Annotated in this window: 59 protein-coding genes and 1 pseudogene; 47 read left to right on the top strand and 13 right to left on the bottom strand. The window is 65.3% G+C overall.

The window, feature by feature from the left end; all coding sequences use genetic code 11:
- Nucleotides 1-146 precede the first annotated feature (146 nt).
- From ASE10_RS14070 to ASE10_RS14035, 8 genes are all read left to right on the top strand, one after another.
- A complete protein-coding gene (locus ASE10_RS14070; RefSeq protein ID WP_056305446.1) occupies nucleotides 147-1,505 on the top strand; it encodes a replication-associated recombination protein A in 1,359 nt (452 codons plus the stop codon).
- Nucleotides 1,506-1,531: 26 nt separating this feature from the next.
- Nucleotides 1,532-1,912: a fluoride efflux transporter CrcB gene (gene crcB, locus ASE10_RS14065; RefSeq protein ID WP_056305444.1), complete on the top strand. Its 381-nt coding sequence runs from the start codon at nucleotides 1,532-1,534 to the stop codon at nucleotides 1,910-1,912.
- A gap of 425 nt (nucleotides 1,913-2,337) precedes the next feature.
- A complete protein-coding gene (locus tag ASE10_RS14060) occupies nucleotides 2,338-3,261 on the top strand; it encodes a hypothetical protein (protein ID WP_200949792.1) in 924 nt (307 codons plus the stop codon).
- A gap of 146 nt (nucleotides 3,262-3,407) precedes the next feature.
- Nucleotides 3,408-3,857, top strand: a complete 450-nt coding sequence (locus ASE10_RS21130) for a hypothetical protein (RefSeq protein ID WP_157480934.1) — start codon at nucleotides 3,408-3,410, stop codon at nucleotides 3,855-3,857.
- A gap of 10 nt (nucleotides 3,858-3,867) precedes the next feature.
- Nucleotides 3,868-4,578: a C39 family peptidase gene (locus tag ASE10_RS14050; RefSeq protein ID WP_055906982.1), complete on the top strand. Its 711-nt coding sequence runs from the start codon at nucleotides 3,868-3,870 to the stop codon at nucleotides 4,576-4,578.
- Nucleotides 4,579-4,581: 3 nt separating this feature from the next.
- The gene (locus ASE10_RS14045; RefSeq protein ID WP_055906979.1) at nucleotides 4,582-5,124 is read left to right on the top strand and encodes a hypothetical protein; all 543 of its coding nucleotides are present in this window, start codon (nucleotides 4,582-4,584) and stop codon (nucleotides 5,122-5,124) included.
- A gap of 39 nt (nucleotides 5,125-5,163) precedes the next feature.
- Nucleotides 5,164-6,582, top strand: a complete 1,419-nt coding sequence (locus tag ASE10_RS14040) for an autotransporter outer membrane beta-barrel domain-containing protein (protein ID WP_055906977.1) — start codon at nucleotides 5,164-5,166, stop codon at nucleotides 6,580-6,582.
- Nucleotides 6,583-6,929: 347 nt separating this feature from the next.
- A complete protein-coding gene (locus tag ASE10_RS14035; protein ID WP_055906974.1) occupies nucleotides 6,930-7,505 on the top strand; it encodes a hypothetical protein in 576 nt (191 codons plus the stop codon).
- A 75-nt stretch (nucleotides 7,506-7,580) separates the two neighbouring features.
- On the opposite strand, the gene ASE10_RS14030 is transcribed toward ASE10_RS14035, so the two are convergent.
- The gene (locus ASE10_RS14030) at nucleotides 7,581-7,859 is read right to left on the bottom strand and encodes a hypothetical protein (RefSeq protein WP_055906971.1); all 279 of its coding nucleotides are present in this window, start codon (nucleotides 7,857-7,859) and stop codon (nucleotides 7,581-7,583) included.
- A gap of 267 nt (nucleotides 7,860-8,126) precedes the next feature.
- On the opposite strand from ASE10_RS14030, the gene ASE10_RS14025 reads away from it, so the two are divergent.
- Nucleotides 8,127-8,723: an NAD(P)H-dependent oxidoreductase gene (locus tag ASE10_RS14025; RefSeq protein ID WP_055906968.1), complete on the top strand. Its 597-nt coding sequence runs from the start codon at nucleotides 8,127-8,129 to the stop codon at nucleotides 8,721-8,723.
- A gap of 189 nt (nucleotides 8,724-8,912) precedes the next feature.
- Here the strand turns inward: ASE10_RS14025 and ASE10_RS14020 are convergent, their stop codons facing one another.
- Nucleotides 8,913-10,328 carry a PLP-dependent aminotransferase family protein gene (locus ASE10_RS14020; RefSeq protein WP_055907193.1) on the bottom strand — a complete coding sequence of 472 codons (1,416 nt, stop codon included), beginning with the start codon at nucleotides 10,326-10,328 and terminating at the stop codon, nucleotides 8,913-8,915.
- 129 nt (nucleotides 10,329-10,457) lie between these two features.
- Between ASE10_RS14020 and ASE10_RS14015 the strand changes: the two genes are divergently transcribed.
- The 6 genes from ASE10_RS14015 (at nucleotide 10,458) to ASE10_RS13990 (ending at nucleotide 14,100) form a co-directional block, all read left to right on the top strand.
- Nucleotides 10,458-10,808, top strand: a complete 351-nt coding sequence (locus ASE10_RS14015; RefSeq protein ID WP_235565872.1) for a hypothetical protein — start codon at nucleotides 10,458-10,460, stop codon at nucleotides 10,806-10,808.
- A 52-nt stretch (nucleotides 10,809-10,860) separates the two neighbouring features.
- Nucleotides 10,861-11,079, top strand: coding sequence for a twin transmembrane helix small protein (locus ASE10_RS14010; protein ID WP_055906965.1), 219 nt, complete (start codon nucleotides 10,861-10,863; stop codon nucleotides 11,077-11,079).
- A gap of 110 nt (nucleotides 11,080-11,189) precedes the next feature.
- The gene (locus ASE10_RS14005) at nucleotides 11,190-11,657 is read left to right on the top strand and encodes a nuclear transport factor 2 family protein (RefSeq protein ID WP_055906962.1); all 468 of its coding nucleotides are present in this window, start codon (nucleotides 11,190-11,192) and stop codon (nucleotides 11,655-11,657) included.
- Between the two features lie 318 nt (nucleotides 11,658-11,975).
- Nucleotides 11,976-12,389, top strand: coding sequence for a DUF4124 domain-containing protein (locus tag ASE10_RS14000; RefSeq protein ID WP_055906959.1), 414 nt, complete (start codon nucleotides 11,976-11,978; stop codon nucleotides 12,387-12,389).
- A gap of 265 nt (nucleotides 12,390-12,654) precedes the next feature.
- Nucleotides 12,655-13,362, top strand: coding sequence for a M15 family metallopeptidase (locus ASE10_RS13995; protein ID WP_055907187.1), 708 nt, complete (start codon nucleotides 12,655-12,657; stop codon nucleotides 13,360-13,362).
- A gap of 339 nt (nucleotides 13,363-13,701) precedes the next feature.
- The gene (locus ASE10_RS13990) at nucleotides 13,702-14,100 is read left to right on the top strand and encodes a type II toxin-antitoxin system PemK/MazF family toxin (protein ID WP_055906955.1); all 399 of its coding nucleotides are present in this window, start codon (nucleotides 13,702-13,704) and stop codon (nucleotides 14,098-14,100) included.
- A 54-nt stretch (nucleotides 14,101-14,154) separates the two neighbouring features.
- On the opposite strand, the gene ASE10_RS13985 is transcribed toward ASE10_RS13990, so the two are convergent.
- On the bottom strand, nucleotides 14,155-15,078 hold the full coding sequence (locus tag ASE10_RS13985) for a DUF2268 domain-containing putative Zn-dependent protease (RefSeq protein ID WP_055906949.1): 924 nt from the start codon (nucleotides 15,076-15,078) through the stop codon (nucleotides 14,155-14,157).
- Nucleotides 15,079-15,357: 279 nt separating this feature from the next.
- Between ASE10_RS13985 and ASE10_RS13980 the strand changes: the two genes are divergently transcribed.
- Complete coding sequence (locus tag ASE10_RS13980; RefSeq protein ID WP_157488362.1) at nucleotides 15,358-15,978, top strand: hypothetical protein; 621 nt, start codon at nucleotides 15,358-15,360, stop codon at nucleotides 15,976-15,978.
- Nucleotides 15,979-16,113: 135 nt separating this feature from the next.
- Nucleotides 16,114-17,262, top strand: coding sequence for a S41 family peptidase (locus ASE10_RS19715; protein ID WP_082559833.1), 1,149 nt, complete (start codon nucleotides 16,114-16,116; stop codon nucleotides 17,260-17,262).
- A gap of 152 nt (nucleotides 17,263-17,414) precedes the next feature.
- On the opposite strand, the gene ASE10_RS13970 is transcribed toward ASE10_RS19715, so the two are convergent.
- Both ASE10_RS13970 and ASE10_RS13965 read right to left on the bottom strand, forming a co-directional pair.
- Nucleotides 17,415-17,672: a hypothetical protein gene (locus tag ASE10_RS13970; protein ID WP_055906941.1), complete on the bottom strand. Its 258-nt coding sequence runs from the start codon at nucleotides 17,670-17,672 to the stop codon at nucleotides 17,415-17,417.
- 300 nt (nucleotides 17,673-17,972) lie between these two features.
- Nucleotides 17,973-18,341 carry a hypothetical protein gene (locus ASE10_RS13965; RefSeq protein WP_055906938.1) on the bottom strand — a complete coding sequence of 123 codons (369 nt, stop codon included), beginning with the start codon at nucleotides 18,339-18,341 and terminating at the stop codon, nucleotides 17,973-17,975.
- Between the two features lie 171 nt (nucleotides 18,342-18,512).
- On the opposite strand from ASE10_RS13965, the gene ASE10_RS13960 reads away from it, so the two are divergent.
- From ASE10_RS13960 to ASE10_RS13915, 10 genes are all read left to right on the top strand, one after another.
- Entirely contained in the window at nucleotides 18,513-21,533 is a 3,021-nt protein-coding gene (locus ASE10_RS13960; RefSeq protein WP_056305439.1) for a sensor histidine kinase, read from the top strand.
- Entirely contained in the window at nucleotides 21,530-22,162 is a 633-nt protein-coding gene (locus ASE10_RS13955) for a response regulator transcription factor (RefSeq protein WP_055906930.1), read from the top strand. The genes ASE10_RS13960 and ASE10_RS13955 overlap by 4 nt, the downstream gene beginning before the upstream one ends.
- 213 nt (nucleotides 22,163-22,375) lie before the next feature.
- Entirely contained in the window at nucleotides 22,376-23,029 is a 654-nt protein-coding gene (locus tag ASE10_RS13950; protein ID WP_055906927.1) for a hydrolase, read from the top strand.
- A 196-nt stretch (nucleotides 23,030-23,225) separates the two neighbouring features.
- Complete coding sequence (locus tag ASE10_RS13945) at nucleotides 23,226-24,050, top strand: alpha/beta hydrolase (RefSeq protein ID WP_055906925.1); 825 nt, start codon at nucleotides 23,226-23,228, stop codon at nucleotides 24,048-24,050.
- A gap of 64 nt (nucleotides 24,051-24,114) precedes the next feature.
- Nucleotides 24,115-24,393: a XapX domain-containing protein gene (locus ASE10_RS13940; protein WP_055907183.1), complete on the top strand. Its 279-nt coding sequence runs from the start codon at nucleotides 24,115-24,117 to the stop codon at nucleotides 24,391-24,393.
- A 104-nt stretch (nucleotides 24,394-24,497) separates the two neighbouring features.
- Complete coding sequence (locus ASE10_RS13935; protein ID WP_200949791.1) at nucleotides 24,498-26,357, top strand: amidohydrolase; 1,860 nt, start codon at nucleotides 24,498-24,500, stop codon at nucleotides 26,355-26,357.
- Between the two features lie 20 nt (nucleotides 26,358-26,377).
- Nucleotides 26,378-26,809 carry a DoxX family protein gene (locus ASE10_RS13930; protein ID WP_156087770.1) on the top strand — a complete coding sequence of 144 codons (432 nt, stop codon included), beginning with the start codon at nucleotides 26,378-26,380 and terminating at the stop codon, nucleotides 26,807-26,809.
- Complete coding sequence (locus ASE10_RS13925; RefSeq protein WP_055906919.1) at nucleotides 26,809-28,440, top strand: MFS transporter; 1,632 nt, start codon at nucleotides 26,809-26,811, stop codon at nucleotides 28,438-28,440. The genes ASE10_RS13930 and ASE10_RS13925 overlap by 1 nt, the downstream gene beginning before the upstream one ends.
- A 16-nt stretch (nucleotides 28,441-28,456) precedes the next feature.
- Entirely contained in the window at nucleotides 28,457-29,806 is a 1,350-nt protein-coding gene (locus ASE10_RS13920) for an alginate export family protein (protein ID WP_235565870.1), read from the top strand.
- A 16-nt stretch (nucleotides 29,807-29,822) separates the two neighbouring features.
- A complete protein-coding gene (locus ASE10_RS13915; protein WP_055906913.1) occupies nucleotides 29,823-30,341 on the top strand; it encodes a DNA starvation/stationary phase protection protein in 519 nt (172 codons plus the stop codon).
- Nucleotides 30,342-30,443: 102 nt separating this feature from the next.
- On the opposite strand, the gene ASE10_RS13910 is transcribed toward ASE10_RS13915, so the two are convergent.
- Nucleotides 30,444-31,142 (bottom strand): pirin family protein, encoded by a 699-nt coding sequence (locus ASE10_RS13910; protein WP_055906909.1) that lies wholly within the window; start codon nucleotides 31,140-31,142, stop codon nucleotides 30,444-30,446.
- A gap of 168 nt (nucleotides 31,143-31,310) precedes the next feature.
- Here ASE10_RS13910 and ASE10_RS13905 point away from each other — a divergent pair, with 168 nt between their 5' ends.
- Together ASE10_RS13905 and ASE10_RS19710 are read left to right on the top strand one after the other, a co-directional pair.
- A complete protein-coding gene (locus ASE10_RS13905; protein ID WP_055906906.1) occupies nucleotides 31,311-32,228 on the top strand; it encodes a LysR family transcriptional regulator in 918 nt (305 codons plus the stop codon).
- Nucleotides 32,229-32,592: 364 nt separating this feature from the next.
- Nucleotides 32,593-32,745: pseudogene (locus ASE10_RS19710) on the top strand (alpha/beta hydrolase); the annotation flags it as partial.
- Nucleotides 32,746-32,923: 178 nt separating this feature from the next.
- On the opposite strand, the gene ASE10_RS13900 reads toward ASE10_RS19710, so the two are convergent.
- Complete coding sequence (locus tag ASE10_RS13900; protein ID WP_055906904.1) at nucleotides 32,924-33,844, bottom strand: AraC family transcriptional regulator; 921 nt, start codon at nucleotides 33,842-33,844, stop codon at nucleotides 32,924-32,926.
- Nucleotides 33,845-33,941: 97 nt separating this feature from the next.
- Here ASE10_RS13900 and ASE10_RS13895 point away from each other — a divergent pair, with 97 nt between their 5' ends.
- The 3 genes from ASE10_RS13895 to ASE10_RS13885 all read left to right on the top strand — a co-directional run bounded on the left by ASE10_RS13895 (nucleotide 33,942) and on the right by ASE10_RS13885 (nucleotide 39,184).
- Complete coding sequence (locus ASE10_RS13895) at nucleotides 33,942-34,685, top strand: SDR family oxidoreductase (protein WP_055906902.1); 744 nt, start codon at nucleotides 33,942-33,944, stop codon at nucleotides 34,683-34,685.
- A 194-nt stretch (nucleotides 34,686-34,879) separates the two neighbouring features.
- Nucleotides 34,880-37,888 (top strand): hypothetical protein, encoded by a 3,009-nt coding sequence (locus ASE10_RS13890; protein ID WP_056305437.1) that lies wholly within the window; start codon nucleotides 34,880-34,882, stop codon nucleotides 37,886-37,888.
- Between the two features lie 291 nt (nucleotides 37,889-38,179).
- Entirely contained in the window at nucleotides 38,180-39,184 is a 1,005-nt protein-coding gene (locus tag ASE10_RS13885; protein WP_055906868.1) for a YiiX/YebB-like N1pC/P60 family cysteine hydrolase, read from the top strand.
- A 4-nt stretch (nucleotides 39,185-39,188) separates the two neighbouring features.
- On the opposite strand, the gene ASE10_RS13880 is transcribed toward ASE10_RS13885, so the two are convergent.
- Nucleotides 39,189-39,863 carry a helix-turn-helix transcriptional regulator gene (locus ASE10_RS13880; RefSeq protein ID WP_055906865.1) on the bottom strand — a complete coding sequence of 225 codons (675 nt, stop codon included), beginning with the start codon at nucleotides 39,861-39,863 and terminating at the stop codon, nucleotides 39,189-39,191.
- Nucleotides 39,864-39,953: 90 nt separating this feature from the next.
- Nucleotides 39,954-41,039: a site-specific integrase gene (locus ASE10_RS13875; RefSeq protein ID WP_055906862.1), complete on the bottom strand. Its 1,086-nt coding sequence runs from the start codon at nucleotides 41,037-41,039 to the stop codon at nucleotides 39,954-39,956.
- 102 nt (nucleotides 41,040-41,141) lie between these two features.
- Between ASE10_RS13875 and ASE10_RS13870 the strand changes: the two genes are divergently transcribed.
- The gene (locus ASE10_RS13870; protein ID WP_055906859.1) at nucleotides 41,142-42,095 is read left to right on the top strand and encodes a DNA-binding protein; all 954 of its coding nucleotides are present in this window, start codon (nucleotides 41,142-41,144) and stop codon (nucleotides 42,093-42,095) included.
- 16 nt (nucleotides 42,096-42,111) lie between these two features.
- On the opposite strand, the gene ASE10_RS20270 is transcribed toward ASE10_RS13870, so the two are convergent.
- The 3 genes from ASE10_RS20270 to ASE10_RS13860 form a co-directional block, all read right to left on the bottom strand.
- A complete protein-coding gene (locus ASE10_RS20270) occupies nucleotides 42,112-42,360 on the bottom strand; it encodes a hypothetical protein (RefSeq protein ID WP_157480931.1) in 249 nt (82 codons plus the stop codon).
- Between the two features lie 413 nt (nucleotides 42,361-42,773).
- Complete coding sequence (locus tag ASE10_RS13865; protein WP_157480929.1) at nucleotides 42,774-43,607, bottom strand: DUF6216 family protein; 834 nt, start codon at nucleotides 43,605-43,607, stop codon at nucleotides 42,774-42,776.
- 265 nt (nucleotides 43,608-43,872) lie between these two features.
- Nucleotides 43,873-44,334: a DUF3693 domain-containing protein gene (locus ASE10_RS13860; RefSeq protein ID WP_056305433.1), complete on the bottom strand. Its 462-nt coding sequence runs from the start codon at nucleotides 44,332-44,334 to the stop codon at nucleotides 43,873-43,875.
- A gap of 158 nt (nucleotides 44,335-44,492) precedes the next feature.
- Here ASE10_RS13860 and ASE10_RS13855 point away from each other — a divergent pair, with 158 nt between their 5' ends.
- The 14 genes from ASE10_RS13855 to ASE10_RS20260 all read left to right on the top strand — a co-directional run bounded on the left by ASE10_RS13855 (nucleotide 44,493) and on the right by ASE10_RS20260 (nucleotide 52,743).
- Nucleotides 44,493-44,699, top strand: a complete 207-nt coding sequence (locus ASE10_RS13855) for a hypothetical protein (RefSeq protein ID WP_056305431.1) — start codon at nucleotides 44,493-44,495, stop codon at nucleotides 44,697-44,699.
- A complete protein-coding gene (locus ASE10_RS13850; protein ID WP_056305429.1) occupies nucleotides 44,693-44,917 on the top strand; it encodes a hypothetical protein in 225 nt (74 codons plus the stop codon). Before ASE10_RS13855 ends, ASE10_RS13850 begins: the two co-directional genes overlap by 7 nt.
- On the top strand, nucleotides 44,917-45,075 hold the full coding sequence (locus tag ASE10_RS20265; protein WP_157480928.1) for a hypothetical protein: 159 nt from the start codon (nucleotides 44,917-44,919) through the stop codon (nucleotides 45,073-45,075). Before ASE10_RS13850 ends, ASE10_RS20265 begins: the two co-directional genes overlap by 1 nt.
- A complete protein-coding gene (locus tag ASE10_RS13845; protein WP_056305427.1) occupies nucleotides 45,072-45,368 on the top strand; it encodes a hypothetical protein in 297 nt (98 codons plus the stop codon). The genes ASE10_RS20265 and ASE10_RS13845 overlap by 4 nt, the downstream gene beginning before the upstream one ends.
- On the top strand, nucleotides 45,365-45,586 hold the full coding sequence (locus ASE10_RS13840; RefSeq protein WP_056305425.1) for a hypothetical protein: 222 nt from the start codon (nucleotides 45,365-45,367) through the stop codon (nucleotides 45,584-45,586). The genes ASE10_RS13845 and ASE10_RS13840 overlap by 4 nt, the downstream gene beginning before the upstream one ends.
- A complete protein-coding gene (locus ASE10_RS13835; protein WP_157480927.1) occupies nucleotides 45,583-47,004 on the top strand; it encodes a replication initiation factor domain-containing protein in 1,422 nt (473 codons plus the stop codon). The genes ASE10_RS13840 and ASE10_RS13835 overlap by 4 nt, the downstream gene beginning before the upstream one ends.
- Nucleotides 46,992-47,294 (top strand): single-stranded DNA-binding protein, encoded by a 303-nt coding sequence (locus ASE10_RS13830; protein WP_056305422.1) that lies wholly within the window; start codon nucleotides 46,992-46,994, stop codon nucleotides 47,292-47,294. Before ASE10_RS13835 ends, ASE10_RS13830 begins: the two co-directional genes overlap by 13 nt.
- Nucleotides 47,295-47,299: 5 nt before the next feature.
- Entirely contained in the window at nucleotides 47,300-47,557 is a 258-nt protein-coding gene (locus tag ASE10_RS13825; protein WP_056305420.1) for a hypothetical protein, read from the top strand.
- A 40-nt stretch (nucleotides 47,558-47,597) separates the two neighbouring features.
- Complete coding sequence (locus ASE10_RS13820; protein ID WP_056305418.1) at nucleotides 47,598-47,732, top strand: hypothetical protein; 135 nt, start codon at nucleotides 47,598-47,600, stop codon at nucleotides 47,730-47,732.
- Between the two features lie 135 nt (nucleotides 47,733-47,867).
- On the top strand, nucleotides 47,868-49,121 hold the full coding sequence (locus ASE10_RS13815) for a hypothetical protein (protein ID WP_056305416.1): 1,254 nt from the start codon (nucleotides 47,868-47,870) through the stop codon (nucleotides 49,119-49,121).
- Between the two features lie 10 nt (nucleotides 49,122-49,131).
- The gene (locus ASE10_RS13810; protein WP_056305414.1) at nucleotides 49,132-49,446 is read left to right on the top strand and encodes a hypothetical protein; all 315 of its coding nucleotides are present in this window, start codon (nucleotides 49,132-49,134) and stop codon (nucleotides 49,444-49,446) included.
- Between the two features lie 4 nt (nucleotides 49,447-49,450).
- Complete coding sequence (locus ASE10_RS13805; RefSeq protein ID WP_056305412.1) at nucleotides 49,451-50,809, top strand: zonular occludens toxin domain-containing protein; 1,359 nt, start codon at nucleotides 49,451-49,453, stop codon at nucleotides 50,807-50,809.
- Nucleotides 50,810-51,390: 581 nt separating this feature from the next.
- Nucleotides 51,391-51,825, top strand: a complete 435-nt coding sequence (locus ASE10_RS13800; RefSeq protein WP_056305410.1) for a hypothetical protein — start codon at nucleotides 51,391-51,393, stop codon at nucleotides 51,823-51,825.
- Between the two features lie 111 nt (nucleotides 51,826-51,936).
- Nucleotides 51,937-52,743: a hypothetical protein gene (locus tag ASE10_RS20260; protein ID WP_157480926.1), complete on the top strand. Its 807-nt coding sequence runs from the start codon at nucleotides 51,937-51,939 to the stop codon at nucleotides 52,741-52,743.
- A 503-nt stretch (nucleotides 52,744-53,246) separates the two neighbouring features.
- Here ASE10_RS20260 and ASE10_RS13790 read toward each other — a convergent pair.
- On the bottom strand, nucleotides 53,247-54,698 hold the full coding sequence (locus tag ASE10_RS13790; protein ID WP_056305406.1) for an Hsp70 family protein: 1,452 nt from the start codon (nucleotides 54,696-54,698) through the stop codon (nucleotides 53,247-53,249).
- Between the last annotated feature and the right edge of the window lie 72 nt (nucleotides 54,699-54,770).

The raw sequence follows: 54,770 nt of genomic DNA, 5'->3' as shown, positions 1-54,770 counted from the left end.
TGTGAGCCGGCGTATTTATGAGCCGGCGCGCCCGCGGGACGCGGGCAAATCCTTGCGTATCAATGCCTTGAGACCCAGGCCGACACCGCGACGGCGCGAACTTGCTATCGTGTCGGCCATACGACCGTTTGCTTGCGCCCCCCGCCGTGGCCCGCCGAAACTCCCGCCGATCCGAGGACGAACCCGACCTGCTCAGCGTCGACCGCGAGGGCCTGCGTCCGCTCGCCGAGCGCATGCGGCCGCGCAGCCTGGACGACATGGTCGGCCAGCGCCGCCTGCTCGCGCCCGGCACTGCGCTGCGCCGCGCGGTCGAGTCCGGGCACGTGCATTCGATGATCCTGTGGGGCCCGCCGGGCTGCGGCAAGACCACGCTGGCGCTGCTGTTGGCGCGTTACTCCGATGCCGAGTTCCGCGCGATCTCGGCGGTGCTGTCGGGCCTGCCGGAGGTGCGCCAGGTGCTGGCCGAGGCCGCGCACCGTTTCGCCGACGGTCGCCGCACGGTGCTGTTCGTCGACGAGGTCCACCGCTTCAACAAGGCCCAGCAGGACGCGTTCCTGCCGCACATCGAGCGCGGCACCATCCTGTTCGTCGGCGCGACCACCGAGAACCCTTCGTTCGAACTCAATTCGGCGCTGCTCTCGCGCTGCCGCGTGCACGTGATGGAGGCGGTCTCGGCCGACGACATCGCGGTCGCCCTGCGCCACGCGCTCGCCGACGAGGAGCGCGGCCTGGGCGGGCAGGGCATCGAGGTCGAGGACGAACTGCTGCAGCAGATCGCCGGCGCCGCCGACGGCGACGTGCGCCGCGGCCTGACCCTGCTGGAGATCGCCGCCGAGCTGGCCGCCGACGAGGGCGGACGCATCACCGAGGCCACCCTGGCCCAGGTCCTGGCCGACCGCACCCGCCGTTTCGACAAGGGCGGCGAGCAGTTCTACGACCAGATCTCGGCCCTGCACAAATCCGTGCGCAGCTCCAATCCCGACGCCGCCCTGTACTGGCTGGCGCGCATGCTCGACGGCGGCTGCGATCCGGCCTACCTGGCCCGGCGCCTGACCCGAATGGCGGTCGAGGACATCGGCCTGGCCGATCCGCGCGCGCTGCAGATGGCGCTGGAAGCCTGGGACACCTACGACCGCCTCGGCAGCCCCGAAGGCGAACTCGCCTTCGCGCAGCTGGCGATCTATCTGGCCAGCACCGCCAAATCCAACGCCGCCTATGCCGCCTACAACGCGGCCCGCAGCGACGTGGCCGAGTACGGCACCCAGGCGGTGCCGATGCACCTGCGCAATGCGCCGACCAAGCTGATGAAACAGCTCGGCTACGCCCAGGGCTACCAGTACGACCACGATGCCGAAGGCGGCATCGCCCTTGACCAGACCGGGTTCCCGGACGAGATGGGCGAGCGCGTGTACTACCGGCCCGTCGAGCGCGGCCTGGAGATCAAGCTCAAGGACAAGCTCGAGCGCCTGCGCGCGGCGCGTGCCCAGGCGCGCGGCGACGACTGATTCGACACCGTCCGGAGAACGACGCGATGCCCTATGCCTTCCTCGCCATCGGCCTGGGCGCCGCGCTCGGTGCCTGGGCGCGCTGGGGTTTGTCCTTGTGGCTCAATCCGGCCGAGGCGAACCTGCCGCTGGGCACGCTCGCGGCCAACCTGATCGGCGGCTACGGCGTCGGCCTGGCGGTGGCCTGGTTCGACGGCCACGCCGCGATCGCGCCGGAGTGGAGGCTGTTCGCGATCACCGGCCTGCTCGGCGGGCTGACCACGTTCTCGACCTTCTCGGCCGAGGTGACCCAGCAACTGCTGCGCCAGCAATACGGCTGGGCCTTGGCGATGGCGTCCCTGCATTTGTTCGGCTCGCTGGCGATGACGGCGCTGGGTATGGCGAGCGTGCGCGCTGGGCTGGGTTGAGCGTCGGCGGTCGCGAACGTAACCGGGAAATCACTTTAAATTATTTATTCAAGTAATTGATTTATATAACTAAATAACGACTTTAACGCATCCGGAAGAATCCGATGTTTCGTCGTTGAAACATCAGACTGAATCACGGTGCCGGTCCCGCGATCCTAAGGCAATCAAGCGCCTGCGCCCGCTGCGGCCATCGCTTTCGGCGTCTCGCCGGCCCGGCATGTTTCATCGCCGCAACCTTTCGCGCGTCTGCGCGGCCCTTCGTCGGCCGCGCAATTTCCGCACCTGCGCTGCGCCTGTCCCCGAGCCCCGCCCAGTGGACGTTTGCGCCACCTGAACCAATCGTGGCACCGCTGTTGCGTGTAGTGGGATGCGTCGTGATCCGATGCCTCCCCCTGGCCTCGCTCGGCGTGATAAGGAGAACAACAATGCGCATTCGTAACAGCCTGATGGCAACAGCGGTGATTCTCGGTCTAGGTTTCGCGGGCCAGACCTGGGCCCAACAGACCAACAACGAAAGCGGCGACGGCGACGACAGCCTCAGCGCGACCGATAATTCCGACAACAGTGCCGGCGACAACCGCAACAACGACGGCCGTGCGCGCGCCAGTGGCTACGGCACCGCCGCGGCCAACAATGGCGGTACCGCCACCGCGACCTTCTCGAACTCGTTCAACAGCAACCGCGCCATCGCCACGACCCGGCTCGATGGTTACGTTACCGATATCCGCGTGCGCGACATCGGCAACGTCGCCCAGAACACGGGCAATGCCAATGGCGGCGGCGGCGGCCGCGGCGGCGATGCCTTGGGCGGCGAAGGCTCTGGCGGCGACGGCAGCGGCGGCGACGGCGGCTGGGCCGACGGCAATAACGGCCGTGGCGGCGACGCGGGCAGCGACACCGGCGGCGCCGGATCGCTGAGCGTGGCGGTCGGCGGCGACGGCGGCGGCGATGGCGGCAGCGCCAGCAACGGCGACGGCGACGGCAGCACGGCGACCGCGGGCAACGGCGACGGCACCGGCGGTGCCGGTAGCTCGGGCGCCGCGACTTCGACCAGCGGCTCCAGCTCGTCGACGGCGGGCAGTGCCGGTTCGGTCGCCTCCAACGGCGGCGCGGGCGGCAGCGGCAGCGGCAGCGGCGGTACCGGCGGTTCGGCGACCGGCGGTGCGGGCGGTGCCGGCGGCGCGGGCGGCGCACTGACCAACGATGCCGGTGCGTTCGACATGTCCAACAACATGACCAGCGTCGGACAGTCGGCGGCCGGGATCATGGTGGCGGCCCAGAACAGCGGCTTCGCGTCACTGATCCAGCAGGGCATCACCGTGCAAGCCAACCTGACCGTGGGCCCATAAGCGCTCCTCCACGATGCGCCGCACGCGTTCCCAGGAACGCCGTCCTCCCCCGTACACGGCGCATCACGCGTGTCCGGGACGCCGCCGCTGCCGCGACGACGTCCTGGGCACGCACTTGGCGGAACGCATGGCGAAGGAGACTGACCATGCGCCCGTACTGCCCCGCAATACGCATCACCACCGGTCTGGCCGCGCTCGCGTGGCTGGCGATATTCCCCGCAGCGGCGTCCGATCTCGGGATCGACGCCGACCTGCAACCGATCACGGCGCATAGCGCGCCGATGGAGCTGCCGATCGTCGCGGCCGTCGACCGCGACGCGATACCGCGCGGCGTCGACGGCATCGGCGCCACCGTCGATGCCGACCGGCTCTCGGGCCTGCGCGGCGGCGAGAAGAGCGTCGACAACCGCATCCTGGTCGACGGCCGGGTCAGCGACAACGTCGCCGAGAAGATCGTCAGCGGCGCCAACGCCGTCGGCGGCGGCGCCTTCGGCAACGCCAACGGCATCAACACGGTGATCCAGAACACCGGTTCCAACGTGCTGATCCAGAACGCGATGATCGTGAACGTGCAGTTCACCGATCCGAGCCCCTGAGGCGCGGACGATGAGCCCGGTCGCGGTCACGCTGCGCGCACGCGCAACGGCGTGCGCGTTGCTGTGCGCGCTCGCCTGCGCCCAGGGCGCGGCGGCCGCGACGGTCGACCTGCGCACGCCCTACGGCGGCAGCTACGGCATCCGCCTGACCAGCCTCAAGGAAGCGCGCTTCCGTACCACCGTGCCGCAGCAGTACGACTTCAGCTGCGGCTCGGCGGCGGCGGCGACCCTGCTGACCTTCCAGTACGGCCATCCGGTCGGCGAGGCCGAGGTGTTCCTGGCCATGTACCGCGACGGCGACCAGGCCAAGATCCGCCGCGAAGGTTTCTCGCTGCTCGACATCCGTCGCTATCTGCTGGCCCTGGGCTATCAGGCCGACGGTTTCGAGCTGCCGCTGGACAAGCTGTTCGAGGAAGGGCTGCCGGCGATCGTGCTGCTCAACGACCGTGGCTACCGCCATTTCGTCGTGGTCAAGGGATTGCGCAAGGGCCGCGTGCTGATCGGCGACCCGGCCCGCGGCACCCGCGCCATGTCGCGCGCGAACTTCGAGCGGCTGTGGGACAACCGGGTGCTGTTCGTGGTCCACAACCGGCGCGAGGTCGCGCTGTTCAACCAGCCGCGCGATTGGCGGACCGCGCCGCCGGCGCCCCTGGACATGGGGATTTCGCGCGAAGGATTGCAGAACACGGTCATGCCGCGGCGTGGCCCGGGAGACATCTGAGCCATGAACGCCGGCCATTCGTACGATCACGCGCTGCCCCACCTGCCGGCGCGCGTGCTGTTCGCCGCCGCGGTGCTGGCCCTGGTCGCCGCCGCCTGGCCGGCGCGCGTGCACGGGGGCGAGGGCGCCGCCGACCTGGGCTCGGAATGGATCGCCTTGCCGCCCGAACGCCTGGACGCGCTGCGTGGCGGCTACGAAGCGCCGTCGGGCCTGCTGCTGTCGTTCGGCATCGAGCGCACGGTCTACGTCAACGGCGACCTGGTCGCGACCACCCGCGTGAACATTCCCGACGTGGCGCGGATGAGCGCCGAGCAGGCTCAGGCGTTGAGCGAGATCGGCGACGCGATCGTGGTCCAGATCGGCCCGGGCAACCGCTTCGATCCGGCCGGCTTCAACGGCGTGGCGATCCAGAACACCCTCGACGGTCAGGACATCCGTTCGCTGACCACCCTCAACGTCGGCGTCAATACCCTGGGCGTGTTCCAGGACCTCAACGGTCAGGCCGCGCTGCACAACGCCTTGATCGGCGCGCCCGGCGCGCCGTGATGCCCACGTCCATGACGGACCGCTGATGAAGGACTGCCCATGACTACGCCGACCGCACCGAAACTGATCCGGCTCGCCCTGGTGCCGGCGCTGTCGCTGGCGCTGACCGGGCTGGCGTGCGCGCAGGACGCTGCGCCGCCCGACGGCGAACTCAGCCTGGAAGCGCTGCAGCAGCAGATCGCGGCGCAGAATCAGCGCATCGACGACATGCGCACCACGTTGCAGGAGCAGGAACGCGACTTGGCCCAGCTGCAACGGGCGCTCGACGAACAGCGCCTGGACGCCACGCGCGCCCGCGGCGCGACGCCGCCGGCGAACCTGCTGCTGCCGCCGATGGCCCAGGTCTCGCAGGTGCCGCTGTCGCAGTCGCCTTCGCGCGAGCCGACGCTGCAGGAGGAGCTGCAGTCGCAGGTGGCGATGGCGCAGCAGGACCCGGTCACCCGGAATCTGGCCCAGCAGGCGCCGCAGCAACCGGTGGGGCAGGCGCCGGTCTCCGACGCGCGGCCGCCGGAAATCGCCCAGATCTTCGACCAGCCCGGCGTGCTGACCCCGCACGGCCAGTTCATCCTCGAACCCTCGCTGCAGTTCGGCTACTCGTCCAACGACCGCGTCGCCCTGGTCGGTTTCACCATCATCCCGGCGCTGCTGATCGGCCTGATCGACGTACGCCAGGTCAAGACCACCACCGCGACCGCGACCCTGACCGGACGCTACGGCCTGAGCGACCGTTTCGAACTCGAGGCGAAGCTGCCGTACGTCTACGTCAACGGCGACACCGTCAGCCGCGAGATCTTCACCGGCTCGGCGGTCGACAACGTGTTCAACGCCCACGGCAGCGGCCTGGGCGATGTCGAAGTCACCGCGCGCTACCAGCTCAACCGCGGCGGCCCCGACCAGGCCTTCTACATCGGCTGGCTGCGCTACAAGAGCCGCACCGGCAAGGACCTGTTCGAAGTGGTGACCGACTGCGTGACCCGCTGCGTGGCCAACACCACCGGCACCGGCCTGCCGCTGGAACTGCCGACCGGCACCGGCTTCGAATCCATACAGCCCGGCCTGACCTGGCTGTATCCCTCCGACCCGATCGTGTTCTTCGGCAGCTTCAGCTACCTGCACAACTTCAAGCGCAAGAACGTCTCGCGCACCGTGCTGGGCGGCGTGACCGAACCGCTGGGCGAGATCGAGGCCGGCGACATCCTCGGCTTCAACGTCGGCCTGGGCCTGGCCTTGAACGAGAAGGCCGCGATCAGCCTGGGCTACGACCAGAGCATCGTCGACCGCACCAAGCAGAACGGCAAGGATGCGGCGGGCTCGGTGCGCGTGGTGCTGGGCACCTTGTTGCTGGGCGGGTCCTATCGCTTCAGCGACAAGGTTTCCTTGAACGTCGCGCTGGGCGTGGGCGTGACCCGCGATACGCCCGACGTGACCCTGACCGCGCGCGTGCCGATTTCGTTCTGAGTCGTGGATGGCCGTCGCGCACCGCCGCCTGCGCGGCGCTGCGCGGACTTTAGGGACGCATGCGTATCGGTAGTCGCGATCGGGCGTACGCAGGGACTTCCTGGCCCGGCGCAGTTCGCTATGTTGTTCGTCCAGTATGCGTTGCTCGGCGCGTTGTTTCGGCGGCAGAGAGAAGCAGACGTAAGCCATGACCCGAACCGGCCATGGTCGGCACGCGTCGGCCGCCGTTCGTCGGCGCGTGCCGGCGCGGATCGCCGACGCGGATTGCCGGCGCGCTCGCCCGGGCGCAAGCTCGCGTCTACGGGTTCGGGGGAACCCACTGACCTGTTTTGGGGAGGAGGACTGCCATGCGGATACTGGTAACCGGCATCATCGGCGCGATCGTGATGTTCATCTGGGGCGCCGTCGCGCACATGGCGCTGCCGATCGGCGAGGCCGGCTTCAAGCTGCCGGCGCAGCAGGACGCGGTACTGAGCGCGCTGAGTCAGTCGGCCTCGGGCGAGGGCGTCTACATGTATCCGAGCATGGCGCCGGACAAGTGGGGCGACGAGGCGGCGATGAAAACCTTCGTGGCCGAGAACCAGGGCAAGGCCTACGCCTTCGTGGTCTATCAGCCGGGCGGCAATCCGGCGCTCTCCAGCATGGGCCCGAATCTGGGCAAGCAGTTCGTCAGTGTCCTGATCGCGGCCTTGCTGGCGGCCTGGGTGATGGCGCTGGCCGCGCGCAGTTTCGGTCGCCGGGTGATGATCGCCGGGGCGATGGCGCTGTTCGCCTGGTTCGTGCTGAGCGTGCCGTACTGGAACTGGTACCTGTTCCCGGTCGACTTCAGCGTGGCCGCCCTGGCCGAACAGCTGATCGGCTGGCTGCTGGCCGGCGCCGCAATGGCGTGGTGGCTGGGGCGCGGCGAACGCAACCCGGGCTGACCCATCTCGCACCGACCGATCCCGCACGCCGGCGGCGCGAGGCCGTCGGCGTTGCCGGCTTCATGGCCGGCCGGCTCATTCCGTCGCCGGAGCACGGGCGTAGCCCTGCGTCGCCGCCGCGTTGCGGTTGGCGAGCACCTGTTGCAGCGCTTCGACTTCGGCCCAGAGCAAGTGCTGCAGACCCTGCAGCAAGGTGTTGCCGGCCTCGGACAGGCACAGCCGGCCCTCGCGGCTCAGGGCCAGACCTTCCTCGACCAGGCAATGCTTCAGATGGCTGGTCTCGGGCTGCACGCCACGTTGCAGACCGACGAGCACGCTCAGCAAGGCGTGCTCCCTCAACGACACTTTGAACACTGCGGCTCCCCCCTATGTGCGCCGATGCGGAATCTAGGGGCGGACGGGTTAACCGTGCGCAACGTCGCAATCGGCGTGTGCGCGGTTTTGACAAAGCGTTCAGCTTGTCGACGCGGTCTTCACGCGACGGCGGACGAAGCCAGCGCTCGAACCGCAAGCCGCAGCGTTCATCGCCTGATGGTCTACGACCATCGACGGATCGGAACGCGCGCGCGGTTTCGCTAGTCTGTACGCAGCGAGAATCGTGCAACGCAAGGAACGCTTTCGGTGAAATGCCTGGTCGTCATCGCGCACCCGCTGCAGGACAGCCTGTGCGCCTCGCTGTCGCGGCTGGTGGTGGACGCGCTGGTCGCCGACGGTCACGAGGTCGAGACCGAATCGCTGTACACCGACGATTTCCAGCCGGCGTTGAGCGCGGGCGAACGCAGCTCTTATTACGACGTCGGCGGCTACGACGACGAGGCGGTGCGCGCGCAGCTGGCGCGCCTGAGCGCCGCGCAGGCCCTGGTGCTGGTGTTCCCGACCTGGTGGTTCGGGTTCCCGGCGATGCTCAAGGGCTGGTTCGACCGGGTCTGGGCGCCGGGCCACGCCTACCACCATGCGTCCGACCTGGGCGCGATCCGGCCGGCCTTGCTGGGGCTGCGGCGCACCATCGCGATCACCACCCTGGGTTCGCCCTGGTGGGTGGACTGGCTGCTGCTGCGCAGGCCGGTGCGGCGGGTCCTGGCGAGCGCGCTGCTCGGCACCTGCGCTCCGCAATGCCGCCTGGACCTGTTGTCGCTGTATCGCGCCGAACGCGTCGAACGCAGCCGCCTGGAGCGCTTCGAACGCCGCATCCTGGCGCGCCTGCGCCGCTTGCACTGAAGCTGTTCGAGCGCTCCCGCCTTGGGGTAGGAGCGGCGTGAGCCGCGACAACGCCACCGCACAAACCTGCGCCACCAACGTCGAGCGAAATGTGCTGCGAACCCGCGCTGCCTCTGACGGCCAGAGTGCCGGCGGCGACGCGACTCGAAGCTCGCCGGTTGCGGCTCTCGCCGCTCCTGCCCCGAAGTCTTACGCCGAACCCGCCGCCAGGCGCCCCAGGCTCGCCAGGGCCGCGTCCACCCGCGCGTCCAGCGGATGCCCGCAATTCAGGCGCAGGCAGTGGCCGAAACCGCGCCGCACCGAGAACATCGGCCCCGGTGCGATGCTGATGTCCAGGGCCGAAGCCTGTTGGTAGACGCGCAGCGCGTCGCTGCCCTCGGGCAGTTCGATCCAGAGGAAATAGCCGCCGCCCGGCCGGGTCACGCGGGTGCCTTCCGGGAAATGGCGCGCGACCGCGGCCAGGTACTGCGCCTGCTGCGCCGCCAGCGCCGTGCGCAGGCGGCGCAGGTGACGGTCGTAGCCGCCTTTCTCCAGGTAATGGGCGATCGCCAGCTGCGCCGGCACGCAGGTGCTCAGGGTCGCGGTGAGCTTGCGCCGCGCGATCTCGCGCGCGTAGCGCCCGGGCGCGACCCAGCCGACCCGGTAGCCCGGCGCCAGGCTCTTGGAGAACGAGCCGCAATGCATCACCAGCCCGTCGCGGTCGTAGGCCTTGGCCGGGGTCGGCCGGCGCTCGCCGAAGTAGAGTTCGCCGTAGACGTCGTCCTCGATCAGCGGCACGCCGAGGCGGGTCAGCAGCTCGACCAGGGCGCGCTTCTTCTCGTCGGGCATCGCGCTGCCCAGCGGGTTCTGGAAATTGGTCATCAGCCAGCACGCACGCGGGCGGTGGCGTTCGATGGCGGCCGCGAGCGCGTCCAGGTCGATGCCGTCGCGCGGGTGCGTGGGCACCTCGATCGCATGCAGGCCGTGGCGTTCCAGCGATTGCAGCGCGGCGTAGAAGCAGGGCGATTCGACCAGCACCGCGTCGCCGGGCCTGGTCACCGCGGCCACGCACAGGTTCAGCGCCTCCAGCGCGCCGTTGGTGACCACGATTTCGTCGGCCCCGATCTGCAAGCCGTCGATCCGATAGCGCAGCGCGATCTGCCGGCGCAGCGCCGCGCTGCCCGGGGTCAGGTCGTCGACCGTGCTCCACGGGTCCAGGTGCACCGCAGCCGAGGCCATGGCCCGGCCCAGCTTCTGCAGCGGATACAGCAGCGGGCTGGGGAAGGCCGAACCCAGCGGCACCACGTCGCGCGCCATCGCCGATTCCAATACTTCGAACACCAGCTCGGAAACGTCGACCGCACGCGATTCGCCGTCCGGCTGCGAAGCCGCGTCCGGCTCCGGCGGCAGCGCCGCCGTGGGCCGGGTCACGTAGTAGCCCGAACGCGCCCGCGAACGCACCAGCCCGCGCGCTTCCAGCAGGTAATAGGCCTGGAACACCGTCGCCGGGCTCAGCCCGCGCGCCGCGCTGGCCTGGCGCACCGAAGGCAGGCGCTGGCCCGGGCGCAGCAGGCCGTCGCGGATCGAGGCGGCGATGTCGTCGGCGAGGGCTTCATAACGTTTCACGGTGGAACTCCGGAGCCCGGCGGGGCGGGCGTTCAGGCGCAACTGATATGGTTTTTTATCTCATTTCTGATTCTGGCGAAACTGATATGGTCGGCGCAGTATGGCGTCGTCCCCACCGAGTCGCCGTCGATGCCCGCCGCCGCCATGAACCCGCAGGTCGAACTCAACCTCGCGCTGATCCTGTTCGTGCCCTGGTTTTCGATCCTGGCCTGGCTGTACTGGGCCTACCCGAAGCAGCCGCGCCTGGCCGCGCGCAGCTTGTTCGACAGCGCAGCGCTGCTGCTGGCCACGCTGCTGGCGGGGTGGGGCATGCAATGGTCGATGCACAACGCCGACCCCAACGCCGGCGCGATCTGGAAGCAGGTGCTGGCGACGTCGGTCGCCTACGGCCTGTTCCTCGGCGTGATGACGGCAGCCCTGCTGCTGCGCTGGCGCCTGCTGCCGCGCTGGCGCGCTGCGGTCGCGGCGGCGGACGCCTGAACCCGCCGCCCGCGGCGTTCCGCGGGCCCGCTACGTCGCCGGCCGCGCCGGCATGGAACCCCGCATGAAAACGCTGTTCATCGTCGCCTTCCTGGGGCTGATCGTCTGGAACCTGGGCGCCGGCCTGTACTACATGCTCGTCGACCACGGTCAGAGCAAACGCACCGTCAACGCGCTCACCCGCCGCATCGCCCTGTCGGTGGCGCTGATCGCGCTGGTCGCGGCGGGCATCGCCTCGGGCGTGATCGAACCGCACGGCATCGGCCGCTAGCCTGGCGCCAATCCGCAAGATCGGAGCAGCCTGCGCGGCGCGCGCAAGGCATGCTGGGCGATGGACGCTCCTGCCGCGTCCCTCGCCACCGATCCTGCAAGGAACTCCGCATGCGCCTGGTTTCGCTGCTGCCGCTGTCCATCGCCCTGAGCCTGTCCGCGCCCGCCGCCGTCGCCGCCGACCGCAGCGCCGACGAACGCGCCATCCTGCAACTGGAGCGCGAGATCTGCGCCGCCTACGAAGCCGAGGACGCGGCCCTGATCGGCCGTCTGCTCGACCCGCAGTTCACCCTGACCGCGTCCAACGGCAAAGTCACCACCCACGCCGACGAAGTCGCCGAGCTCGCCAATGGAGTGACCCAGTACGAAGTGTTCCGCAACCACGGCACCCGGCTGCGCTACTACGGCAAGAACACCGCGATCGCCAACGGCATCACCACGGTCAAGGGCGTGTCCGAGGGCCAGGCCTTCGCCGCCGATTTCCAGTTCACCGACACCTACGTGCGCGGGCCCAAGGGCTGGGTGATGGTGGCCAGCCATGCTTCGCGATTGCCGGCGGCGGCTGCGGCCAAGCCGTGAGCGGTGCGGGTTGCGGCGTCTGGCGTTGAGCGATTCGGGTTGCGGCCGCAGCACGCGGATGTCGCGGCGATGGGTTTCGTCTGACGCGATCGGCTCGCGTTGCCAGGAAACGCAGACCGTTTCGCCGCAGTCCGTGTCGCGAACGCCGGCGACCAGCGCACCGGCGCTTTGATGGGGTAGGGCAATTCCTACATCGCGACGGGCATCGATCCGAGCCTGCGTCGCAGCTTCCACCCATGGCGCTGCGCCCGCCATGCCGCCAATCTGCAGCCATCAGCGAAGCGCGGCCGGTCGCCGCGCCGATCAAGGACGATCGCAATGCCCCGGCTCGCCATCCTGTTGCTGCTGTGCCTGCTGCCCGCCGCAGCCGGCGCCCACAACGTGTACAAATGCGTCGCCCGCACCGGCGCGGTCAGCTACCAGTCCGCTCCTTGCGCAGCCGCGACCACCGCCAGGATCTGGGACGCAACGCCGGAACCGCCGCCCGACTCAGTCGAACTGCAACGCCGCGAGCAGGCCTACCGAAGCGGCCTGACCGAATCGCGCTACCTGTCGCGCCTGGCCGGCACCGATCGCCCTGGCCGTGCCCGCGCCTATTCGATCCGGCTCGGGGGCCACGGCTGCGAAGCCGCACGTGCCCGCCGCGAGCGCAAACTGGCGGCGGCCGGCATGGACCGCGACTACGATCTGGTCAGCGCTCTCAACACGGCCGTCTTCGATGCCTGCAAGTGACGGCGCGACATGGCGGGGCGGGCAGGCTGGCGCCCACCGCTACTCGGACCGAGCCCGGACGGCCCTTCCGGCGGCGCCAGCCCAACAACACCCTGCGCTGCTCCGCGGTGTATTAAGCGACCGCGTCCGCGTGCAGCACCCACCAACTCCCGCGATCGCACTGCGGCCGCGCGAGATGTCGGCTAGGCTTGGACCCATGCGCATCGCTCCGGTCCTATCGCTGGTTTCGATCCTGGCCCTGACGGCCTGCGTATCGACGTCGCCCATGTCCAAACCAGCCGTATCCAAGCCGGCTGTATCCAAGCCGGCCGCATCCAAACCAGCCATCGCGCCCAAGCTGTCGCCTGCGACGGATGCCGCCGCGGCCGGCATGGTCGACCTGCGCGAACTGGTGCCCGATCTGGCCCAGGAGATCCGCTACGCCTCCAGCGACAACTTCGTCGGCCGGCCGGTCGAAGGCTACGGCGCATCGCGCTGCTATCTGTTGCGACCGGCCGCGCAGGCGCTGCAACGGGTAGAACTGGCGCTGCGTCGCGAAGGCCTGCGCCTGAAGGTCTACGACTGCTATCGCCCGGCACGCGCGGTGCGCGATTTCGTCGTCTGGGCCGGCGACCTGCACGACCAATCCAGCAAGTCCGCCTACTATCCGAATCTCGACAAGAGCGTCCTGCTCGGCGACTACATCTCGCCGACCTCCGGCCACAGCCGCGGCGCCACCCTCGATCTGACTTTGCTGCGCTGCGATTCCGACGACGCCTGCGCGCCGCTCGACATGGGCACCTCCTTCGACTACTTCGACGTGTCCGCGCACACCGACTGGGCGGGCGCAACTGCCGTCCAGCGCGGCAATCGCCAACGCCTGCGCGCCGCGATGGCGCGCGAAGGCTTCGCCAACTATCCGCTGGAGTGGTGGCACTACACCTACAAGCCCGAGCCCTCACCGGATACGGCCTACGACTTTCCCATCCGTTGAAGGCAGGATCCGTGGCACTGAGGATCCGTCGACGGTCGCGCAACCGCAGGCGGACGGCCAGACGTACGCCGCAAGGGTCTGAGGCTGCTCGATGCCCGGTACCGCTGCTCTCTGTGGGAGCGGCGTAAGCCGCGATCGCGTAACCTCACGCCCCAACGGCAGCCCCATACGATGCTCCCGCACCGGCCGTACCCCTCCGGACCGCACGGTATTCCCCACCCATGCCAGCCGAGGGCGCTGGATTCTTGCCTGCACGATTCCTTCGTGCACGTAGCCGCGAACCCGGGCACGCATGGCCGGAGCATCGACACACCCACAACGAAATCAGCACAGCAAGGCATGGACAGAGAACCCGAGGCTTACGCCAGCGTCTACCCCGGCACCGTCAACCGGGGCGACCTGTTCTGGGTCGCACCCGACGAGTCCCGAGGCTCCGTGCCCGGTTATGCCCATCCGCACGTCGTGGTCCAGGACGACCTCTTCAACCATTCGCGCATCAGCACCGTCGTCGTCTGCGCTCTGAGCTCCAACCTCAATCGCGCCACCGAGCCGGGCAACGTCCTGCTCGACCTCGGCGAGGCTGGCCTGATCAAGCAAAGCGTAGTGGTCGTGTCGCAGGTATCGACGCTCTACAAGACCCGCCTGGGCGAACGCATCGGCACACTGTCCGACGAACGCATCGCCCAGATACTCGCGGGCATGCGCTTTCTGCAAACCTCGTTCTTCGGCCGCAGATGACGCAGCCGACGGCTGCGCTACCGCCGGTGCATGTTCCGCGAGCGCCGGGAGCCTCTAGTCCAGCGCCATTCCCGGGCGCCAGCCGCTCTTAGCCAGGAACGCCTTCGCGTCGCTGACCTCGATGATGTCGCGCAGCGCCGCCTTCTTGTCCTTGGCCTGACGGTAGTAGGCCTTGGCGATGCGATAACCGACCCAGTAGCCCAGATCGCCGGGGCGCTCAGGCGTGCCGAGGCCGTTGTAGAGCCAGGCCGAGCCCTGGGCTTTCTTGTCCAAATCGGCGGCGAACGCGGTTTCCAGTTCCAGTTCGCGGCCCCGGGTAGCGCTCAGCAGATGTCCATAGCTGATCGAACCCGAGATCAGCTCGGCCACGAATTCGGCGCCGCCTTCGAGCAGCGAAGCCTGCAACACCGTCGACTCTGCGTTCTCCACCTGCGCACCGGGTTGCAGCACGTGACCGTACTCGTGGGCGATCACATGGACGAAGCGGTCCTCGGGGTCGGGAATGAGGAAGTTCGCGGCGCACAAGGCCTCGAGCCCGATCATGACCCCGCTCGCGTTCGCGGTTCCGACCGGTTTGCCGCGGCCGATCGCGACCGTCACCGGCGGAAAGCTGGGCGCGGGATAGAGTTCGCTCAGCTTGGTCAAGGCAACGCCGAGCCGGGTCTTGACCGCGGGCAGCGCCGCGGCGCAACGCCTGGCATCGACGTACAGGGCAGGGCGCTCGGCGTTCGCGGTCGCGATCCGCTCGCCGGTGATCCTGCGCATCTTGGCGAACTCGATCAGGCCCTCGCTGCCTTGGTCGAGATAGTCCTGCTGCAACTGCTGCGCCGTGGGCTTGCCGCCGGCCTGCTCGTAGAGCGCATAGAAGCGATCGACATCGCCGGTACGGATTTCAGGCGCGCGCTCGGCCGAAGATGCCGCGGCGGTGAGCAGGAACAGCGAGGTCGTCGTCAGCAGGATCAGGGTCGTAGGTTTCATGGCGCTTCCATGGGGCAGGAATCGGGCTTGCGCTGCGCGCTCGGAACGGTCGCGTCGGCTTGCCGGCGAAGTTCGACTCAGCCTGCGCGGGACGGCCCCCAAGAACATGTGCTTTCCGTAATGGTTCGCGTGGCGATGCGATGGGGCGGTGTGTGCGCCGCCGAATGTGCACTGTGGCTTCGGAACGAGAGCGTACCGGACCTGGACCGAACCTGGACCGAGCATTTTCGTAGAATGCGCGCTTCGCGGAGAATCATCCGCCTTACCGAGCTCGCACCCATGCCGGTCGCTGCAGTCGCGCGTTGCTTATCGCTGGTCGTACTTGTATCGGCGCCCGTTTGCGCGCTAGCGATCGAGGCTGCGCCTAGTACCGAGCAGGCCAATGCGGCCTATCGGCGTTCGCTCGATGCGGAGTTGCGCAGGGAGGGGGCGAAAGCCACTCCGTCGCCAATGGTCCAGACGCTGCTGGAGTCCATGAAGATTGCGGCCGTGCAAGGCTGTCAAGGCATCGATCCGGAGCGCACCGCCTGCATCGTCGAGCTCGACTCGCCGATGGGCGACGGTTACGAGGCGTATCGCTTCCGCCGCGATGGCGCGGACTGGCAGATAGTCGAAGAGCAGGACACGCCACCGCCGCAGCCGGACATCGCGCAGGTCCAGGCACTGCTGCGCGCACATCTGGCCGAACTGGCCGGCCAGCAAAAGGCGCCGAAGGACGAGGCCGAGTTCCGAGCGTTCGCGACCAGCCTCACCGTGACCGCACTGGAATCCTGTCAGCTCGACCGCGACACCGGCGCCTTGGAATGCGACGCGCAGCTGCACACGTCGAGCCAGGGTAAAGGCTCGAAGCCGCTGCGGTTCGAGCTGAAGGAGGCGACCTGGTCGCTGCTGCCGGACTGAGGGAGCACGGCGCAGGCCGCGGCCGGTCCACCGCCCATCCCGTCCCCTGCAAATCCTGCGTTTCTGCCGGTGCGACCCTTCGGCCACGACCGGCATCCGTATTGGGAACCGGATCGAAGCCCAAGAGGATCAGCCATGCGCAAACACGAGACCATGCCCAGCTCGCGATGGACTCTGCGCCGGCGGCTGCTGGCAGCAGGCCTGGCTGCATTCGTCGCGACCGCATCGCCGGCATTCGCTGCGGACTCGGCCAATCCGTATGCGCAATCGATCGAGACGCTGGCGGATAAATTGGCGACGCGCTTCGTCGATCCCGCCACAGGCCGACGCTATGCGGACATGTTGCGATCCAAGCTCGCGGCTGGCCAATACGATGGCATCGACGAGGCTAAGGACATGGCGCGGCGCTTGACGCAGGATCTGCAGGCCGTTGCGGCCGACGGCCATCTGCGGGTCGACCTCGCCCCCGAAGCCGATGGGCCGCGTGGCCCTATGCCTCCCGGCCCACGCCTCGTCGTAAGCTCAGACCCAGGCGCTACGGGCCGAGTCGACACGTCACCTCCGCGCACGGCGCGGCCGGGTCCTGCGCCGCGGCAGGCATCCGCGCTCGCTTCGATAGACCTGCCGAGCGTCGCCGAGACCAAGTGGATTGCGCCAGGCGTGGCCTACATACGCTTCAATCAGTTCGCCGGCGAGCCTGCCTCCGTAGCGGCGATACAGGCGTTCGTAAAGGACCATGCGACAGCGAAGGCGATCATCATCGACACGCGTAGCTTGTCGCGCGGCGGCGGGCTGGCGGAGATGGATGCGCTGTTTCCGCATCTTCTCGATCGTGAAACCGTGCTGGTGGAAATGGCCGTAGCGAAAAACAACGGCCCGTCCGGCGGTCCGATACCGTTCGGCGGCCGCACCCTGCGCGATGTTTCCGGCCCCGCCAATATGCTGGTGCGCCAACACCTGGCCGTTCCCGACGTCGAGCCCCGGCTCGCCAAGGCCAAAGTGTTCTATCTGACCTCCAAGCGAACGCGCTCGGCGGGCGAGCACTTCGCGCTCGCACTGCAACGCACGCATCGGGGCATCCTCATCGGCGAGCGCACCGCAGGCGCCAACCACTTCGGCGGCATCGAACCGATCGGCGCGGGACTCGCCGCGTTCGTCCCGGTGGGACGCACTTACGATCCCGATACCGGCAAGGACTGGGAAGGCACCGGCATCGTCCCCGACATCGAAGTGCCCGCCGATCAGGCGCTGGACCGTGCATTGGCGCTGGCCAGCGCCGAGTGAATCTGGCGGCTTCGAGGCGCCGAACCATGCCCAGGCTGTGAAACCTGATCCAGTACGCTGCGGACATCGAGAACAAACAAAAAGGCCCACCGGATCCGGCGGGCCGGTGCTGCAGCCGATCCAGGCGCAACCCCAGTTGCTCAGCAGGGCAGCTACACGAAGCGATAGATTGCTTCTGCGGGTGTACGCGCCTGCGGTCGGGTTCTTGTTATGGCTGCAGTGATCTTGGCCTTCAACGGGCTCAGATCATGTTCGTCCATCGTGTAGATGATGTCGTTTGCCGGGCCCGCGAAGTATCTGTAAAAGGCCAGATCGCGGCTGGGGCGAATGGTGCCGACGTGCACGCCGCCGTGTAGCACTTTTGCCGACCAATCGCGGCCGGTGCCTTGCTCGCTAAAAGTCACGTCCATAGCGCCTCCTAAGGATTCTAGGAGACCCCATTTTAGCGCTCAAACATGCGCCCGTGTCGCCAACGCCAGCGGTCCCGCGGCCCTGGAGCGGCGTGTGGTTGTAGACCGTTGTCCGATCCAGAAATGCTGGAGGGATCGGCAGGGGCGTTGCTCAAGAACTCCAAGAAAATCAGCTTCTTGCTGCATATGCCGGTGGCCAATTAACAGTTTTTCCGAATAATTAACGCCGGTCTATTTGTCTACATTTCCTATCGTCCGTCCCGCCGCTCCGAATAGAACTGAAACGCCGTCGATTCGCGCCTACTTGTGAATGCGGACAACCCGGCGACCGAAGAGCACGGCGTCGAACGAGTACGCTCCTGGGCCCAGCAGCAACAAGGCTACGGAACTGAGTCCCAAGGACATCGGAGCGAACATCGCGGCCCCAAGGTCGGCCTGCTGCAAGCCAACGATGACGTGCAGGCAGCAAGCCACTGCCATCCACGAAGTCAACAATCCGGCCAGGATCGAAAGTGCGATCAAACCGGCTACGAAAGCCGCCGCTCCATCCGGAATCGGTAACGCCGCCAGCGGATTGTGCAGGATGAGTCCCAGCGCTACCGAGAGTCGCAGTACAATAAGTCCGACCCCGGGTAAGCTGCGGGGATACAGGGAGATCAGCGGCTGCATCCGAAGAGGTTAGAGAACCACGGCGGAGGCCGCTATCCGTTTGAGAGTCGTGCGCCCATCCCACAAATGGGGGATGCTGGGGTCCGCAGAAGCCGGTTCAGTAAGCTGCGTGTGAACTCAGAGGTTTTCGTGCGGGCTCGAATTCCCTATAGGGTCTGGGTCTTGCGATGGGTGCGAGTAGCGCTGGCCGTGTTTTGCCTGTGGGTCGGCGCGACGGCTGCGGCGCCCTGGCAGATTCCGCAGTACCACCACCGTGCCTGGTCCCTGCAGGAGGGCGCACCGGCGGATGTGTGGGCACTGGCGCAAGCACGCGACGGCTATCTCTGGCTCGGCACGGGTACCGGCCTGTACCGGTTCGACGGCGTGCAGTTCGAGCATTACCAAGCCCCACCGCGTCGTCCCTTCGCGTCGAACAACATCACCGCGCTGTACACCACGACCGATGGTGCCCTGTGGATCGGCTTCCTGGTGGGCGGTGCGAGCGTGCTGCGCGACGGAAGCCTGCAGCACTATTCCGTCGCGATGGGCGCGCCGCGGGATCTGGTGTACGGGTTCGCCGAAGATCATAGCCGTGGGCTCTGGGCGGCGGCCCAAAATGGCCTTTATCGATTCGATGGCCGGCATTGGCATGCGATCGGCGACGACTGGGGCTATCCGGCGATGCACGCCGATCACGTGCTGGTCGATTCGCGCGGCACGCTCTGGGTCGCCACCGGCAGCACTCTGATGTATTTGCCAAGCGGCACGCGACGGTTCGTGCCGACCGGGATAAGCGCCGGGCCGCTGGCTTCGCTGGTCGAAGCGCCGGATGGCAGATTGTGGCTTTCGGACGGTGCGCACGGTACGCGGTCGCTGCCGGATCCGCGTTCCGGGTCGACGGCGTCACCCCCGATCGGTAGCGGCTTCGGCCATTTCGCTTGCATGCGCATCGACGGCAGCGGGGTGCTCTGGGGCACCGATCGCCGCCACGGTGGCGTGGTGCGGGTCTCCCATCTGGATCGGTTCGCGATCGGTCATGCCTTGCGTCCGGAAGATGCCGATGCCGTCATCCGCAAGCGCGAGGGACTGACGTCCGACCGTGCCATTCCGCTGCTGCGCGATCGCGAAGGCAACGTGTGGGTCGGTACCAATCTGGGCCTGCATCGTTTCCGCCACAACAATGTGCAAGTAGTGGAGGACGAACGGCTGACGCAGCACGATACCTATGGGCTGGCGTTTTCGCCGAAGCTGGGGATTCTGGTGTCCAGCGGTCCTCGCCTGTATCGAATTCGCGGCGACGGCGCCGAGCTGCTGGCCGACACCAAAGGGCCGAAGATCGCCGCGATCGTCGCCGAAGGCGAACGGACCTGGCTGAAAACGGAGAGCGCGCTGTGGCGGCTGAACGCCGATGGCGTGCAGCGCTTGCCGTTGCCGCGAGACAACGACGGACTGCTTAAGTTTCTCGTCGGCGACGGGGGATCCGGCGTACTGACGATGCAGGAGGGCAACGGCCTGTTCCACTACGACGGCCTGCAGTGGGCGCAAGTCCCCGCAGGCCCCGTCGATTCTGCCGGCGCAACGGCACTGTTGCGCGATACCGATCGTACGTACTGGATCGGCTACTCCGGCAACCGTCTCGCCCATTGGCATGACAATGCCCAGCGCGTGTATACCGCAGACGATGGCTTGAATGTGGGCACCGTCATCGCGCTGGCAAGAGTGAAGGAGGGGCTCCTCGTCGCCGGCGAAACGGGCTTGGCCTTGCTTCGGGACGGTCGCGTCCATGCGCTGCACGCGACACCCGCCGACAGGCTCAACGGCATCACCGGCATCGTCGCAACCCCGCAGGGCGAGATTTGGCTGAATGCCATCCACGGCATTCTGCGCTTGCCGCCGGGCGCGGTCACTGCAGCGCTGCAGCATCCGGGTATGTTGAAGCACCGCCTGTTCGACTTGGGGGACGGTCTGCTCGGCGTGGCGCAACAGGCCACGCCGGCGTCGACTGTGGCCGCGGACGCCGATGGCCGCTTATGGTTCGCCACCAACCAGGGGCTGGCCACACTCGATCCGCTCCGGCTGCACAGCAACATGGTGCCGCCGTCGGTGCATATCCGATCCCTGATCGCACGCCGCCATCGATTCCCGATCAGCGGTGGTCCGACGCTGCCGGCCGGCACGCGCGATCTGCGCGTGGAATACACCGCACCGAGCTTGTCGTTCCCGGATCGCGTCGAGTTCCGCTATCGCCTGGAGGGCGTCGACGACGAATGGCAGGACGTCGGCAATCGGCGCCAGGCTTTCTACGCCAATCTCGGGCCGGGGGATTACCGGTTCCGGGTCCTTGCGGCGAACGACAGCGGACTGTGGAATGAGCAGGGCGCGACCTTGGATTTCACCATCGCCCCTCGTTTCACCGAGACCTGGTGGTTCGCGGCGCTGTGCGCGATCGCTGCAGGCCTCCTGTTGTTCTTCCTGTACCTGCTGCGTTTGCGGCAGATCTCCGATCGCGTGCGCATGCGTCTGGAGGAGCGGCATCTGGAGCGCGACCGCATCGCACGTGAACTGCACGACACCCTGCTGCAGAGCTTCCAGGGCCTGGTGCTGCGCTTCCAGTCCATCGCCAACCGAATTCCCACGGACGATCCGATACGGTCGGCACTGGAAAAGACGATGGATCGCGCCGACGAGGCGATCGCCGAAGGTCGCGACCGCGTCCGCGATCTGCGCGCCACCACGGCTTCGGCGTCGACGGACCTTCCGGAGGCCTTCGCCCGGCTCGGCGCCGAGCTCGGGCAGGAGCGTCCGACCAGCTTCAGCGTGGTGGTGGAAGGTCGATTGCCGGCGATGAACGCGGTGCTGAGCGACGAGGTGTACTGGATCGGCCGCGAGGCGCTAGGCAATGCCTTCCGCCATGCCGACGCGAGCCAGATCGAAGTCGAGATATCCCATTCTGGCGGTTGCCTGGTCTTCCGATTCCGCGACGACGGCCAGGGCATCGCCGAAGAAGTGATCCTCAACGGCGCGCGTTCGGGGCATTGGGGACTGCCGGGAATGCGCGAGCGCGCCAAGGCCATCGGCGCCGAGCTGCGTCTATGGAGTCGCCCCGGCAAGGGCACCGAGGTGGAACTGCTGCTCCGTCCGGACGGACATCGCCAGTCGCGCTGGAGCGATTGGCGCAGGAGGATAATGCGAATCTGGAGAGCCAAGACATGACGATGCAAGCACGACCGATCCGCATTCTTACCGTCGACGACCATCCATTGTTGCGCGAGGGCATCGCCGGAGTGCTGGCCGGCGAGCCCGACATGGAGCTGGTCGGCGAAGCCAGCAACGGCCGCGAAGCCGTTGAGGCGTTTCGTGCCTGCATGCCGGATGTGACCCTGATGGACCTGCAGATGCCGGAAGTAGGCGGCGTCGAGGCCATCGCGCAGATCCGCAAGGAGTTCCCGGCCGCCCGCATCATCGTGCTGACGACCTACAGCGGCGACGTGCAGGCGGTGCACGCGCTGCGCGCTGGCGCGCAGGGCTATCTGCTGAAAAGTTCGTTGCGGAAGGAGCTGCTGGACACCATCCGCGCGGTGATGGCGGGCCGGCGGAGGATTCCGCCGGAAGTGGCCGTACAGATCGCGGAACACTCGATCGACAGCGATCTGACTGCCCGCGAGGTCGAGATCCTGAAGGGAGTCGCCGCCGGAAACTCGAACAAGATGATCGCGGCGCAGCTGTCGATCTCCGAGGAAACCGTCAAGACCCATATGAAGAGCGTGCTATCGAAGCTGGGTGCGAACGACCGCACGCACGCGGTCACCATCGGCCTGAAGCGGGGCATTCTCAGCGTTTAGCGCGCGCTTGCACCGAGCCGGCGTCGTCGGCAACCGGTGCGTGCGGTCCCGATGGCAGCGTGTCCGATTCGCAGCCGATCGCATCCTGCGTCCCCCCAACGAGGGAGTAGCGTTTCCTCCGTCGTGGTGTTTTCCGCCGCAGCGGCAGGCGCCAGTATTCATTCCGAACGCACGCAGGACGATTGCGTGTATCCCACCGTTCGGAGCGCTCACATGGCGAAGGCATCCCCTGTTCCCGGCAAGACCCTGCTCACATCCCAGGATCACACCCTGATCCTGATCGACCATCAGTCGCAGATGGCCTTCGCGGTCCGCTCGATCGATATCGGTTCGCTGCGTACCAACACGGCGCTGGTCGCCAAGGCGGCGCAAGGCTTCGGCGTGCCCACCATCGTCACCACGGTGGCGGAGAAAAGCTTCTCCGGGCCCTTGTTTCCGGAGATCACCGACATCTTCGCCGGCCCGGTCTACGACCGTACCAGCATGAACGCCTGGGAAGATGCGCAGGTCACCGATCGCGTCAACGAGATCGGCAAGAGCAGGCTGGTGTTCGCCGGGCTATGGACGGGCGTGTGCATCGTGGGGCCGGTGCTGTCGGCGCTGGACCAGGGCTTCGAGACCTACGTCATCACGGACGCCTGCGGTGACGTGTCCGACGAGGCGCATGAGCGAGCCGTGGCGCGCATGATCCAGGCCGGCGCACGGCCGATGACCAGCCTGCAGTACATGCTGGAACTGCAGCGCGACTGGGCGCGCGGCGAAACCTACGCGCTTACCACCGGTATCGCCCGCGAGCACGCCGGCGGCTACGGCATCGGCATCCAGTACGCCAAGACGATGTTCAGCGCGCAGGAAGGCGGCCATTGACCGGCCATCCAGGTCAACTTCGCTCACCCATCCGAGAGAGCACATGAAAACCGACGAAACAAACGGCGGAATCGACGAAGGTCGCCGGGCCCTGCTGGGCACCTCCGTCGCCGCAACCGCCGCGATGGTCCTGCCTGCGGTCTCCCTGGCCGCACCGGCTTCCTCCTCCTCGACAACGAAAAAGGGCGCTCCCACCATGAGCACGATCACGACCAAAGACGGCACTCGCATCTTCTATAAGGATTGGGGCAAGGGACAGCCGGTGGTGTTCTCCCACGGCTGGCCGCTGAGCGGCGACGCCTGGGAGGCGCAGATGCTGTTCCTCAGCGGCCAGGGCTATCGCACGATCGCCCATGACCGCCGTGGCCATGGGCGTTCGGACCAGCCTTGGCAGGGCAACGACATGGACACCTACGCCGACGACCTTGCCGAACTGATCGAGCAGTTGGATCTGCGCGATGTCGTCCTGGTCGGTCATTCCACCGGCGGTGGCGAGATTGCGCACTACATGGGCCGTCACGGTACCAAGCGCGTCGCCAAGGCCGTGCTGGCGGGCGCGGTGCCGCCGATCATGGCGAAGACGCCGAGCCATCCCAACGGCTTGCCGATCGAGGTGTTCGACGGCATCCGCGCCGGCGTGCTCACCGACCGCTCGCAGTTCTATCAAGACCTCGCCGCCGGTCCGTTCTTCGGCTTCAACCGCCCCGGTGCGAAGAAGTCGCAGGGTGCGATCGATGCATTCTGGCTGCAAGGCATGATGGGCGGCCTGAAGGGGCAGTACGACTGCATCAAGCAGTTCTCCGAAGTCGACTACACCGAAGATCTGAAGAAGATCGACGTGCCGACCTTGTTCATTCACGGCGACGACGACCAAGTGGTGCCGATCGATGGTGCTGCGCGCCTCGCGGTGAAACTGGTCAAGGGCGCGACGCTGAAGGAGTACCCCAAGGCGCCGCACGGTCTGCCGGCCACGCACCAGCAGCAGTTCAACGAGGATCTGCTCGCCTTCATCAAGGCCTGAGGTCCATTCGGCGGTACGGCCATCCTTCCCCGGCCGTACCGCGTTTTACGTCGGAGCCGTGCCGATGAAGCCGTATCTCTTCTCGCTGGGTGCCGGCCTGCTGGTCGGGATCATCTATGCCTTGCTCAACGTGCGTTCGCCGGCGCCGCCGGTGATCGCGCTGGTCGGTCTGCTGGGCATCCTCATCGGTGAACAGATTCCACCGCTGCTGAAGCACTACCTGCCCAGGCAGAAGCCGCCCAGCGCCTGGATCCACGAGCAGGTCAAGCCGCACATGTTCGGCGAGTTGCCCAAGTGCGACCGGCCCCGCGTGCCGGACGGCGATCCGGCTGCGCGCTCATGAGTCCGCGTGCAACCCCTGGAGTGGATCGCAGCCGACGCAACTTCCTCGGCACGGCAGTCGCGGCGACTTCCGCGATGGCCCTGCCACTGTCCGGAATCTCTGCGATGCCCGATCTCATCCTCCATGGCGGAAAGTTCACTACCCTCGACCGCGGTCGGCCCACCGCCACCGCCGTGGCGATCGTGGACGGACGCTTCACCCATGTCGGCGAGGACCGCGACATCCTCGCCCTGGCTGGACCGTCGACGCAGGTAATCGACCTGCAAGGCCGCAGCGTGCTGCCTGGCCTGTGCGACAACCACACCCACGTCATCCGTGGCGGTCTGAACTACAACATGGAACTGCGTTGGGACGGCGTGCGCAGCCTGGCCGACGCGATGGCGATGCTGAAACGGCAGGTCGCGGTCACGCCGCCGCCGCAATGGGTGCGCGTGGTCGGCGGCTTCAGCGAACACCAGTTCACCGAGAAGCGTTTGCCGACGTTGGAGGAACTCAACGCGGCTGCACCGGACACCCCGGTGTTCATCCTGCATCTGTACGACCGCGCCCTGCTCAATGCGGCGGCGCTGCGTGTGATCGGCTACAACCGCGATACGCCGGAGCCGGCCGGCGGTCAGATCCTGCGCGATGGCGAGGGAAATCCGACCGGACTGCTGCTCGCCAAGCCGAACGCGAACATCCTTTACTCGACGCTGGCGAAAGGGCCGAAGCTGCCATTCGACTACCAGCTGAATTCGACGCGCCATTTCATGCGCGAGCTGAACCGGCTCGGCGTGACCAGCGTGATCGACGCCGGCGGAGGATTTCAGAACTATCCTGAAGACTACGAAGTCATTCGTACGCTCGCGCGGGACGGCCAGCTAACCGTCCGTCTGGCCTACAACCTGTTCACCCAGAAGCCAAAGCAGGAAAAGGACGATTTTCTGCGCTGGACGGCGGGGTCGAAGTACCGGCAGGGCGACGACTATTTCCGCCATAACGGCGCCGGCGAGATGCTGGTGTTCTCCGCCGCCGACTTCGAGGATTTTCGCGAGCCCCGGCCGGACATGCCCGCCGAGATGGAGGGCGATCTGGAAGGCGTGGTGCGCATCCTGGTGCAGAACCGTTGGCCCTGGCGCATGCACGCCACCTACGACGAGACCATCCGGCGTGCGCTGGACGTGTTCGAGAAAATAAATCGCGAAATGCCGTTCGACGGCCTGCACTGGTTTTTCGACCACGCGGAAACCATTTCGCCCGAATCGATCGACCGTGTGGCCGCCCTGGGCGGCGGCATCGCCGTGCAGCATCGTATGGCTTACCAGGGCGAGTACTTCGTCGAACGCTACGGCGCCAAGGCCGCCGAAGCGACGCCGCCGGTCAAGCGGATCCTGGAATCCGGTGTGAAGACATCGGCCGGCACCGACGCGACCCGCGTCGCTTCGTACAACCCGTGGGTATCGCTGTCCTGGCTGACGACGGGACGCACTATTGGCGGAACCTCACTGTATCCGCGCCGCAATTGCCTGGATCGTGAGCAGGCATTGCGGATGTGGACGGAGAACGTCGCCTGGTTCTCGAACGAGGAGGGCAACAAGGGCCGCATCAAGCCGGGACAGCTGGCCGATCTCATCGTGCCCGACCGGGATTTCTTCGCATGCAGCGAAGATGAAATCACCGGCATCACCTCTCTGCTGACGGTCGTCGGCGGCAAGGTCGTGTACGCCGCAGGCGAGTTCGTCGCCCATGACGTTCCGCCGCCGCCGGCGATGCCCGAGTGGTCGCCGGTGCGTCGTTACGGCGGTTACGCCGCCTGGGCCGACCCATCGGCCGCGCGCACGCCGGTCGCGGCGTCCGGTTGCGGATGCAGTCACGGCTGTCGCGTGCACGGTCACGACCACATCGCGGCCTGGGACAGCCAGGTTCCAGCCGGGGACCTGAAGAGCTTCTGGGGCTCCCTCGGCTGCGCCTGCTGGGCGGTATGAACATGAGTGCGGAGCGAAACATGAATGCATTGAGACGATGGCTGACTTCACGATGGCTGCGCCGGATCGCGCTGCTGCTGATCTGCGCGGCCTATCTGCAGGGCGGGTTGACCAAGGCCTGGAACTTCGCCGGTGCGATCGCGGAGATGCAGCACTTCGGCCTGCAGCCGGCTGCGCCGATGGCCGCGCTCGTGATCGTCGTCGAGCTCGGCGCGGCTCTGCTGATCATCAGCGGCTATCGACGCTGGCTGGGAGCCTTGGTGCTCGCTGCGTTCACCGTCGCGGCCACCTTCGTCGCCAACCGCTACTGGGCGGCACCGGCCGCGGAGCAAGCCATGCTGGCCAACGCCTTCTTCGAACACCTGGGCCTGGCGGGCGCCTTCGTCCTGATCGCCTGGCACGATCTGGCCCCGCACGATCTGGCCTCGCACGAGCCGGAGGAGCGGCGCTGATGTCCAATAATGCCGCCGGTTCCGGCAAGACGGCGGGCGCGGGCGCATTCGCGCCGCTTCGCCACGCCACGTTCGCGGTGTTGTGGACAGCGACCGTGGTCGGCAACACCGGCAGCTTCATGCGCGATGTCGCCAGCTCCTGGCTGGTGACCGATCTGTCGCCCAGCCCGGCGATGGTCGCGTTGATCCAGACCGCCGCCACGCTGCCGATCTTCCTGCTGGCGATTCCGGCCGGCGTGTTGACCGACATTCTCGATCGCCGGCGCTTTCTGATCTTTGCGCAGACCTGGCTGATTCTCGTCAGCGGTACCTTGCTGATGCTGGCCTGGACCGGCGCGCTGACGGTCGAGTACCTCGCCGCGCTGACGTTCCTCGGCGGCGTCGGCACCGCACTGGCGATGCCGACCTGGCAGGCGATCGTGCCGGAACTGGTGCCGCACGAGTCGATCCGCGCCGCGGTGACCTTGAACTCGCTTGGCATCAACATCTCGCGAGCGATCGGCCCGGCGCTAGGGGGCTTGCTGCTCGCGGGACTGGGCGCGGCTGCGGCCTACGGCGCGGACGTGTTGAGCTACGTGTTCGTGATCGCTGCATTGCTCTGGTGGCGTCGCCCGCAACCAGCCGCCGACGCGCTCAACGAGAATTTCCTGGGTGCGTTCCGTGCCGGCCTGCGCTACGCACGGACCAGTCGCGATTTGCACCGGGTGCTGCTGCGTGCGGCAGTCTTCTTCGCCTTCGCCAGCTGCGTGTGGGCGCTGCTGCCATTGGTGGCGCGCGAGTTGCTGCATGGCACCGCCGGCTTCTACGGCGTGCTGCTGGGCGCGGTCGGCGCCGGCGCGATTGCCGGCGCATTTGCGTTGCCGTGGCTGCGCACCCGTTTCGACGCCGATCAACTGTTGTTGGGCGCTTCCCTGTGTTCCGCCGTGGTGCTGGCGCTGCTGGCGATCGCTCCGCCCAAGCCGGTGGCATTGCTATTGCTATTGGTGCTGGGCGTCGGCTGGATCACTGCGCTGACCACCCTCAATGGCGTTGCCCAGGGCGTGTTGCCGAACTGGGTGCGCGGACGCGGATTGGCGGTCTACCTGACCGTATTCAACGGCGCGATGGCGGCGGGCAGTTTCGGCTGGGGCCTGGTCGCCCAGCGCAGCAGTGTGCCCATGGCTCTGTCGATCGGCGCGGCAGGCCTGGCGATAGTAGGCCTGGCCTTGTATCGGGTTCGGCTGCCGAAGGGCGATGCGGATCTCGAACCATCCAGCCACTGGCCGCAGCCGCTGCTGGCATTTCCTGTCGAGCGCGACCGGGGGCCGGTGATGGTGCAGGTGGAGTACCGCGTCGAGGCGGAGCGGCGGCAGGATTTCCTGCAGACCCTGGAGCGTTTTTCGGAGGGCAGGCGCCGCGATGGCGCCTACCTGTGGGGTGCAGCCGAGGATGCTGCGGATCCTGAGCGCATCGTCGAATGGTTTTTGGTCGAATCCTGGGCGGAACACATGCGCCAGCACCGTCGCGTGTCCCATGCCGACGCCGACCTCCAGCATGCCGTCGCTGCCTTCCATGTCGGGCCACAGCCGCCGAAGGTCCAACACCTGCTGAGTCTGCGTGCCAGCCATGCATCGCCCACGGCGAAATCGTAAGGCGGGGTTCGCCGCGTTGGCGGGGCTGCTGGCGACTGCTGCCAACGCCGCGTCGCCGACGGAATTGCGGCCTGCCTACAGCGCCAATCGCTGGCAGGAGGACTGGTCGACGCTGGCGGACCCAGCCGCGCGTACGCAGCCGATGGATCGCCTCAAATTCCTGCCGTTCGGCGAGGACGGCTATCTGTCCCTGGGGCTGAACCTGCGCGACCGCTTCGAATCCGCCGACGGCCCCAGCTACGGTACTCGCGGTCCGCGCGACAGCTATCTGCTGCAGCGCCTGCAAGTCCATGCGGACCTGCGTGTGAACGCTCGCTGGCGCGGGTTCGTGCAGGTCGAGGACGTGCGTTCGTTCGGAAAAGCGCAACCGTCGCCGACCGATCGCAATCCGCTGGACCTGCGGCAGGCGTTCTTCGATTACCGAGCGCCGCTGCGCGACGGCGCGTGGACGATCCGCGCCGGCCGGCAGGATCTGCCCTTCGGACAGCAGCGATTTCTGAGCTCGCGCGACGGGCCGAACCTACGCCAGTCGTTCGATGCGGCGTGGCTGCATCTCGAGGTTGGCCGCTGGAACGCGAGCGTTTTCTTCAGCCAGCCGGTCCAATACGCGAGCGAAAGCCACTTCGATGACGTTTCCAATCGCCAGCTGCGGTTCGACCTGCTGCATGCGGAGCGGGCGCTCGCAAACGGCTCGATCAGCTTCTTCTATGCGCGCTATGCCGATGCCGAGGCCGATTATCAGGAGGCGGCGGGACGCGAGTGGCGCCATAGCCTGGACGCGCGTTGGACCGGCGTCGCGGATCGCTGGGACTGGGATGCCGAAGCCGTCGTCCAGGGCGGCGAGGTAGCAGGTGTCCCGGTGCGGGCCTGGGCCTTGGGCGTGCGGGGCGGATACACGTATTCCACGCATCGTCTCGCGCCGCGGATGGGATTGCAGATCGATCTGGCGTCCGGCGACCGGCGCAGTGGCGACGGCAAGCTCGAGACCTTCCATCCTCTGTTCCCGAACGGCTCGTACTCATTCACTCAGGCCGGACATACCGGCTACGTCAACCTGATCCAGCTCAAGCCGTCAATCGCGCTGAAGCCGACACAAGCGCTGCAAACCTCGCTGGCGATTGGCGGATTGTGGCGGCAGACCGTGCGCGACGCGGTGTACCTGCAACCCGATATCCCGCTCGCGGGAACAGCCGGCCAGCCCGGACGCCATACCGCGACCTACCTGCAACTCAAGGCCGAGTGGGAACTGAGCCGGCAACTGACTGCCGCCGCGGAACTCGTGCGCTACCAGGCCGGGCGCGCCGTCCGCGCCGCCGGTGGCCGCGACAGCGACTACGCGGGGCTGGAACTGAAGTTTTATTGGTGATTTCCCGGAGAAATGCATGAACGACATGACCGAGACGAAACAGCGCCGCAAGGCTTCCCTTGTCACCCCGACTGCCCTGGGCGCCGACGCGCGACGCGATATCGGCGCCGAACTCAATACCTTGCTTGCCGACATCTTCGCCCTGTACCTGAAGACGAAGAATTTTCATTGGCATATGTCGGGGCCGTACTTCCGCGATTACCACTTGCTGTTGGACGAGCAGGCCGACCAGATCTACGTCACCGTCGATCCGATCGCCGAGCGCGTACGCAAGCTCGGCGGGCTGACCTTGCATTCCACTGGCGAGATCACCCGGCTGCAGCGGCTGTCGGACAACGATGCCGACTACGTGACGCCGGCGGACATGCTGGCCGAGCTGCGCGAGGACAACACCCGCGTCGCTGGCTTCATGCGCGCGACGCATGCCTTGTGCGATGAGTACGGCGACGTCGCGACTGCCAGCCTGCTGGAAAACTGGATCGATGAAGCCGAACGGCGCATCTGGTTTCTGTTCGAAGCCGGACGTGGCAGCTGAGCGATGGGCGTATGCCCCTGGTCCTCATGCATCGCATGCGAACCAGGGGCAGGGCGGTCAGGCCTTCGCGGTGTCGTGCGTCGGCCCGGTCGGAATCATCGATCAGGGGAGATCAAAGAACAGGATTTCGGCGTCCTTGGCCTGATCGAACGTGATGTGCGTTTCCTGCTCGATCTTCAGTGCGTCGCCGGCCTTCAGCTCGACTCCGTTGACCGTGAGCGTGCCGCGGACAACATGGACGTAGCCGCGCCGGCCTGAGCCCAGCTCGAATTCGGCACGTTCATCGCCATCGAGCAGGGAGGCGTAGAGGAAGGCGTCCTGGTTCATGCGCAACGAGCCGTCGCGTCCATCCGGCGAGATCACCAGCCGCAGCTGCCCGCGCTTGGAGGCCGCGTCGAAATGCTTCTCCTCGTAGCCCGGCTCGTGGCCCGCCTTGTCCGGAATGACCCAGATCTGCAGGAAATGCACGCGATCGCTGGGCGAGTGATTGAACTCGCTGTGGCGGACGCCGGTGCCGGCGCTCATGCGCTGGACATCGCCGTAACGCAGCACCGAGCCATTGCCCATGCTGTCCTTGTGCTCCAGAGCGCCGTCCAGAACGTAGGAGATGATCTCCATGTCCTGGTGGCCGTGGGTGCCGAAGCCCTGTCCGCCGAGGACCTTGTCCTCATTGATTACCCGCAGGTCCCCGAAGCCCATGTGGCGGGGATCGCGGTATTCGGCGAACGAAAAGGTATGGCGCGAGCTCAGCCAGCCGTGCTCGGCGCGGCCGCGCTCTTCGCTCTTACGGACCTGCATCATGGTGTGCTCCTCTCGCTTAAGTGCGATTTGATTGAATGTGGCCTTGGCGTACCATCGGGCTCGTAAACCCCGGAAATTGCTGATCGCTCTTGGCTTGGCGGGCAGTATGGGAGCCGCGGTGCGGTAAGAAAAGCGAACAGATTGCCGTCCTATCATCGAGAAAATCGAATGCTCCGTCTGACCTTGGATGCCCTGCAGATCCTCGATGCCATCGACCGCCGGGGCTCCTTCGCCGCGGCCGGCAAAGAACTGCACAAGGTGCCGTCGACGATTTCCTACACGGTGGCCAAGCTCGAGGACGACCTGGGCGTCCAGGTGTTCGAACGCCTCGGGCCCAAAGTCGCGTTGACGGCCGCCGGGCACGAGCTACTCAGGGAAGGGCGCTACCTGCTGAAAGCCGCGCAGGATCTCGAACATCGGGTGCGTCGGGTGGCCTCCGGTTGGGAAACCGAATTCGCCATCGGCATCGATTCCCTGTTCTCGGTCGCGTCGCTCGAGGAGGACATGCGTGCGTTCTACGCGGTGGCGGATCGAACCCGCCTGCGCATCGCACAGGAGACCTTGACCGGTACCTGGGAATCGCTGCTGGATCGCCGCGTTGATCTGCTCATCGGAGCGGCGGGGGAGGGGCCTTCCGGAGGCGGCTACGTTGCCGAACCCATCGGCCGCGTTTCCTTCGTATTCGCAGTGACACCCGATCATCCCTTGGCAAAGGCCGTAAAGCCGCTGGGGAAGGCGGAGCTGCAACAGCATCGCGCCGTGGTCGTGGCGGATTCGGCGCGGAAATTGCTGCCGAGAACCGTGGGCCTGCTGTTTGGCCAGGATGCGATCACCGTTCCCGACATGCGCAGCAAGTACCAATTGCAGCGGTCGGGGATGGGTTTCGGTTTTCTGCCCGAGCCTTATGCCCGCGAGGCAATCGCAGCCGGCGAGCTGGTGGTGAAAGCGGTTGAGGAGCCGAAGCCCGACGAGACCTTCTATCTGGCCTGGCGTACGGGTGAACTGGGCGCCGCGCTGAAATGGTGGATAGACCGAGCCCGGTCGCCGGGTAAGTTGTACGATCTTCTGTCGCTCTCGTGTAGTTGATCGCTGGACCCGGAAGCCTTTACAACCAGGCCACGGCCGCCCGAGCGAGTTTGCGATACCACGGCATCCGCAGCTGCGAATTCATGGGGGCGGTTGGGGTCATCAGGCCGGCGGTGTCAGCGATGTCATGGCGTGTCTCGGGAAACTCATTCCGTCGATGCAATGCTCTGACGCGTTGTCGACGCTTGCAGATGAATTCTTCAGTTGCGCAGCAGCTCGTTAGCGCGGTCGTTCGGGTACGGCATGCCGTCAGGCCAAAGGGGCGGGCGCATCGTGAAGCCTCTGTTCACGGCAGGGAATTGGGATATCCGTAACTAATTGTTTCTGCCCAGCATTTTTCTACGAGTGCTCGCCCGCCTACCGCGATCAGGTAGTCCCCTACGCTGATTCAGCCGTGTTGTCGGCCAAGCTCGTCAAGAACGGCACGTTGAAAACCTACAAAGGCGCGCCTCACGGTATGCCGACCACACACGCCGACCAGATCAATGCCGACCTTCTGGCGTTTTTGCAGAGCTAGCGGGCGCGGCTCATGGCCTGCCTTGGCGCAGGTCCTCTGGGAGACATCGAAGGATGCTCGTAAGAATGGTTCCGACTCGCGCGGGATGCGGGTCGGAACGTTGAACCCTGGTAGTGCCGGCGGAGCGGATCGGTCTTGGTGATCAATTTCATCGGTGCGCGCAAGCCCATAACGGACATCAGGCTGCACACGAGCGTACCTGGCGCCTCTCTCTGGCGTAGCCACTCGGGGATCGACCCACGTAACGAGTGAACGCAGTACTGAACGTGCTCGCCGACGAATAGCCCACGCGCTCGGCTACCTTCTCGATCACCAGATCCTGGCGGTCGAGGATGTCTTTCGCGATCGCCATCCGCCAGGCGAGCAGATACTCCATCGGCGGCATGCCGACCGCGCGGGTGAAGCGTTGGAAGTAGGCCGACCTCGACAGCGCCGCGACCTTGGCCAACTGCTCTACGGTCCACGCGCGCGACGGGTCGCGGTGCATCTCCCGAATGGAAAGGGCGAGACGCTCGTCCGCCAGTCCGCGCAACAGACCCGCCGGCGCCGTGTCGCCCGGCGCCGCCCGCAAGGCTTCGATCAGCAGGACCTCGACCAGCCGGGTCAGGATGAGATCGCGCCCCGACCTCGTTTGCATGGCTTCCTCGCGCACGAGGCGGACCAGCACGCCGAAGCGATCCTCGCCCCGCACGTGGATGACGGGTGGGAGCAGCGCCACCAGCAGCGCCGTGTCTGGCGAATCGAAGACGAAATAACCGCCGAGCATGCGCACATCGGGCTCCCCCTCGAGGGAACCATGACGCAATTCATCGCCTTGCTCCGCAATGGTGGCGGGATCGACGTGCTGCGGTTCGACGGGTTCGAACCCCGACAGGACAAATCCCGGCGTCGCGGGCAAGAACACGAAATCGCCTGCCTCCAGGCGCAGCGGATCCGCCCCATCGACCTGCAGAAGGCACGAGCCGTCGGTCACGACACAAAAGCCAGGGTGTCCGAATGGTGCGTAGCGAACGCCCCATTGCCCGGCGCCGGAAATGCTCTTCCCCATGACCTGGACAGGTCGAAGCAGGGTGATCAGCTCGGCGAGGGGGTCGGTCATGGCAGGACTATTACCAATGTTTCATGGACTTTACAGCATCGATAGTCCTGTGTCGCGCGCCTATCGTGGTCGCACCTACCACCACGGAGTCCCCGCAATGAAGACCGTTCTGATCACTGGCAGTTCCTCCGGCTACGGGCTCGAAACCGCCCGTCACTTCCATGATCGCGGATGGAATGTCGTCGCCACGATGCGCCGGCCGAGCCCCGGCATCCTGCCCGCGTCCGACCGCATCAAGCTGGTCGCGCTGGATGTCACCCGTGCCGACAGCATCGACCGCGCCATTGAGGAGGCTGGCCAGATCGATGCTCTCGTCAACAATGCGGGCATCGGTGTCGTCGGGGCCTTCGAGGCCACTTCGATGAAAACAGTGCGCGAGGTGTTCGAGGCCAACACGTTCGGCACGATGGCGATGGTGCAGGCCGTGATTCCGCAGATGCGCGAGCGACGGGCGGGCACGATCGTGAACGTCACCTCGAGCGTCACCTTGGCCAGCATGCCCCTCGCTGCCGCTTACACGGGCAGCAAGACTGCGGTCGAAGGGTTCACCGGTTCGCTGGCGCACGAACTCGGCGCGTTCGACATCCGGGTCAAGCTCGTCGAACCCGGCTACTGCCCGACGACGCGGTTCGCCGAGAACGGGGCTGAGCGCATGAACGGCCTCATCCCGGATACCTATGCGGACTATGCCCGCCCGATCTTCGAGGCCTTCGCCCGTCCGCAGGCGACCACGCAGCCCCAGGATGTGGCCGAGGCGATCTGGCGGGCCGTGCACGACGTCTCCGACCAGTTCCATTTCCCGGCCGGCGCCGATGCCGTCGCATTGGCGGGGCCGCGATAACGCGCTGGCACGACGGGTCCGGTCCGGAAGGCGGCTGCGTCATTGGGTGCCGGTCCTCGGATTGCTCCTGGCAGCGGCGCTCGTCGCCGCTGCCTTGGGGGCTTGGGCACATCCCCCTGGCCGTAAGTCCGGCGCTCATCGCTCGCCCCGGTGCCATCCCGCCGCTGGACGCTGCTACGTTCACTACCAAGTTCATGACGGGTACGCTGCTGCCCTTCGCCTGGTTCGAGTTGGACGGCAAGCGCTTCCCGCTCAGCCCGCGATGTTTGTGCGCCGTGGTGATCCAGCACTGGGAAGAGCGCGACGGCCGGTCCAGCGGACAGTTGGAGCGAGACACAGCGATACAAACCGCCCGCTTCCTCGAAGCGCGCTTTCGACCGGCTGACATCATCCCTGGCCCATTGCGCGTGTCGCTTCGCCACCCGAAGCTGGCCGATCTGCAGGTCGGTGCGTTGCTCAGCACGCGAAAAGCCCTGTGGGTGGTGGTCCTGGTGGATGTCCGGCGCACGAAAGACTTGCTTGCTGCCGAGCAGCGGCTTCGCGCCTTGATCGAGGAAGATGACGGCTTGGTGGCGCAGGACCTGGCCACCAGCCAGATCCTGCACATGCCGCTTCAGGGGCGCTCGCCAGATGCGGTGCGCGTGCTCGCGGTCATCGTCGCGCCCATCGCTGGCGGCGCCTCCGTCGCGCTCCCGCATGCGTCCAATATCAGGACTTTGTTCCTCGTGGACTTGGTGTCGATCGTGGAGTCGGTCGAGCGACCGCAAGATTTTGACGACTACTTCGCCTTCGTCGATGCCAATGAGGAGTCGGCCTCTCCGTTCACCGGTCCCATGGATCACTTCGCCGCGTTTCGACACTCACACGGCGTGCTCATCGGCGGCGCGATCCGCCCGACCATGATTATGCTCGACCCGCACAGTGGGTCCAATTATCGGTTTGAAGAATTGCGAAAATTCTGGGCCTCGGCGCCGCGCCGGCTTCCTGATGACGACCCCACCACGTGGTCGGTGAAGCCCACCGACAAGACCTTGCACCAGCTGACCCATCGCGGCCGCCCGTGGCTGTCGTGGTGCGCCGACGGGGTCGAGCCCACTTTGCACTTCATGCTCGATGTCAACGCGCAAGACCTGGAGGTGCGGCACGGCAGTTTGTTGGAGTTGTTCATCCACTGCGTGGCGGACGCGTGGAATGAGCGAGCGGAGTTGTTCCCCGCGAACCTGTTCGTGCACCAGCGAGTTGTGACCCATTGCCGCGCCAACCTGGACCACTTGCCAGATGAGAGCGGCGGCGAGCGCTCGGCCGGGCCGCTACTTACCGCGTGGAAGATCCGCGAACGCAACGCCGACTCGCTGGTGCTGGAAGTCGAGGTCGACTTGTCTCAGGTCGCCGCGGACCTGGAGGATGCCTCGGATGCCCGGTTCGAGACCTTCTGCGCCAGCGAGTGGCTCCGGGGCGCATGCGCCGTGATGGCAATGCCGCTGGACGAGCAGGTGCTGCGAGGGTTGGCGGCCACGGCGGACCGAACGCCGCGCTTCACCCTCTCGCACCGGGAGCGAACGGTCGATGTACCCGATCACCCCAATCCGATTTCGGCCGATCTGGAGCATTTCAAGCTGGCGCGGCGCGATCTGGCAATGGAGTTCCAAGCCGAAGGCATCTCACCGGGTCGCTATGAACTCAAGCCGGCCAAAGCGGTGATCGACAAGATTCGCGATCGCTATCGGACGTTGGTGCACGAGCACGTCCGCAAGTTTGATCGGCAGGCCTTCGTTCGCCTTGCGGTCGAGCAGTTCGATCATCTGGTCGCCGAGTACGACCGCGAGAGCACGCGGCTTCGCATGAGCCTGACGCACGAAGTCGACTTCGATCGCACCGAGCAACAGGCCAAGGCGCACGAAGAGTTCATCCGGACGACGCGGAATGTTCGCTACCTGCTAGAGCTTGCGTATAGCCGGGGCGTATCGGGGAGCAGGGTGCCCACCGTTGATGAGTGGCAAGCCTTGGTAGCGCAGGCGGATTGGTTGCTGGTGCTGTATGGGGCAAGCGACACCCTGCATAACGAACTGGAAGTCGGCGGCGTCGACGTGGATAGCGAATTCATCCCCGAAGTCTTCTACGAAGGTGACGATGACCAGGCATACCAACAAGAAGCTGCGAACGAGCTGCTGGCGCGCGGCGATGACCAAGATCTCGTCGCGGCAATGGACGAGGCGCAGCGGCAACGGCTTGATGCCGCCTTCGTAAACAGTGTTGGCTTCTCCATGGCCACCCTGCTGCCCGTGTTGGCGGTGCTGGGTCGGTGGGTGAGCGCCAAGCAAGGGGCGGTGCCACTGGCATGGTCGTACGAGGGGTCCAGAGCGGACGTGCTAGCCACCCTCGTCGCGCACGTGCCGCTTCAGGTGCCGCCGGCCGAGGTGGAAGCGGCGTTGGACTTTGTGACGCTGGACCCGGGCCGTGTGTGCTTGCTCGCCGGTCAAGACAAGGAAACGGACGATGTGCCGATCTGGGAGCACCGCAAGCGCGTGCACCGCTACGGCATTCGCCCCGTACTGCGGGTCGGGCAGGACCGGCTGTTGTGGGGCGCGGCCGCGGCGCATCGCGCCTTCGGCATCTGGAATGGCACGTTCTCGGACGGCTACCCGCCTGCCGACTTTGGGTATCCCCAGATCGAGGACGTCGCTGGCTCGATCAAGGCGCACATTGAACAGGATCTGGAACTACGCGCCGTCGAAGTGTTTGGCCGGCATCTGACGTACGTCGAGCACGGCGTCGATTTCCACCGGCGGTTCCGGAAAGAAGGCTTCGAGGATGTCGGCGATTTCGACGTGCTGGCCTACCGTCCGGAGGACAACTGGTGGTTCATGGTCGAGTGCAAGTACAACAAGCCGGCGTTTTGCATCAAGGACATGCGGCGTCTTCGCGAAGACGTCTTCGGCAAGACCCCGGCGACGGGCCAGTTGGCGAAGATCGCGCGGCGACACGCGTTCTTGGAAACTCACGCGACGCGACTGCTTGAGCTATTGAAGTGGCCCGCAAGTGCTGCCGTCGAGCAGCGAATCGAGGACTTGTACGTGTGCCCGCGCATCTTCCCGTTCATGCGCCGAGTGCCGCGTCCGGTGCTGACGCAGTTCGTTCGGCTGGGCAAGCTCGACGCACTGGTACGCAGTCGCCTAGATGGTGGAGCGGATCCCGGTGAGTAGGGTCGGAGCGGGGCCGTGCGTCGGATAAGGCCGAGAGGACTCTCACTCGGTGCCGATCGGCGCCGCCAATTCGTCGGAACGGGCCAGCATCAGTTGGAAAAGCCACATAGGCGACGACGTTGACGCTGGCCGGCGACGGCGCTGTGGCCTTCGGTGAGCGTGGGGTGGAGGTTCTTGAAGTACATTGATCGCGTCTGGGTGGACGGGACGGCACGATATTCAAGGCCGCGGGCCGACTACCTGCCCACAGCCTCGGAAGAACAGTACGAATTTTATCAGCCGCGCTAACTCATGAAACGCATCGACTTTTCCAAACTTCGCAAGGGCGACATTCTGCTGACGACGTCCACCCACCCCCAAAGCAAGGCGATCCGGACATTCACCAAGAGCGATATATCTCACGCGATGCTCTACGTCGCCAACGGATCGGTGATGGATTCGACGGGCGAAGGCGTGCACGCGCGCAATCTCCAACGGCAGACCTACGACGACGACTGTGCCATCTACGCCTACCGCCCGAAGGCGACGATTGACCCGAAGACGATCAATCAAATCGTTGATTACGTTCGCTCGGAGACGGGCGCACCCTACGCAACCCTCGATGCCATGCGCTCTCCGTTCAAGCCGGAGCGGAAAAGCAGCGCGGCGCAGTTCTGTTCCCGCCTTGTCGCGCGCGCGTACGCCAATGCAGGCTTTCCCCTGACGGACAATCCGGACTACACGACGCCCGCCGACCTCCAACGCTCGGACCGGCTCCAGAGCATCCCTGACGTCGTGCTACACGTCACCGCGGAGGAGAAGGCCGAACTCGAGGCGGGCGACAGCGTCAAGGGCATGCGGGAGGTCACGAATGACCTACTGGAGCGGGTGCGGGCGATTTTGCCTGTGATTCGGGTGTTGAATGATATTTACCCCTTCCTGCTGGCCAACCCTTCCTTCGATGCCGCGATCGCCGAGGCCCATCGTGCCTCCGGATTTCTGGATTACTGGAAAGTGGAAATGGCACGCCATCCGTATCGCTATGATCCGGTGGAAATGGTGCGCTTCTATCAGTCCACGGCGCAGAAGGACGAACTGCTGGAGTACTGTCGCACCACCCTTGAGGACGATGCGGCCAATGCGTTCGCACATTGGCAAGTGAACCTTGATGCTTGTGCGGCGCTGCTGGAAATGAAGCCGCTCGAGACCTTCCGACTCAATCGCGATCTGTACGCGACCCTTTGCTTCAACCACGAGCGCCGGGTCAAGACCGCGCACATGCTTGTCTCGGTGTATGGGGATCGGGCAGGCACGTGAGCACTTAGCCGATGCGCGCCGCCTTAGGGGTCGCAATCTCGGTCGGCTCGTGGCCGAGGTGGAATGCCACGACGTACAGGACGGTGGCGTCCATCGGCGCGCCCGAGCCCATCCGGATGGCGACCTTGCGCTGGCCGTGGCACAGCGACACTCCCAATACCCGCAGCGCGTCGATGTGCTGCTGCAGCTCGGCGTAGATGTCGAGCTTGTCGGTTTCCGAGTACAGGTCGTGGCAGTCGCGGTACTCACGGTAGTAGTCGATCAGCGCAGCGAACTCGGCCGCCGCCTCGCGCGGCAGCTCGAAGGCTGGCTCGGACAGGTCCATCTCGCACGAGGCGATGAGGCTGGCCAGCTGACGGCCCGTGGTCAGCGGCGCCACCGCCAGGGTGATGTGGTCGCGCTCGAACTGCGCTTGCGCCGCCTGCAGTTCCTCGGTCGTGGGCAGCGAGAAGGGTTTGTTTAGCGCATCGATGTCGTTGAGGTCGAAGGCGCGGGCCAGGGCGCGACGGGTGTCGAAGCTGGCCGAGTCGCCCTGTTCGACCCGCTGGACGGTGCGCACGTTCAAGCCCGAGATCTCGGCCAGTTGCTCTTGCGACCAATGGCGCAGCTCGCGGAACTGGCGGATGCAGGCGCCGACTTCGGCTGTGGTCAGCAGGCGGGGCGGGGTCGCGGTGGTCATGGGGCGTCACTCCGGTGGGGTAGGGATCCCAGACTAGGAAGGCGCAGGACCCGGCAACACGACAGCAGCCCGACAGGCGCCCGACACGGGTCAATTATCCAGTAGCCGGGACGCCGGGTTGTTCGGCGCATTGCCGGCTTGGAAATACCCCACGACGCTCGACACCGCCCGGTGCTCGGTCAGCTGCATGATCGCCGGCAGCGACACGCCCTGACGGCTCGCCTCGGTGACGAACCCCGAGCGCAGGCTGTGTCCGCCAAAATCCCCCTCCAACCCGGCCAGCCGGGCGCGCCGCTGCACGATCTCGCCCACGGCCGCCGGCGATAGGGCAGGGCCCACGCGCTGCTTCCACAGCCGCCGGAAGATGGCCCCATCGGTGATTCCCGCCGCAGTCAGCCAGTCCTCCAGCGCCAACGCGGCCCGATCAAGCACCGGCTTGTCCGGGGTCGAGGACGCGGTGACACCGGCCTGCTGGGTTTTGCTGTGCTCGAGCCGGTAGAGGTAACCCTGCGCGCCGATCCGCCGCAGGTCACGCATATCGGCGGCGGCGATCTCGCTGCGCCGGCGTCCGCCGCTGCCGAATCCGAAGCAGAGCAGGGCACGGTCGCGCAGTCCTTCCAGGCTGTCGTCGCAGGTGGCCAGCATCGCTTCCAGCTCGGCCAAGGTGATCGCGGTCTTTTTGCGTGGTCGCTCGCCGCGTTTGACAGAAGCACGGGCCGCACGGCTGAGCACGGTGCGGATAGCTGGCTGCTCGCAGGGATTGGGCTGCTGCTTGAGTCGGTGCGCGGTGGACAACACCGCAACCCGGTGCCGGACCGTGGATAAAGTCCAAGGACCGGGTTTGGCCTTCAGGCCGGCGGCCACCAGGGCTTGGTCAACCTCCGGTGGCAGTTCCCACGTCAGCTCGCCGTCGGCGTTACGCCGGACCACATGGTCGACCACGAACTGCAGGACGACGGCGTCAGGCACTGGCAGCATCAGGTCGACCCCGTAGCGTGCGGCATGCCAACCCGCCCAGTAGCGTAGCGCGCTGGCGTAGCTGCGGGTGGTGTTGGCCGCGGCGGCTTCGGCCAAGAGTTCCCGTACCGCCTCGGCCGCCTGCTGGGCCAACTGGGCGGGCAGCACCAGGCTGTTCGCGGCTTGGGCGAGGGCAAGATTTGTGGAATTATCTTTCATATTATGTAGTGTATACTACGAAATAGAGCTTATACCCACGATAATCATCACTTATCGTGAGTATAAATCAGCAGAGCAGGGCGCCCGTGTAGGAGCACTTCCATGGCCCGAGGTATCAGCGAATCCGACGTCCACATCGCGGCCGACGCCTTGGTCGCGGCCGGCGAACGGCCGACCGTTGAGCGCATTCGTGCCCACTTGGGCACCGGGTCGCCAAACACGGTCACGCGCTGGCTGGAAACCTGGTGGCAAGGACTAGGCGAACGACTTCAAGCCCAGGAACGGCGGCTCGCAGTCCGGGAGGCGCCAGAAGCGATCACCGTCCTGGCAGGAGAGTGGTGGGCGATGGCGCTTGAACACGCTCGAGCAGTTGTCTTGGAGGCACTTTCTGCGGATCGCGCTGCCTTTCAGGCTGAGCAGGACGCGGTGCACCGAGCGCATCAGGAGTTCGCCAGCGAAGCCGGCGCATTGCGTGACAAGGTTGAAGCGGCTGCCCACGCCGAGCGGTTGGCCTTAACCCAGGCGACGGAGCTCCAACGCCTCGTCAAGCAGCTTGAGGGACAATTCCAGGAAGCATCCAGGCAACGGGATACCGCTCTCGCACAGGTTGCTGACGCCGATGCTGTACGCAAGGCGGCCGACGCCCGTCTCCAGGAGTTGCAGGAGTCGTCCACCATCGAGCGGGAAAATCTGAGGCAGCATATCCGGATGGTTGAGGATCGCGCTCACGCAGAAGTTGACCGAGCTCGCCAGGAGGCCAAGGAGCTGCAGGCTCGCGTTGCGGCAATGGTTAAGGCGCATGCAGCTAGCGAGAAAGCGCTCCTGCAGACCGCCGAACAAGCGAAGGCTACGGCCGATGAGGCTGGCCGGAGCGCCGGCATCGAGCGTGCTCGGGCCGATGTGCTTGAGAAGCAATTGGCCAAACTTCAGGATCTACCTGCGGCCTTGGAAGCGGTGATGCGCGGGAGCGATACCCAGCCGAAACCGCAGAAATCCAGTGGCAATCGGACCGTTCGTGTGCCGCGCAAGCACACTAAATCTTCAGTCGAGAGCTAATTTTTCAAGCCCCGGTCTAGCCATCCTTCTTCTTTGTTTCACCAAGAATCGTCCGGAAAGCTTCGGCATCCTTCGGGTTTAGCGCGTGATCCGGACAGCTAAGACGATCGATTTCGATCAGTTCCAGTCGAGACCGTGCAATGCCGTCGGCATCAAGCTTCGCAATTAATTCCTGCGGAGTTCGAGCACTCCAGATTTCTTTGCCGCCCATGACCGTGGCGAAGAGACCGCCGCTATAGCCAATAAATACTGTGTCGTCGCTCATACGGTCATGGTATCCACGATGAGGCTTGAGTGTGAGTACAGAGTCTTCGCTGTAGCCGAGGTTCACGTGTGTGCCATACCAAGCTGAGCTTCGCGGAGTTCGCGGTCCCACTGGCAGAATCTGCGCGACTATGTCCCGAATGCACGGGATCTGTACGGGATTGTCCCCGCGAGTTGCGCATGAAGTCCCGGCTGAGTGCATCAAATTTTTCCGGGCGGACATCCATGATGGTCGCCTCGGCGACGTGCTGATGCGCGTCGAAGCCTACTTCAAGAATCGACCGCAGGCGAGGGTACTGCGCCACCACGCTATGGTCGACGCCGAGGCCTTGCGTTGGGCCTTCGAAGGAGCGATCAACCCTCCGAAGAACGACCTCTAGTGCAATTCGCAGGGCAGACGCCCCAAAAGTCGGGCTAATCGGCGGCGCTTGTTTGCTCGGCTAGCTCGAGGGCCGGCTGTCGATCGCGTTTTGCCAACTGTGCGGCTACGCGTCCGGCGGCCAAGGATCGACGCAAAGAACTAAACGGGTGCCATGCCAAGAACAGAAGCAGCCCCGCCAACAGCAGGAAACTCAGTCGTTGCGTAGAAACAGTTTCGGTTAGGAACGCGTTGGTAGTAGGCGCTCGCCAAGCCTCGCAGATCTGCTGTCGTTCTAGCGTACTGAACCCGGTTTTCTCCGACAACGCTGCCTGGCAGTCTTCTGGACGCAACGGCAGCGCACTGAATTCCAGGCGTCGGGCGGAATCCGCTGTCAAGGCAAACCAAGTGCCACTGCTCTTGAACCGCAACAGGGCCGTGTCCACCGCGGTCCCCAAGAAGGCCAGGATGGCCGCGGACAGCAGCACGGTCATCAGTGCCCGCTTGGCGGTCTGCCACACCGGCTTGGGCAGCTTTGCGACGCGGAATCCTGTTGACTCCACGCTGATGTAAGCCCCAGCCAGTCGGATGTCGGAAACGTCTAATGCGTGGCGCTCGATCGTGCGAATGAGTGTCTGGGCATGCGTGGTTGTTTGCGCATGCAGTCCCGACATGAAGCGAAACGACATCAAGCTGTTCTGATCGTCCAAGAACTCCTTGATGCGCGCGTTAGTCACTTCCTGGCGGTCGGTAAACCAGCGCCACAGGCGATAGACCAGCACGTGCGTCGAGCGCGTTCGGGCCCAGACCCACAGCGCGGTGGCTATGAAGGCCAATGCGACGACGACACTGATGTTGCCGAGCAGCGAGGTGATGGTGGTCAGTTGCATCGAAGGTCCGTCCATGAGGTTGTCGATCACGAGGCCCAAGAAGGAGTCTTTAGTTCGAGCAATTGCCCAATGGAACAGGAGCCCGCATTTCGAGGCAAGCAGTCAGGCGAAGGCAGCCAGCGTAAATGGGAAGCGAGGTCCGCGATCGATGGCGACAGCGCGGGCGGCCGGTTTGACCTAATTCAGATATTTGGCACGGAGACGCTCGGCTCGTTGACCTAAATCGGATATCTGGGAGGAGGCCCGCGAAACAGCGGGTACCCGGTCAAAGGGGGGAGTAATTACGTCGGAGAGGTAGAGCCTTCCTAAACGCCGTGCGGAGCCTTGCGTGAACCTCGCGCAATACTTCGCATAATGCATAGTGGGTGCTGTCGTTCAGGTTCGCCTTCGCGGTCTGCGCGGCCTGTGCACCGACGGGCATCATCAGGGCGATGGCAAGCACTAGCGCTGCCGCCACCGCCCCCAGCCTGCGCGCCACTGCGGCCCAGGCTTTCCGGTCTGCGTCTGTACGGGCGCGCTCCGACTCGATCAGCGCCAGCCACGCCGCTTCATCCTCGCTGAGGTCTTTGGCCATGCGCGCGATCACGCCCGCGCGGCCCTGTACGCCGTTGAGGCGCCATTCGCTCACGGCGCTACGTGTTAGGCCGAGCGTGATCGCTGCGGCGTTGTCGGAGTCGATGTTTTTTGCCTTTTTCCAGGCGTCCAGCAGGCGTGTTGTGGCGCTCATGTCAGAAATCTCTTGACAGGGTGTCAGATACTACTTTACAAGGCTTTTTGTCAGGCAGTTCCTGACAAGGGCCGACCCGCCGGGGACAGGCCCCGGCGGTAGGGGGCTCCCCTCCACCCGCCGCCGAAGTCCCCGGCCGCAAGGGGAAGGGGTAGGGGATGAAAGTCGATTTCGACCGCGCCGCGCTTCATGCCGATGCCATAGACCTGCATCTGGACGCCGCCGACAGGTTCGACCTTGAGGCCGATCACGCTGAGCAAGCGGAGCGTGCGATGCAGCTGCGTACGTACGCGCTGTATCGCCGCGTCCAGGCCGGCGAGTGCCGCATGCTCGAAAAGCTCGCCCTGCGGGGTGATGCATGCTGACCTTCGCCGTTTTCGTTATCTGGCTCGGCGCGTATCTAGTCATCGGGTTCGGCGGCGCGCTCATGCGCGCGTGGTCCGCGTTGACCGGCACGAAAGAGCGCGAAGCCGAGTTGTTGATGCAAGCCCAGCTGAGGCATGCGGCGGGTGTGGGCGCAGCCCACGATGACCGCTCCACCCAGCTTCACCCTGCAAACCGCTCTGACCGCGAGGTCGCGTGATGGGACGCCTCATCGCCGGCTTGGTCTGCATCGGAGTCTTGATGGCGTCGCCACCGAACGATGACGCCTTCGACGTGGTGACGTGGTTCGCCTTCATGTTGTTCGGCCTGCACTTGGCGCTCACCGGCGCGCATCGCTTCCTGAGGTCGAACTCATGAGCGAAAGCCTCTGCGACTGCCCGTACTGCGCATATCCGCTGACCGCCGAGCATATCGGCGGCGACTGCCCGCGTTGCGGCGAAGCGGCCGAAATCGAGGTCGAGTGCGAACACTGCGGCTATCAGCCCGATGATGATGCTTTGCTCCACGGCATCCAGAACGGCTACTGCCCGAAGTGCGGTGGCGAGTGGAGCGACTACGACGACGACGGCGAATGTCCCGAGTGCGAGGCCGAGCTTACCGAGCGCGATGAGGAAGAGGGCTTCTGCGGTGACTGTGGGTGCGCGCTGTGACCGCCTTCCGTCGCTACCGTTGCGACGGCTCCGCGTGGGAGTTCTCGGTCTACCAAGAAGGCCGCGAGTTGGTCGCGCAGCTGTACTTCCGTGGTGAAGCCTACGGCCCCGAGTTCCGCGCCGCCGATCAAGCGGTGCTGCAGGCATCGATCGCTCGCTACCTGCTGCTGCACGCCGAGCGTGCGGGCGGTCTCGCCAACGTCGGGGAACTGCATTGAGCCGCCGCCGCGCCAAGGTGCCGCCTGCATCGTGCATCGCGTTCCTGCCGGTTCGGCCAGGGTGCGAGGAAATACCCCCCATCCCGATGGGGGGGTATATCTCCGACGGCGAGCGCCTGGGCGTGCCGGACGCCGCTGCCGCGTCGTACGCGGCCGCCGTCGCCGTCCACGGCGCGCAGCGCTCCCCGTGTAGTAACACGGGGAGGATTCTGCCCTGCGAAACCCTCGCCGAAGGCGGTGATCTACCCGCTTTTGTGGATTACCTGAGCTTGACGCTCAAGGGCCTGCGCCGGGTGCTAACCCGTGTTCGCCGGCAGCGCCCCGAGCCGGATGGCTTGGATGATCTGAGGGCGGTGCTGTTCGATGCGTCGCTGGGTGGATGGGACATCACCGAGCGCGAGCGCGCCGCGTCGGTGGCCGTGCTGGAAAAGCTCGACTGCACCGGTCGTATCCCGATGGAGCGCATGACCGGCTCGCGCCTGGATCGTGGCATGGCGGTGATCGCCAGGACGATGCTGCAAAGCGTCGCGCCTGGGTTGGTGTTCGGTGAGCTTACCGGTCGCGGGATCAACGGCTACACCGATCACCTCAAGATTCTCACTCACCACGGCGAGAAGTGCGGCCACATCGCTGTTGGCGGCAACGCCGAGACAGTGCACATCGATCTGACCGGACAGGCGTGCGCGCGCATCAATATGCCGGCGCTCGCTGACGCGTTGAGCGGCATCGAACACAGCATCGGTCGAATCGATGCGGCATGGGACGATTTCACCGGTCGCTATGGATCGCCGCGTGGCGCCTATGAAAATTTCCTGCACGGTGGCTTTACTCCGGTGCGTGGCCAGCGTTCCAAGAAGGTGCAGTTCATTGACGACGGCGAGACCGGGGCAGGGTGCACGTTTTACCTCGGAAACCGCACCGGCCGCTTGCTTCGCATCTACAGCAAGGGCCAGCAGCTGGGCAATCCCGAGTCGCCGTGGACGCGCTACGAAATTGAGTATCGCGGCGCGGAGTTCGGGCTCAGCCTGGATCACCTACGAAGCCCTGGCGTTCTGCTCACGCAGTACCCCGATCTGGAATTCCTGCCCGTCGACGGCAGTGGCGTCGCCGCCATGCGCGCACAGCGCGAGGCGCAGCAGGAAGAGGCCGATATCGCGGTCGCGAAGGTGGTCGAGTGGCTGACCGTGACGTGTGGCGCTGCGCTGTCGATGTTGAGCGACTCCGTCGGCGCGTCGATGACGGCCGATCTGATCCGTAACGAAAAGGTGCCCAGGCGCCTGCGCAAGCTCGGTGATTCACGCGCCGAACTCGCCGGCATGTTGGGCGATGCACTACTCGGGGCGCGCAAGCACAAGCCGATTGCGCGCACTACCGCATATCTCTCGGCTGAGCAAAGGGAAAAACCATGGACAAGCTGATCGTCAAAGCCGAAGTCGAATCCGACTTCATCGATTCGCGTGGCGGCGTGTCCGCGAAGGGCAAGCCGTACGAAATCCACGAACAGAAGGTGTGGGTCTACCTCGGGTCGAAGTTCCCGAAGGAAATGAACATCAACCACGACGACGCGCGCAACGCGCTCAAGCCGGGCCTGTACACGTTCGACCTCATGCCCGCGCTGACCATCGGCGACTTCGGCCGCCTGAGCATCGATGGCCGTCGCTTGGCGTTCATCCCCGAGCGTCCGGCCGCCGTCGCGGCTAAGGGCTAACCGCCGTGGCCGAGTGCGTAGTTCTCAATGCCGACGGCACTCTGACCAGCACCGGGCAACCGGTGAGCGAGTGCGCGGGCTACGTACTGGTCAGCAGCACCGAACACGCGCAGATGAGTTTCCTGTCCGACCTGTTCACCTGGCCGGAACCGGAAATCGCTGCGTCCTGGCTCGTCGGAGCCTTCGGGTTCGTTCTCGTGTGCAACGTCGCGGGATCGCTCGTGGGCTCCGTCGTTAAGGCGGTTTCAACCGAACGCGACTAGCCGCCAGTCGCATCACAACCAACATGATAGGAGCAACACAATGGACTTCAGCGACATCCTCGTGGGTCTGGCTTCGGCCGGTGCGGTCACGGCCATCATCGGTGCTGGCGCGATCAAGGCCGCGCCCGGCTTCGCCCGCTGGGCGACCAACAAGGTCGCGACGTTCTTCCGCTGATCGAGAACCAGGGCAGGGCCGGGATCACTCCCGGCCCTCTCTCTTTGGAGGCCATATGCTCGTCTGCATCTTCCTCGGAATGCTCGGCGCGCTCGCAGCGCACGCGGGCTCCCTCGGCTACAACGAGGCTTCGCAATGAAGCACGCCGCTAACTTCTTCGCGCGTGCGCTGGCGCACGCCACGGCCCGCCGCATCGCCTACGTGATCGTCGCGGCGGTGCTTGCTTGGTGCGGCTTGGGCAAGGCCCACGCCGGCAGTCATTCCGTTGACCAGGGAACGGCGTACACCGCGTGCATGAAAGAGATGGTCAACTGGAAAGCCAGTGAGCCGAGCTACACCGCTTGGGCGTGCGAACACTCGGTGGACGCGACTGCTGGCATTTACACGTTGCGCTACACGCATCCAAACGGGCAGCGCCGGGATGCCGACAACTTTAGCTACGACGTGGGCCAAACGTGCACGCAACGCACGCCGACTGATGCCGGGTTCTACAATCCGCAAGCGATATCGAACAAGTGCCAGCGTGGATGCGAGTACACGCTCAACGTGAGCCAGGCGACTACGAAACTCCGCGTCGATATTGACAACGGAAATCAGCTATTCCAGAACCGCGGCAGCTACACGCCTACCGGTGGCGTGTGTCCACCCGAAGCACCGCGGCCCGAGCCGCCGAAGGATAATTTCTGTTTCTTCACGGAGGGCGGTCACAAGATTTGCCTCGACTCGAAGGGGCGGCAGTGTGTGACCAGTGCGAAGGGCGGTCGAACCTTTTGCGGCAAGCCCAACGAAGCGCTCAATGCGACGAACCCGGATCGCACCGAGAACGTCAACATCACCGCGCCGGCGCCTACACCTGGCACGCCGCCGCCCGCGGGTCCGCAGCCACGCCCCGGCGAGAACTGGCAACCCGGCGGCACCAGCAGCATTACGAACATCACTAACAACACGACCACGAACACGAACACCAGCAACAACGCCGGCACGCCCAACACGACGCCTGGCAGTGGCAATCCCAATGATGGATCGGACAACCCAGGCAAACCCGGCCCTGGTGAAGAAGATGACGACGACGAAGGCGACAAGCCTGGCGACGCGGGCGAGGGGGTAGGGGAGCTATACGACGGCGAGCCGTTGACGCCCAGCGAGGCGCTCGATACCTACATGAACGCCGCTAAGACGACGCAGTTGGGCGAACAGCTGTACCAGTTCTTCGGCAATTGCACGTTCGGCGGCGCGTGTCCGGTGTGGACCTACGACGGCGGCGAGTGGATGGGCGTGCAGACCTTCGACGCGCTTTGCACCGGCATGGTCTCCGACCTGCTTGCGTACGGCGCTTACGTTGTCCTGGCAATGGCGGCGTTTGCCGCGTTCCGCATCGCGGTTTACTGAGGAAATCACTATGGGTTGGTTACAGAAATTTACCGACTGGCTTGCGGGAATGATCGAAGCGCTGTGGGAGGCCATTGAGGGCTTCTTCACGGACCTGTTCATGATTTGGATGAAGCAGGTCGCGGGCGTCTATCTGTACGTTCTGGATCAGATCAGCTTGCCGGATTTCATTACGCAGTACTCGATGTGTTCGCTGCTGGCAGCGGCTGGCCCGACGGTCGGGTGGGCCATGGACACATTCAAGATCGGCGAGGGCCTCGGGATGATCGGCGCCGCCTACGCTTACCGCATGGTGCGGAAGCTCGTCACTCTGTTCCAGTGGTGATCGCATGTTGATCTGCAACGAAGGTCCGCCGCGTGCCGGCAAAAGCTACGACGCCGTCAAAACGCACATTCTGCCGGCGATCAAGGGTGGTCGGCATGTCTACGCCAGGTTGAACGGCCTGGATCACGAAAAGATCGCTGTGTATCTGCAGCTGCCCGAAACCCGCGTGCGTGAGCTGCTGACGCTGGTCGGTCCCGATGAAGTCGTGCCGCTGTTCACTGCGTTCGGAGACGACCCGCCTAAGTTCAACGTCAAGCCCGACTCGCTCATCGTGATTGACGAGGTGCACGAGTTCTACGTCTCCGGTCGCCAGGCGCTCGCAAAGGAGCAAGAAGCTTTCTTCGCGAAGCACGGTCACATTGGGTTGGATATCGTTGTGATGACGCAGGCGCTAGGGCGCCTGCATAGCTCGATTCGGCAGCGCATCGAGCGTAAGAGCGTTTTCACCAAGCTCAACGCCCTGGGTCGCGAGGATCGCTATGCGGTGCGGTTCTACAGCGTCGGCGACACGATGGGCAAGTTTGAGAAGATCAGCAGCGAAACGCACGACTACGACGCGGAGGTCTACCCGCTGTACAAAGGGTTCCAGGCCGAAGCCAAGAACACGGGCGCGTACACGGCGGGCTCTAAGACCGTCTGGCAGGTGATCAAGATGCCGGCGATTGGTATGGCCGTGCTGGTCGTGCTGGCGATCGGTGGCATTTGGTCGTTCTTCGCTGGCAACGGCACGATTGTTGGGGAAGAGGACCCGAACGCGCCGGAGTATGCGGTGCCGGCGAAAACCGACGACGAGCCTGTTACGACGCCTGGTCATGCGCCGCGGCGGGTATCGCAAAGCAACGGCACGGCCGGTGTGCAGGACCGGCCCAAGGTGGACGAGTTCGCCAAGTACCCGGCCGGCGTGCGCATGTTGCTGGAAATGGCTAAATCGGCTCGCCCGCGCTACGCGGGGACCATCGGGCAGCGGCATATATTGGAGTGGCGTACGCCGCAAGGACAGGCGCTAGAGCGGCTGACCAGCGATCAGCTGCGGGCCCTGGGCTGGAACGTCACGCGCGAGCCCTACGGCGTTCTGGCGACGTTTCAGGATCGGTCGCTCATATTCACCGCATGGCCGCTCTTGGAGCCGATTTTCAGTCAGTCCACCACGCAGGCCGCTCGCATCAGGGAAGCGGGCGCGAGCCTCCCGAGCGTAAGCGAGGGAGCCTCGCGGTCCGCCTCGACCACAGCTAGCGTTCCTGGCGCGATTATTCAGGCCGGCCAACAAACGGGCTACGGGGATATCGGGGTCGGACCCAACGCCAACGGGGTCGGGGCAGGGGGCGAGGGTGTCTCGATGGGTGACCGTGACGAACGGGGGTAGTACGATCCGGCCATGGACTGGATACACGCGCTTTTCGCCCGGTGGATGGACCGCCAATTTGAGCCGTGGCGTCAGCGTCAGCAGTAGTCAAGGAAGCACTGGGGGGTGCTATGACGACACGCAGTTGCATGGGGCTGGCACTGATCGCGTGCCTGTACGCTCAAGGCGCTCAGGCGCAGCAGATACACAAGTGTGTTCGCGGCAAAGAGGTCACGTATCAGTCGGACCCCTGCGAGCAAGGCCAACGTCACGTCAAGACGTGGGAGACGTGGCCTGGAACGGCTGAGGCCAATGCCCGGCCGGCCCCTGCGCCTAGCGTCGATCCGGGGTATCTGTCGCGTATCGCCGGCACCGATGGTCGATCCAGACCGCCCGCGCAGGGCGCCACCATCACACGTTCGGGTGGCAGCGAGTGCGAGCTAGCGCGGCAGCGGCGATCTGCTTACCTCGACAGTGACCACGGGCGGAACGCAAGTATTGACGTTCGCCGCTGGTACAACGATCAGGTGTTCGATGCCTGCAAGTAACGAAGAAAGCCAGCTGCATCGGGCGATAGCACCTCATCACAGTGGGCAACACACATGACCTATATCGAAATTATGTTCGGCGTACTTAGCGTTGCCGGAATCGGTAGCGTCATTTCGAATTCTCAGGCAAGACGAAAGGAGCTTGAGTTCAAAGCGCTTGAGAACAAAGAGCGCAGATACAAGTCGTGCTTGCTGTACATGGATGTCTATTTTCACCCGAAGAACATCAAGTACCTCTCAAGCCGCCAAACAGATATCCATTCAGCCCCGGACGTAATCGAGTACCTAAAGGCCGAGTACCACGAAATGATCTTGTATGCGGCAAAGCCCGTATTGCTGAGCGTAAAAGCTTTCGTTGAACAGCCGAGTAGGGAAGGGTTTCTAACGGCTGCGCTGGCTATGCGGCGAGACCTTTGGTCGAGTAAGTCTGATCTCGTTGTCAGTGACGTTCTTTTTGCGGATCGACAGGAAGGCGATAGAAAGCGTTGACGCGGAGCGGGTGAGCCAGCAACGCAGCTGAACTTGCCTGAAGAAGTGCTGCTAAAAGCTACCCGTCGGCGGCGGCTAGGGCGACATCGATGTTTAGTCGGGATACATAGAATGGCTGCGGAAATCCAATCGTTTCTCGTGACATCCGTGGGCGCGGCCAGCCTTCTAGCGGGTCTGCTGTGGCTCGTAAGAAATCTGTTGCTCACGCGTCTGAAAGCATCGGTCGAAAACGAGTTTAATGAAAAACTGGAACGTCTTCGAGCCGATCTTAATTCCAAGCAGGTTGAGATTGATGCTGTCCGCGCGAGTGCCCTAGCCGGGATGATGGGAAGATCTTCGGCGCTTGATAGGAGGCGGTTGGAAGCCGTAGACCAATTGTGGTCTGCTGTAATCGCGTTGAACCCAATGCGTACCGTAGTTCATACGCTGGGCGCCATGGACGTTCATGAGATCTCTAAACTTCACGCCCAACGACCTGGGCTCGATATGTTTCTCAACGCCATTGACTCTGAAGTTGATTTTCAGATGGTTTCTAACACGAGTGGTGCGCAGGCCAGGCCGTTCGTGACGCCAATGGTCTGGGCGATTTTTTCTGCTTACCACGCGGTATGTGTTCATGGTGTTCTGACAATTCAAGCGCTCAAGAACCGTCTCGACCTTGAAATTTTTGCCAAGTCAACCAGCGTCGACAATGTGTTGAAAGCTGTGCTGCCGAACTTTTCTGAGTTCGTGGATAAGTACGGCTCTAAGTCGCATCAGTATGTTATTCAGGCGCTAGAGGCGCGGCTGCTTGAAGAGATCGACTCCATGCTGTGTGGCCAGGGAGAGGACCGCAAGGCGGTGCAAGACGCCGCAGAAATCTTAAGGCTCATTGATGAGGCTTGGGTAAAAAAACCAGTTTCTCTCGACGCCGAATGAGAAGGCCCGCCGAGTTGGCGGGCCTTCTTCTTTCTCCTGTAGTTGAAACAAGCAATTGTTGGTTGTGGCTAGATCTCAAACATCCGCATCTGCCGCCACATCCAGCGATCCAGCAAGCCGGGGCCGATCCAGTCGCCGTGCGGCGAGACCAGTCGGCCCCCAGCCATGCGCCAGCGATCCCACGGCCCGTAGAGCGGCGTGTGGTTGTAGACCGTGCGCTGGTAGTGCTGGTGTGCGCATGCGTTTGGGCACGGCTTGCCGTCAGGCCAACAGGGCGGGCGCATCATTCAGCCTCCATGCGGCGATCCATCGCGCCAGAGCCTTCCTAAACGCCGCGCGAAGCCACGCGTGAACCCTGCATATAACTTCGCATAATGCATATTATGTAAATGCCACGTATGGAGCGGGCACGATGGCGGATTAAGCCCTGTCGACACCCCTCACCTCGGAGACATCCACAAAAACAATGCCTTGCGGGCAGATCCGTGGAAATTCAGCCGGCCTCAACCGGCCGCGGCCGCGTGCGCCAATCCCGTCACCACGCCCAGCGACGCGTCGCCGGTGACGATTCTGGCGTCCGGGAATACCTCCTTCGCGGCTGCCGGCACGTAAGGCGAACGCGACATGCCGCCGGTGAGATAGACACTGTCGGGCTGATTGGGCAGATCCGCCTTGGCGCGCTGCATGAGTTCGCCCAGATGACGCAGGAACGGGCTGGCCGCGTCCTGCAGCCGCTCCTTGTCTAGGCGCGCTCGCAGGCCGTCCTCGATGTAGTCGAGCTCGAATCCGACCCGGCCCTGGTCGCTCAGGCCGATCTTGGCCCGCTCGACGGCGCGGTTCAGGCGCACCGTGTGCCCAGGCAGCTGCAGTCGCTCCAGGCGCGGGCCGTAAGGCGCTTCCACGTTCTTGAACGACGCCTGGCGGAAGTTGTTCTGCCGCTCCAGGTCGTGGACGGTCGATGCCTCGTAATAGCGATGCACCGCGGTCGGCGTGACGCCCTTGCCGAACAGCGCCATAACCCCGCGCATGCTGAGCTCGATGTCGACGTCGGTACCGCCGACGGGCTCGCCCCAGGAACCGTGGATGACAGGCGCCGGCGCCGTCCCGCCGACATCGGCGAGCGCGATGTCCGTGGTGCCGCCGCCGATATCCAGGATCAGCGTTCGACTGGCTGCGGCCTGGCCGCGGTGATAGCCGTAGGCGGCCGCCGCCGGCTCTTCGAGGAATTCGACGGCATCGAAACCGGCGGCGTGCGCGGCGTCGGTGAGTATCTCCAAGGCCTGCACGCCGCCCGCCTCCTTCATGCTGCTGCGGAAGCGCACCGGCCGTCCCATGACCGCTTGGCGCACTTCGGTGCCCAACTGCGCGGATGCGGTCGTGCGGATGTGGCGCAGGAGCTGTGTGGAGATCCGCAGCAGCGCCTCGCGGGCACCGCCTTCGAGTCTGTAGCCCAGCATGGACTTGGGCGAAACCACCAGGTGGCCGGTGCCGCTGGCCATGTAAGCCTCGATCGCTTCGTCGCCGTACAGCGCGTTCTGCACGTCCGCGCCCGCTTCCATCGCCTTGCGGACCTCGTCGGCCGCCCACTGACGGCGTACCGCAACCACGGCGGCACGCTGCATTTCGTGGTCCGACTGCTTGCGTACCGTCGGCACCAGAGCCAGGGCATCGGCGCGCAGGTGCGCCGGTCGCTGCATGGCTTCTTCGCGCAGGCGCTGCACGCGCGCCAGTTCCTGGCTCTGGTCGCGCTTCGCGCCGGCGACCAGCGCCCTCACCTGCTCGTGCAACTGCTCGGTCAGCTCGAACTGGGCGATGTCGGGCATCCGCAGCGGGAAGAACACGGTCGTGCGGAACTGCCGGTCGTCGCCGAAGCGGATCAGCTGCAGCTGATCCGCTTCGGCGACGACCGCGCCGGCGGCCGAGTAGCTGGTTCCGAAGTCGATTCCGATCCGCATGGATGCCTTGTTCGCTAAATCCGGCCCGCCATTTTGCCGTGAATCGCTCTGCAGTGGACACAGCGACGCGCG

Source organism: Lysobacter sp. Root76 (genome assembly GCF_001428685.1).
GTDB lineage: Bacteria > Pseudomonadota > Gammaproteobacteria > Xanthomonadales > Xanthomonadaceae > Lysobacter.
The sequence above is the reverse complement of the archived record's forward strand: the minus strand, read 5'-3'. Positions and strand labels throughout refer to the sequence as shown.

Coding starts and splice junctions, on each gene's coding strand:
- ASE10_RS13860 (WP_056305433.1), bottom strand. CDS start 44,334: ATGAGCGCCACAACACGCCTGCTGGACGCCTGGAAAAAGGCAAAAAAC.
- ASE10_RS13880 (WP_055906865.1), bottom strand. CDS start 39,863: ATGACCACCGCGACCCCGCCCCGCCTGCTGACCACAGCCGAAGTCGGC.
- ASE10_RS13990 (WP_055906955.1), top strand. CDS start 13,702: ATGGACAGAGAACCCGAGGCTTACGCCAGCGTCTACCCCGGCACCGTC.
- ASE10_RS13800 (WP_056305410.1), top strand. CDS start 51,391: ATGACCTATATCGAAATTATGTTCGGCGTACTTAGCGTTGCCGGAATC.
- ASE10_RS21130 (WP_157480934.1), top strand. CDS start 3,408: ATGCGCCCGTACTGCCCCGCAATACGCATCACCACCGGTCTGGCCGCG.
- ASE10_RS13950 (WP_055906927.1), top strand. CDS start 22,376: ATGGCGAAGGCATCCCCTGTTCCCGGCAAGACCCTGCTCACATCCCAG.
- ASE10_RS13830 (WP_056305422.1), top strand. CDS start 46,992: ATGGACAAGCTGATCGTCAAAGCCGAAGTCGAATCCGACTTCATCGAT.
- ASE10_RS13985 (WP_055906949.1), bottom strand. CDS start 15,078: ATGAAACCTACGACCCTGATCCTGCTGACGACGACCTCGCTGTTCCTG.
- crcB (WP_056305444.1), top strand. CDS start 1,532: ATGCCCTATGCCTTCCTCGCCATCGGCCTGGGCGCCGCGCTCGGTGCC.
- ASE10_RS13900 (WP_055906904.1), bottom strand. CDS start 33,844: ATGACCGACCCCCTCGCCGAGCTGATCACCCTGCTTCGACCTGTCCAG.
- ASE10_RS13885 (WP_055906868.1), top strand. CDS start 38,180: ATGAAACGCATCGACTTTTCCAAACTTCGCAAGGGCGACATTCTGCTG.
- ASE10_RS13790 (WP_056305406.1), bottom strand. CDS start 54,698: ATGCGGATCGGAATCGACTTCGGAACCAGCTACTCGGCCGCCGGCGCG.
- ASE10_RS14015 (WP_235565872.1), top strand. CDS start 10,458: ATGCCCGCCGCCGCCATGAACCCGCAGGTCGAACTCAACCTCGCGCTG.
- ASE10_RS14060 (WP_200949792.1), top strand. CDS start 2,338: ATGCGCATTCGTAACAGCCTGATGGCAACAGCGGTGATTCTCGGTCTA.
- ASE10_RS14050 (WP_055906982.1), top strand. CDS start 3,868: ATGAGCCCGGTCGCGGTCACGCTGCGCGCACGCGCAACGGCGTGCGCG.
- ASE10_RS13980 (WP_157488362.1), top strand. CDS start 15,358: ATGCCGGTCGCTGCAGTCGCGCGTTGCTTATCGCTGGTCGTACTTGTA.
- ASE10_RS19715 (WP_082559833.1), top strand. CDS start 16,114: ATGCGCAAACACGAGACCATGCCCAGCTCGCGATGGACTCTGCGCCGG.
- ASE10_RS13930 (WP_156087770.1), top strand. CDS start 26,378: ATGAATGCATTGAGACGATGGCTGACTTCACGATGGCTGCGCCGGATC.
- ASE10_RS13970 (WP_055906941.1), bottom strand. CDS start 17,672: ATGGACGTGACTTTTAGCGAGCAAGGCACCGGCCGCGATTGGTCGGCA.
- ASE10_RS14045 (WP_055906979.1), top strand. CDS start 4,582: ATGAACGCCGGCCATTCGTACGATCACGCGCTGCCCCACCTGCCGGCG.
- ASE10_RS13905 (WP_055906906.1), top strand. CDS start 31,311: ATGCTCCGTCTGACCTTGGATGCCCTGCAGATCCTCGATGCCATCGAC.
- ASE10_RS13865 (WP_157480929.1), bottom strand. CDS start 43,607: ATGCAACTGACCACCATCACCTCGCTGCTCGGCAACATCAGTGTCGTC.
- ASE10_RS13845 (WP_056305427.1), top strand. CDS start 45,072: ATGAGCGAAAGCCTCTGCGACTGCCCGTACTGCGCATATCCGCTGACC.
- ASE10_RS13895 (WP_055906902.1), top strand. CDS start 33,942: ATGAAGACCGTTCTGATCACTGGCAGTTCCTCCGGCTACGGGCTCGAA.
- ASE10_RS14035 (WP_055906974.1), top strand. CDS start 6,930: ATGCGGATACTGGTAACCGGCATCATCGGCGCGATCGTGATGTTCATC.
- ASE10_RS13945 (WP_055906925.1), top strand. CDS start 23,226: ATGAGCACGATCACGACCAAAGACGGCACTCGCATCTTCTATAAGGAT.
- ASE10_RS20270 (WP_157480931.1), bottom strand. CDS start 42,360: ATGAGCGACGACACAGTATTTATTGGCTATAGCGGCGGTCTCTTCGCC.
- ASE10_RS13935 (WP_200949791.1), top strand. CDS start 24,498: ATGCCCGATCTCATCCTCCATGGCGGAAAGTTCACTACCCTCGACCGC.
- ASE10_RS14010 (WP_055906965.1), top strand. CDS start 10,861: ATGGAACCCCGCATGAAAACGCTGTTCATCGTCGCCTTCCTGGGGCTG.
- ASE10_RS13875 (WP_055906862.1), bottom strand. CDS start 41,039: ATGAAAGATAATTCCACAAATCTTGCCCTCGCCCAAGCCGCGAACAGC.
- ASE10_RS13965 (WP_055906938.1), bottom strand. CDS start 18,341: ATGCAGCCGCTGATCTCCCTGTATCCCCGCAGCTTACCCGGGGTCGGA.
- ASE10_RS13995 (WP_055907187.1), top strand. CDS start 12,655: ATGTCCAAACCAGCCGTATCCAAGCCGGCTGTATCCAAGCCGGCCGCA.
- ASE10_RS13820 (WP_056305418.1), top strand. CDS start 47,598: ATGGACTTCAGCGACATCCTCGTGGGTCTGGCTTCGGCCGGTGCGGTC.
- ASE10_RS13925 (WP_055906919.1), top strand. CDS start 26,809: ATGTCCAATAATGCCGCCGGTTCCGGCAAGACGGCGGGCGCGGGCGCA.
- ASE10_RS13815 (WP_056305416.1), top strand. CDS start 47,868: ATGAAGCACGCCGCTAACTTCTTCGCGCGTGCGCTGGCGCACGCCACG.
- ASE10_RS13890 (WP_056305437.1), top strand. CDS start 34,880: ATGACGGGTACGCTGCTGCCCTTCGCCTGGTTCGAGTTGGACGGCAAG.
- ASE10_RS13955 (WP_055906930.1), top strand. CDS start 21,530: ATGACGATGCAAGCACGACCGATCCGCATTCTTACCGTCGACGACCAT.
- ASE10_RS13915 (WP_055906913.1), top strand. CDS start 29,823: ATGAACGACATGACCGAGACGAAACAGCGCCGCAAGGCTTCCCTTGTC.
- ASE10_RS14005 (WP_055906962.1), top strand. CDS start 11,190: ATGCGCCTGGTTTCGCTGCTGCCGCTGTCCATCGCCCTGAGCCTGTCC.
- ASE10_RS14000 (WP_055906959.1), top strand. CDS start 11,976: ATGCCCCGGCTCGCCATCCTGTTGCTGCTGTGCCTGCTGCCCGCCGCA.
- ASE10_RS20260 (WP_157480926.1), top strand. CDS start 51,937: ATGGCTGCGGAAATCCAATCGTTTCTCGTGACATCCGTGGGCGCGGCC.
- ASE10_RS13940 (WP_055907183.1), top strand. CDS start 24,115: ATGAAGCCGTATCTCTTCTCGCTGGGTGCCGGCCTGCTGGTCGGGATC.
- ASE10_RS13870 (WP_055906859.1), top strand. CDS start 41,142: ATGGCCCGAGGTATCAGCGAATCCGACGTCCACATCGCGGCCGACGCC.
- ASE10_RS13805 (WP_056305412.1), top strand. CDS start 49,451: ATGTTGATCTGCAACGAAGGTCCGCCGCGTGCCGGCAAAAGCTACGAC.
- ASE10_RS13810 (WP_056305414.1), top strand. CDS start 49,132: ATGGGTTGGTTACAGAAATTTACCGACTGGCTTGCGGGAATGATCGAA.
- ASE10_RS14040 (WP_055906977.1), top strand. CDS start 5,164: ATGACTACGCCGACCGCACCGAAACTGATCCGGCTCGCCCTGGTGCCG.
- ASE10_RS13855 (WP_056305431.1), top strand. CDS start 44,493: ATGAAAGTCGATTTCGACCGCGCCGCGCTTCATGCCGATGCCATAGAC.
- ASE10_RS20265 (WP_157480928.1), top strand. CDS start 44,917: ATGGGACGCCTCATCGCCGGCTTGGTCTGCATCGGAGTCTTGATGGCG.
- ASE10_RS13910 (WP_055906909.1), bottom strand. CDS start 31,142: ATGATGCAGGTCCGTAAGAGCGAAGAGCGCGGCCGCGCCGAGCACGGC.
- ASE10_RS13850 (WP_056305429.1), top strand. CDS start 44,693: ATGCTGACCTTCGCCGTTTTCGTTATCTGGCTCGGCGCGTATCTAGTC.